Origin of the sequence: Paucisalibacillus globulus DSM 18846, assembly GCF_000482485.1 — a bacterium.
Classification (GTDB): Bacteria; Bacillota; Bacilli; order Bacillales; family Amphibacillaceae; genus Ornithinibacillus; species Ornithinibacillus globulus.
The window spans coordinates 204,331-248,775 of the sequence record NZ_KI519435.1 but is presented as its reverse complement, the minus strand read 5'-3'; the positions used below and the strand labels follow the sequence as shown (position 1 = coordinate 248,775).

General features: G+C 37.7%; 44 protein-coding genes and 1 riboswitch. Of the genes, 38 read left to right on the top strand and 6 right to left on the bottom strand.

What is annotated here, in order from left to right:
- Window positions 1-115: 115 nt before the first annotated feature.
- Window positions 116-733: an NUDIX hydrolase gene (locus K332_RS0113325; protein ID WP_026907904.1), complete on the bottom strand. Its 618-nt coding sequence runs from the start codon at window positions 731-733 to the stop codon at window positions 116-118.
- Window positions 734-928: 195 nt separating this feature from the next.
- On the opposite strand from K332_RS0113325, the gene K332_RS0113320 reads away from it, so the two are divergent.
- The 8 genes from K332_RS0113320 (at window position 929) to K332_RS0113285 (ending at window position 8,301) form a co-directional block, all read left to right on the top strand.
- Window positions 929-1,432, top strand: coding sequence for a DUF3231 family protein (locus K332_RS0113320; RefSeq protein WP_026907903.1), 504 nt, complete (start codon window positions 929-931; stop codon window positions 1,430-1,432).
- 225 nt (window positions 1,433-1,657) lie between these two features.
- Window positions 1,658-2,710: a Delta(5) desaturase DesA gene (gene desA / locus K332_RS0113315; RefSeq protein ID WP_026907902.1), complete on the top strand. Its 1,053-nt coding sequence runs from the start codon at window positions 1,658-1,660 to the stop codon at window positions 2,708-2,710.
- Between the two features lie 90 nt (window positions 2,711-2,800).
- Entirely contained in the window at window positions 2,801-3,934 is a 1,134-nt protein-coding gene (locus tag K332_RS0113310; protein ID WP_026907901.1) for a sensor histidine kinase, read from the top strand.
- Complete coding sequence (locus K332_RS0113305) at window positions 3,931-4,533, top strand: response regulator transcription factor (protein ID WP_026907900.1); 603 nt, start codon at window positions 3,931-3,933, stop codon at window positions 4,531-4,533. Before K332_RS0113310 ends, K332_RS0113305 begins: the two co-directional genes overlap by 4 nt.
- Before the next feature lie 395 nt (window positions 4,534-4,928).
- Window positions 4,929-5,711, top strand: coding sequence for a MerR family transcriptional regulator (locus K332_RS22530; RefSeq protein WP_051359462.1), 783 nt, complete (start codon window positions 4,929-4,931; stop codon window positions 5,709-5,711).
- Window positions 5,689-6,699: an acyl-CoA--6-aminopenicillanic acid acyltransferase gene (locus tag K332_RS0113295; protein ID WP_026907899.1), complete on the top strand. Its 1,011-nt coding sequence runs from the start codon at window positions 5,689-5,691 to the stop codon at window positions 6,697-6,699. Before K332_RS22530 ends, K332_RS0113295 begins: the two co-directional genes overlap by 23 nt.
- 148 nt (window positions 6,700-6,847) lie before the next feature.
- Window positions 6,848-7,633: an ion transporter gene (locus K332_RS0113290; protein WP_026907898.1), complete on the top strand. Its 786-nt coding sequence runs from the start codon at window positions 6,848-6,850 to the stop codon at window positions 7,631-7,633.
- A gap of 32 nt (window positions 7,634-7,665) precedes the next feature.
- On the top strand, window positions 7,666-8,301 hold the full coding sequence (locus K332_RS0113285) for a pentapeptide repeat-containing protein (RefSeq protein WP_026907897.1): 636 nt from the start codon (window positions 7,666-7,668) through the stop codon (window positions 8,299-8,301).
- Window positions 8,302-8,572: 271 nt separating this feature from the next.
- On the opposite strand, the gene K332_RS0113280 is transcribed toward K332_RS0113285, so the two are convergent.
- Window positions 8,573-9,592, bottom strand: a complete 1,020-nt coding sequence (locus K332_RS0113280; RefSeq protein ID WP_036688917.1) for an LLM class flavin-dependent oxidoreductase — start codon at window positions 9,590-9,592, stop codon at window positions 8,573-8,575.
- 218 nt (window positions 9,593-9,810) lie between these two features.
- Between K332_RS0113280 and rlmN the strand changes: the two genes are divergently transcribed.
- From rlmN to K332_RS0113265, 3 genes are all read left to right on the top strand, one after another.
- Window positions 9,811-10,878 carry a dual-specificity RNA methyltransferase RlmN gene (rlmN, locus tag K332_RS0113275; protein WP_026907895.1) on the top strand — a complete coding sequence of 356 codons (1,068 nt, stop codon included), beginning with the start codon at window positions 9,811-9,813 and terminating at the stop codon, window positions 10,876-10,878.
- A 104-nt stretch (window positions 10,879-10,982) separates the two neighbouring features.
- Entirely contained in the window at window positions 10,983-12,803 is a 1,821-nt protein-coding gene (asnB, locus tag K332_RS22525; protein WP_051359461.1) for an asparagine synthase (glutamine-hydrolyzing), read from the top strand.
- 52 nt (window positions 12,804-12,855) lie between these two features.
- Window positions 12,856-13,500, top strand: coding sequence for a DUF421 domain-containing protein (locus tag K332_RS0113265; protein ID WP_026907894.1), 645 nt, complete (start codon window positions 12,856-12,858; stop codon window positions 13,498-13,500).
- Window positions 13,501-13,533: 33 nt separating this feature from the next.
- On the opposite strand, the gene K332_RS0113260 is transcribed toward K332_RS0113265, so the two are convergent.
- Window positions 13,534-14,790, bottom strand: a complete 1,257-nt coding sequence (locus K332_RS0113260) for a GGDEF domain-containing protein (protein WP_026907893.1) — start codon at window positions 14,788-14,790, stop codon at window positions 13,534-13,536.
- Between the two features lie 292 nt (window positions 14,791-15,082).
- Between K332_RS0113260 and K332_RS0113255 the strand changes: the two genes are divergently transcribed.
- Genes K332_RS0113255 through K332_RS0113240 form a run of 4 tightly spaced genes read left to right on the top strand, consistent with a single transcriptional unit; the run spans window position 15,083 to window position 18,765 of the window.
- Entirely contained in the window at window positions 15,083-16,270 is a 1,188-nt protein-coding gene (locus K332_RS0113255; protein ID WP_026907892.1) for a carboxylate--amine ligase, read from the top strand.
- Window positions 16,271-16,295: 25 nt separating this feature from the next.
- A complete protein-coding gene (locus K332_RS0113250) occupies window positions 16,296-17,786 on the top strand; it encodes a UDP-N-acetylmuramoyl-L-alanyl-D-glutamate--2,6-diaminopimelate ligase (protein WP_026907891.1) in 1,491 nt (496 codons plus the stop codon).
- A gap of 31 nt (window positions 17,787-17,817) precedes the next feature.
- On the top strand, window positions 17,818-18,552 hold the full coding sequence (cuyB, locus tag K332_RS0113245) for a cysteate racemase (protein WP_036688914.1): 735 nt from the start codon (window positions 17,818-17,820) through the stop codon (window positions 18,550-18,552).
- Between the two features lie 12 nt (window positions 18,553-18,564).
- Window positions 18,565-18,765, top strand: a complete 201-nt coding sequence (locus K332_RS0113240) for a hypothetical protein (protein ID WP_026907889.1) — start codon at window positions 18,565-18,567, stop codon at window positions 18,763-18,765.
- Between the two features lie 55 nt (window positions 18,766-18,820).
- Here the strand turns inward: K332_RS0113240 and K332_RS0113235 are convergent, their stop codons facing one another.
- A complete protein-coding gene (locus K332_RS0113235; RefSeq protein ID WP_026907888.1) occupies window positions 18,821-19,819 on the bottom strand; it encodes an NAD(P)/FAD-dependent oxidoreductase in 999 nt (332 codons plus the stop codon).
- A 341-nt stretch (window positions 19,820-20,160) separates the two neighbouring features.
- Here K332_RS0113235 and K332_RS0113230 point away from each other — a divergent pair, with 341 nt between their 5' ends.
- The 3 genes from K332_RS0113230 to K332_RS0113220 all read left to right on the top strand — a co-directional run bounded on the left by K332_RS0113230 (window position 20,161) and on the right by K332_RS0113220 (window position 21,605).
- Window positions 20,161-20,577, top strand: a complete 417-nt coding sequence (locus K332_RS0113230) for a PaaI family thioesterase (protein ID WP_026907887.1) — start codon at window positions 20,161-20,163, stop codon at window positions 20,575-20,577.
- Window positions 20,578-21,043: 466 nt separating this feature from the next.
- Window positions 21,044-21,310, top strand: a complete 267-nt coding sequence (locus K332_RS0113225) for a type II toxin-antitoxin system Phd/YefM family antitoxin (protein ID WP_026907886.1) — start codon at window positions 21,044-21,046, stop codon at window positions 21,308-21,310.
- Window positions 21,300-21,605 carry a type II toxin-antitoxin system RelE/ParE family toxin gene (locus K332_RS0113220; RefSeq protein ID WP_026907885.1) on the top strand — a complete coding sequence of 102 codons (306 nt, stop codon included), beginning with the start codon at window positions 21,300-21,302 and terminating at the stop codon, window positions 21,603-21,605. Before K332_RS0113225 ends, K332_RS0113220 begins: the two co-directional genes overlap by 11 nt.
- Before the next feature lie 384 nt (window positions 21,606-21,989).
- On the opposite strand, the gene paaX is transcribed toward K332_RS0113220, so the two are convergent.
- On the bottom strand, window positions 21,990-22,823 hold the full coding sequence (gene paaX, locus K332_RS0113215) for a phenylacetic acid degradation operon negative regulatory protein PaaX (protein ID WP_036688967.1): 834 nt from the start codon (window positions 22,821-22,823) through the stop codon (window positions 21,990-21,992).
- A gap of 316 nt (window positions 22,824-23,139) precedes the next feature.
- Here paaX and paaA point away from each other — a divergent pair, with 316 nt between their 5' ends.
- The 17 genes from paaA to K332_RS0113130 all read left to right on the top strand — a co-directional run bounded on the left by paaA (window position 23,140) and on the right by K332_RS0113130 (window position 39,295).
- Window positions 23,140-24,129, top strand: coding sequence for a 1,2-phenylacetyl-CoA epoxidase subunit PaaA (gene paaA, locus K332_RS0113210; protein WP_026907883.1), 990 nt, complete (start codon window positions 23,140-23,142; stop codon window positions 24,127-24,129).
- Between the two features lie 18 nt (window positions 24,130-24,147).
- On the top strand, window positions 24,148-24,501 hold the full coding sequence (paaB, locus tag K332_RS0113205) for a 1,2-phenylacetyl-CoA epoxidase subunit PaaB (RefSeq protein ID WP_026907882.1): 354 nt from the start codon (window positions 24,148-24,150) through the stop codon (window positions 24,499-24,501).
- The gene (paaC, locus tag K332_RS0113200) at window positions 24,498-25,319 is read left to right on the top strand and encodes a 1,2-phenylacetyl-CoA epoxidase subunit PaaC (RefSeq protein ID WP_026907881.1); all 822 of its coding nucleotides are present in this window, start codon (window positions 24,498-24,500) and stop codon (window positions 25,317-25,319) included. Before paaB ends, paaC begins: the two co-directional genes overlap by 4 nt.
- A 57-nt stretch (window positions 25,320-25,376) precedes the next feature.
- The gene (gene paaD / locus K332_RS0113195; protein WP_026907880.1) at window positions 25,377-25,874 is read left to right on the top strand and encodes a 1,2-phenylacetyl-CoA epoxidase subunit PaaD; all 498 of its coding nucleotides are present in this window, start codon (window positions 25,377-25,379) and stop codon (window positions 25,872-25,874) included.
- A gap of 11 nt (window positions 25,875-25,885) precedes the next feature.
- A complete protein-coding gene (locus tag K332_RS0113190; protein ID WP_026907879.1) occupies window positions 25,886-26,191 on the top strand; it encodes an EthD family reductase in 306 nt (101 codons plus the stop codon).
- The gene (locus K332_RS0113185; protein WP_026907878.1) at window positions 26,184-26,954 is read left to right on the top strand and encodes an enoyl-CoA hydratase/isomerase family protein; all 771 of its coding nucleotides are present in this window, start codon (window positions 26,184-26,186) and stop codon (window positions 26,952-26,954) included. The genes K332_RS0113190 and K332_RS0113185 overlap by 8 nt, the downstream gene beginning before the upstream one ends.
- A gap of 5 nt (window positions 26,955-26,959) precedes the next feature.
- Complete coding sequence (locus K332_RS0113180) at window positions 26,960-27,736, top strand: enoyl-CoA hydratase-related protein (RefSeq protein WP_026907877.1); 777 nt, start codon at window positions 26,960-26,962, stop codon at window positions 27,734-27,736.
- A 44-nt stretch (window positions 27,737-27,780) separates the two neighbouring features.
- Window positions 27,781-29,301 (top strand): aldehyde dehydrogenase family protein, encoded by a 1,521-nt coding sequence (locus K332_RS0113175; RefSeq protein ID WP_026907876.1) that lies wholly within the window; start codon window positions 27,781-27,783, stop codon window positions 29,299-29,301.
- A gap of 201 nt (window positions 29,302-29,502) precedes the next feature.
- A complete protein-coding gene (locus K332_RS0113170) occupies window positions 29,503-30,378 on the top strand; it encodes a 3-hydroxyacyl-CoA dehydrogenase (RefSeq protein ID WP_026907875.1) in 876 nt (291 codons plus the stop codon).
- The gene (locus K332_RS0113165) at window positions 30,375-31,574 is read left to right on the top strand and encodes an acetyl-CoA C-acyltransferase (protein WP_026907874.1); all 1,200 of its coding nucleotides are present in this window, start codon (window positions 30,375-30,377) and stop codon (window positions 31,572-31,574) included. Before K332_RS0113170 ends, K332_RS0113165 begins: the two co-directional genes overlap by 4 nt.
- Window positions 31,575-32,064: 490 nt before the next feature.
- Complete coding sequence (locus K332_RS0113160) at window positions 32,065-32,841, top strand: enoyl-CoA hydratase-related protein (RefSeq protein ID WP_026907873.1); 777 nt, start codon at window positions 32,065-32,067, stop codon at window positions 32,839-32,841.
- Between the two features lie 11 nt (window positions 32,842-32,852).
- A complete protein-coding gene (locus K332_RS0113155) occupies window positions 32,853-33,803 on the top strand; it encodes an NAD(P)H-dependent flavin oxidoreductase (RefSeq protein ID WP_026907872.1) in 951 nt (316 codons plus the stop codon).
- A gap of 154 nt (window positions 33,804-33,957) precedes the next feature.
- Window positions 33,958-35,013, top strand: coding sequence for a pyruvate dehydrogenase (acetyl-transferring) E1 component subunit alpha (gene pdhA / locus K332_RS0113150; RefSeq protein WP_026907871.1), 1,056 nt, complete (start codon window positions 33,958-33,960; stop codon window positions 35,011-35,013).
- A 1-nt stretch (window position 35,014) separates the two neighbouring features.
- Window positions 35,015-36,025, top strand: coding sequence for an alpha-ketoacid dehydrogenase subunit beta (locus K332_RS0113145; RefSeq protein WP_026907870.1), 1,011 nt, complete (start codon window positions 35,015-35,017; stop codon window positions 36,023-36,025).
- A 341-nt stretch (window positions 36,026-36,366) separates the two neighbouring features.
- Window positions 36,367-37,395 carry an ABC transporter substrate-binding protein gene (locus K332_RS0113140; protein ID WP_026907869.1) on the top strand — a complete coding sequence of 343 codons (1,029 nt, stop codon included), beginning with the start codon at window positions 36,367-36,369 and terminating at the stop codon, window positions 37,393-37,395.
- A gap of 123 nt (window positions 37,396-37,518) precedes the next feature.
- On the top strand, window positions 37,519-38,499 hold the full coding sequence (locus K332_RS0113135; RefSeq protein WP_026907868.1) for an ABC transporter permease: 981 nt from the start codon (window positions 37,519-37,521) through the stop codon (window positions 38,497-38,499).
- Between the two features lies 1 nt (window position 38,500).
- Window positions 38,501-39,295, top strand: coding sequence for an ABC transporter ATP-binding protein (locus K332_RS0113130; protein ID WP_026907867.1), 795 nt, complete (start codon window positions 38,501-38,503; stop codon window positions 39,293-39,295).
- 152 nt (window positions 39,296-39,447) lie between these two features.
- Here the strand turns inward: K332_RS0113130 and K332_RS0113125 are convergent, their stop codons facing one another.
- Window positions 39,448-40,173, bottom strand: coding sequence for an NAD-dependent deacylase (locus tag K332_RS0113125; RefSeq protein ID WP_026907866.1), 726 nt, complete (start codon window positions 40,171-40,173; stop codon window positions 39,448-39,450).
- 146 nt (window positions 40,174-40,319) lie between these two features.
- Window positions 40,320-40,498: riboswitch (cobalamin riboswitch) on the top strand.
- A 122-nt stretch (window positions 40,499-40,620) separates the two neighbouring features.
- Here K332_RS0113125 and K332_RS0113120 point away from each other — a divergent pair.
- From K332_RS0113120 to K332_RS0113110, 3 genes are read left to right on the top strand one after another with little or no spacing between them, the layout of a single operon-like run.
- The gene (locus K332_RS0113120) at window positions 40,621-42,840 is read left to right on the top strand and encodes a ribonucleoside-diphosphate reductase subunit alpha (protein ID WP_026907865.1); all 2,220 of its coding nucleotides are present in this window, start codon (window positions 40,621-40,623) and stop codon (window positions 42,838-42,840) included.
- Window positions 42,825-43,262, top strand: coding sequence for a flavodoxin (locus tag K332_RS0113115; protein ID WP_026907864.1), 438 nt, complete (start codon window positions 42,825-42,827; stop codon window positions 43,260-43,262). The genes K332_RS0113120 and K332_RS0113115 overlap by 16 nt, the downstream gene beginning before the upstream one ends.
- Window positions 43,243-44,286: a ribonucleotide-diphosphate reductase subunit beta gene (locus K332_RS0113110; protein ID WP_026907863.1), complete on the top strand. Its 1,044-nt coding sequence runs from the start codon at window positions 43,243-43,245 to the stop codon at window positions 44,284-44,286. The genes K332_RS0113115 and K332_RS0113110 overlap by 20 nt, the downstream gene beginning before the upstream one ends.
- Window positions 44,287-44,445: the final 159 nt, after the last annotated feature.

Below are 44,445 nucleotides of genomic sequence, written 5' to 3'. Positions count from 1 at the left end.
GGCTGATATTCCTCAAACCTGGCTGATATTCCTCAAACCTGGCTGATATTCCTCAAACCTGGCTGATATTCCCAAAACCTAACAAAAAAACATCGGTCAACCCGATGTTTTCTTCTCAACTCTTTATCAACTTTAAAAAGTGTGTCAATATCTTTGCCGTTAATCCCCATATAACCCGGTCCTCGTATCGGTAAAACAACTCATTAACATGGCGAATTTGCCAATTGTAATCTTCCCCGCCAACAATTAAATCAAACGGAAAATTTTCCTCAGGTATTACTTTGAAATTTACTTTATAGGATTCCGGTGTGGTATTCAGAAAATAAGATAAAGGTACTGTGAAAAATTCTCCAACTTCTGATTCGTTTGGGGTGATTTCATCGATATCTCGAAGTTTCCCAACATAAGGATAGATGATCCTACCCATATCAGACACCACATAGTCAATCGGAGTCACATCTAGAATGCTCTCCTCACTAATCCCAAGTTCTTCTGTTGTTTCACGAATAGCACAATATCTTGAAGTTGGATCAGTAGAATCTATTCTCCCTCCAGGAAAACAAATATCACCAGGTTGACTACGTAGCTTCATGGAGCGAACTTCGAATAGTATATGGGTATCTCCATTCACTTCAACTAGTGGAATCAGTATTGCAGACTGTTTAAAATCTTCCATTCCCATAATTCCAGGCTCTTTTCTAGCCAACTGATCTAGGATTTTATTTATTTCCATCCATCCCCCTCCTATCTATTACCTTATTCTCATTATACCTATTAAATAGGACTTAAAAAAACAATCGGTTTATGAAAAGGAAATAGGTAAAAAAAGTAAACTAATAACTGTTTAAAAATCCTGGGAATAGACAATCTAAGGATATGCATGGATAGAAAGGTGGCACAGAATATGAATATGATTAGGAGGTTGAAAATGGGAATTTTAAGTGGAAATCCTACTGATGAACCGATGCATTACGGGGAGGTGTATAGTGTTTGGACGGCGGTGTTTACTGGAAAGGCAATGGTTGCAGCCTACCAGACATTATTAAATCATACTGGAGACGATGACTTAAAAAAGTTAATTCAAGAAGCGATTGAACAAGGGAAACAGGACTTAACAGAAATAGAAGCATTACTAAAGGCTAATGGTGTTGGATTGCCCCCAACCCCTCCGGAACGTCCGGCAGCAGATTTAGAATCCATCCCTACTGGTGCCCGTTTCATGGATAATGAAATTGCAGGAAAAATGTCAGCCGATGTTGCTGCTGGGTTAGTAGCAGCTAGTACAGTGATGGGTCAGTGTATACGAGAAGATATTGCAACATTATTTGGGAAGATACATACCCAAAAAGCTGCATTTGGTACAAAGCTTCTTCGATTAAATAAGGAAAAAGGATGGCTTGTACCTCCACCGCTTCATCAAGGTGAAGCTTAGGGTTATAAAAGAAGAATATTTCATGTCAGGGTGGTGATGAAAATCATCACCTTTTTGTGTAGTAATTTAGGAAAGGTTGATGGATTTGTAAAACCCCGACTGAAGGAGGTTTCACTTGATTAGATATGACATTTGTCATATCTAACTCCTTACGAATATGACTTATAAATTTTCTACTATCCACCTAATATATAACTAATAACAAGTACGATTAGGGGGAATAAAGTGAGTAAACAAAAACAAGCACAATTAAGAAAAAGTGTATTACCATTTGCGCAATCGGATACAAGGGCAAGTGTCTTTCAAATAATCAATACGATTATCCCATTTTTCCTACTTTGGTTTCTGGCATATCAGAGTCTAGCCATATCTATTTGGTTAACCATTCCATTAACCATTCTAGCGGCAGGATTTGTAGTACGAACCTTCATTATTTTCCATGACTGTACTCATATGTCCTTTTTCAAAAATAAGAAGGCAAATCGTGTAGTCGGGACCATTACCGGTATCATCACCCATTTTGCATTTGAAAAATGGAAATGGAGTCATTCGATTCATCATGCCACCAGTAGTAATTTAGATAAACGTGGAACAGGTGACGTGTGGGTCATGACGGTGGACGAGTATGTAGCAGCTTCATTTTGGGGCAGACTGGCTTATCGACTTTACCGAAATCCAATCGTCATGTTTGGATTAGGACCGCTTTATCTCTTCTTAATTTCTAATCGATTCAATCGTAAAGGTGCAAAACGAAAAGAACGGTTAAACACCTACTTAATTAATGTTTCTATTGTAGTGATTTATGCGCTTTTAATGTGGGCAATTGGCTGGCAGGCCTTTTTAATCATACAACTGCCTATTTTGTTTATTGCAGGTGCTGCAGGTATTTGGTTGTTTTATGTACAACATCAGTTCGAGGATTCCTATTTTGAAAATGAAGAGGAATGGGATTATGTAAAAGCAGCGGTAGATGGAAGTTCGTATTATAAATTACCTAAAATTATCGAATGGTTAACTGGTAGTATCGGTTATCATCACGTGCACCATTTGAGCCCAAGAGTTCCAAATTACAATTTAGAAAAAGCCCATGAATCAACACCACCATTGCAAAAGGCAACGACAATTACACTTTTGACTAGTCTACAGTCCATACGATTTCGTTTGTATGATGAGGCGAGCAAAACATTTGTAAGCTTTAAGGAAATTAAGGAACGCTTGAAGGAACAAAAAACCAACTTACCACTCACTACAAGAAATACTAGTGTTCAAGAAAAGTAACCCAAAAAAACCCCTACATTGCATGTGTTGGGGTTCTTGTATTACTCTTTATCTGCTATACTCTAGGAAACAAGAATTAGGAGGAAGAAAATGCAAAAGTGGTATCATATTTTCTCGAAGAATACAGGACTAAGCATTTATATTTGGATTGTTTTCTGTATTCTTCCCTTCTATTTCGTCATTCGGTTCTCTACCCCAATAGAAGTTATTGTTGGGATAGTTATGATTGTTCTATTTTTTACAACCTTTCGTTTATCGTACATAAAAAAAGGTTGGACAGTCTATTTGTCTGTCGGTATTGAGATGGCGATTAGCATTGGGATGACACTGTATTTTGGCTATGTCTATTTCTCGTTGTTTCTTGCTTTCTATATTGGAAATATCCAGAACAAAGCAGGTTTTATTACCCTTTATGTGGTCCATCTAGTAACAACCATTTCGGCCACAACAATTGGCTTTTTCACACAAAGTCAGATTTTCTTTACCCAACTTCCATTTATCATTATTAGTGTTATTGGTGTCATATTATTGCCATTTAATATGTATAATCGAATCAAACGGGAACTGCTTGAACATCAATTAGAAGATGCCAATCAACGTATCTCCCAATTAATGGTGATGGAAGAGCGGCAGCGTATTGCCCGTGATCTACATGATACATTAGGGCAAAAACTATCGCTCATTGGACTGAAAAGTGATTTGGCTGGGAAACTATTACATAAACACCCCGAAAAGGTGCAAAAGGAAATTCAAGATATACATCAAACGGCTAGAACCGCACTAAAGGAAGTACGGGAAATGGTTTCTGATATGCGAAGTATTAGATTAGAGGATGAGATTAAACATGTGCAGCAAGTCATATTGGCAGCTGAAATGAATTTTCACTTGGAGGGTAATCCGGTATTAGAACATACACCCTTATTAGTAGAAAATGTACTAGGCATGTGCTTGAAAGAGGCTGTGACAAATATTGTTAAACATAGTAGAGCTCGCGTCTGTTTAATTAAAATTAAGCAATTACCAAGTGAGATTTCTCTTATCATTCAGGATGACGGAATTGGTATTGGAAATATAGATACGACAAAAGGTAATGGACTACGCGGAATGAGAGAACGACTGGATTTTGTCAATGGAAGCTTAGAGATTGAAGAAAGTAATGGTACGGTTCTAAAGGTAAAGATTCCAAATGTAATTAAACAACAATCAGAGGAGAGATTGTCATGATTCGGATTGTAATTGCTGAAGACCAAAGGCTACTGCTCGGAGCGTTAGGTTCATTGCTTGATTTAGAGGATGACATGGAAGTAGTCGGTAAAGCGAAAGATGGGCAAGAGGCGTTAGATTTGATCCATCAACATCAACCTGATATTTGTATTATGGATATTGAGATGCCTGTAAAGAGCGGATTGGATGTAGCGGAGGAAATAAAGAATCATGATTGTAAAGTAATTATTTTAACTACCTTTGCAAGAGCAGGATATTTTGAACGCGCACGTAATGCAAATGTAAGTGGCTATCTATTAAAGGATAGTCCGAGTGAAGAATTAGCTAATTCAATTCGTGTCATTATGGGTGGCAGAAAGATTTATGCGCCAGAATTAGTTGATATAGCTTTCAATAAACAGGAGAACCCGTTATCGGAAAGGGAAGAGCAGGTAATTCAATTAATTGCAGAGGGAAAGAATACTAAAGAAATTGCCAGCCAACTCTACCTTACAACAGGAACTGTACGGAATTACGTATCAGTTATTTTGGATAAGTTAGATGTAAGTAATCGGATTGAGGCCATTTCGCGGTTTCGGGAAAAAGGTTGGTTTAAATGAGTGAGGCTATCTGCATAAATGTGGATAGTCTTTTTGTTTAGTAATTAAAAAGTATTTAAATACTGACTTAGCAACCTGCGCAGACACTGACAACATTATGATAGCGTAGTTAATTATGCTATCAGGTATTGCTAATTCTTCTGGTATTGGTTTTTTGATAACTGGCTTCACCATTTGAAGTACGATTCCAGTATGAAATGAAAAATGGGGCCCCTAAACCTTATAATCCATATTCAAATGAAATAAAAAATCTATACAATTAATACTCCATCTGTCCGATTTCGGTGTAAAAACGATAAACATTATAAAACTTTGCAAAACTATAAATGATTTCTGATTTTCCCCTTGACCTTCAAGTTGCTTTAAGGTTTATCTTAAGAATAGGAGGTGTAAACATGTTATCCATTCAAGCATTTTCCAAAAAGACAGGAATACCTAAAAGTACGCTCCGCTTTTATGAGGAGAAAGGGTTATTAATACCGGATAGGAACAAAGAAAATGGCTATCGATTATATCGGCAAGAACAAATTGATTTAGCTCGAACCATTTCGAGTCTTCGATTAGCAAATATACCTTTAAAGGATATTCAACGATACATGTCAGCTAGTGTTAGTGATCAATGCCAAATGAAGCAGACGTGGACAAGAGCTTTAAAAGCACAAAAGGAATTATTAGATGTACAAATCAAGTATTTGGAAAGTGCTCAAGAAGAGAAGGATATCTTTTTATTCGAAAGGCCTGCTGAACGAATTATATGGATGTATGCGGAGCGGAATCAGGGTGGATTTGGTGAGCTTTTTACAAAGGGACAAAAGGAACTCAAGAAACAACAAATTGTAGTTACCAATTATTATTTGAAGTATGAATCGGGAAGGGAAACAGTGAAAGCGTGGATCGGGTTTGGAATTCCTGAGAATAGTCACGTTAGGAATGGGGACCTTTTTGAAAAAGAGGAAAGAATAAGTAAGTCTTTATGTGTTGCTACACATTTTCAAGGGAACTTCTTCAAAATAGTGCAGGCATATCTAAAACTAGTAAAATACGTTAGTGATCATCATTATATTCCGACAGGGTCGTTAATGGAGATGTACCATGGAAATGACTTGAAGCTGGTCACTATTTTAATGCCAGTAATGAAAATGGGAGGGGAAGAAAGTGAGACAAAAATTATTCGTTAATTTAGTTGAATTGGTGGGTTCAAATTATCAAATTGGGATGGAGCAAAGCAATCATATAAAATTTGATGAAAAATATGATATGTTTCAAAAACTAACGTCAACTGTGGATTCCACAAAGGCGCAATCTATTCTAATGGAATACTCTGATGGAATTATAGAGGAAATTAGGGGGATTGCAGATGGACTAAAAATAGACTTTCAAACAGCGTTACGGATGTACAGCGGTTATGATTTAACATTTCCAACGATGGGCTGTACAGCATTTTCTAAAGAAAACTATTATATTCGGAATTATGATTTTAGTCCTGAATTATATGATGGTCGTCTAGCCTTCTATAATCCAGAATATGGCTATGCAAGTATAGGGTTTAGCCAGCAGATTATAGGTAGATTAGATGGAATGAATGAACATGGCCTTGTGATTGGATTGCATCTTGTGAATGAAGCGAAATGGAGCCCGGGTCTAATGGGGACGACGATAGTAAGGCTTGTTTTAGATACGTGTAAAGATGTAGGAGAAGCGGTAAATATAATCACGAAATTACCACATGGTTATTGCTATAATTACTCATTGATGGATCAAGACGGCAATACATGTATGGTGGAGGCATCACCAGAGGAACAAGTTGTTACCCATCATACACCATTAATTTGTACCAATCATTTTGAAACAGAAACATTAAGTAATAAAAATAGAACGTATATAGAAGGCTCGTTACGCAGAAAGAACTATCTTCAAGAACTCGCACTAGAAACCTACTCCCCGGAAGAAGCATACCAACTATTTAATAACGAGAATTCCCCTTTGTTTTTTAAGGAATACCGTCAGTTTTTTGGTACACTACACACAGTCATTTATATTCCCAAGACACTCGAGGTAATAGTCGGCATAGGTGGAAATGCAACACCGACAAGGTATTCATTAGCAAAATGGCTACAAGGGGACCAACATGTGAAAGGGGAATTAGTTGGTGAAATAGATTATTAGAGTTCAAACGTATCACATCGTATAAAACACGGTACTAAAGTGAAAAACTTCAGTACCGTGTTTTGAGTTAGTTCATCCTTTTCTCTTAACGTGATGACAGAATGAACACTTAAAAGTAAAATGGTAAAGGGAGGGGGATAAAATACATATGAATCAATTTAGGGAAGTATGTGCTAGAATTTCAAGGAATCCCATTTTCATTAATACAGTTATTGTATTAATTATATTTAATGCTATTTTAGTAGGATTAGAGACTTATATTAGTGTTGATTCACAGTTGTATCAATGGATTTACTTTGGAGATAGGTTAATACTTTGGCTCTTTACACTAGAAATAGCCATACGCATTGTGGGAAGCTTCTCCGTAAAAGACTTTCTGAAGGATCCTTGGAATGCTTTTGACTTTGCTATTGTTGCACTTGGACATATTTTAGTTGGTAGCCATTACGTGATAATTCTTCGTGTTATTAGGGTCCTAAGGGTACTAAGAGCAGTGTCCATTATCCCGTCACTACGAAAAATGGTAAATGCACTTATTTTGACTATCCCCTCAATGGGAACGATTTTATTATTATTAGGGATTTTCTTTTATATTTATGCGGTCGTTGGAACGATGCTGTATAGCGATATGGCACCTGAATATTTTGGGACCTTACATAATTCTTTACTAACGCTTTTCCAACTGTTAACGCTCGATTCTTGGGCAAGTGGTGTCATGGCACCAGTAATCGAACAAGAACCAACCTCATGGTGGTATTTCATTTCATTTATCATCATAGGTGCGTTTGTCATTATTAATTTATTTGTCGGGGTAATTGTTAATAATGTGGAAGAGGCATCGAGAGAGGAGACACCTTCTCCTACAGATATAAAACTGGCTGAGGTTCAAAAAGAACTAGCTGAAATTAAAGCATTACTTAAAAGTAAAACGTAAGCATTCACATCATTGATAAAGGAGAGAAAGTAATGGGAATTAAATTTAAAATCAATCTACCAAAAATACCTGCAGATCTACCTATCCATACATTTCAACCAGAGGAACGAGGTTACTATGATTATCGTATATATAAGGATTGTGTGATAACAAACGATGTTATGGATCGTATAGCATTTGACCAAGTGGTTTTTGACCATGTTACGTTCGAAGGGGACTTTGCAACGATTGAGTTAACCGATTGCGTATTTAATCACTGTGATCTTTCCAATGCTGATTTCTCAAAAGGAAGTATCCATCGTGTGGAATTTAAGCATTCTAGAATGATTGGAATAGTATTATCAGAATCTACGTTAGCAAACGTTCTATTTGATAATTGCCAGCTTAATCTAAGCACATTCGGTTACTCTAAATTAAAGCAAGTGAGATTTTCTGAATGTACCGTAAAAAACAGCGACTTCTATGAGTGCACTATTCAAAAGCTAGACTTTCAAAACTGTGAAATAGACGAGGCAAACTTCTCCAATACCAAACTAAAAGGAGTAGATTTAACAACATGTAGGTTTGACAGTTTACAAGTTTCCCTTGAAAGCATGCAAGGCTGTATCGTGTCAACTGTACAGGCTTTAGGCTTTGCTAGGTTATTGGGGCTGGAGATAAAAGAATAAAGCTAGACTATCAACACGTTAATTATGGGTAATAACATATGCAAAAAAACATTTGTTTAGAAACAAAAGCAGGATAAAGTTCTTCTAATTTGTATTAGGTACAATTGGGGGAACGAACGATGAAAAAGTTTAGTTTAGTATTAGCTCTATTTTTTAGTGATAAGTTTATTCTTTAGCCAAGGGAACAATTAAGCAAATTATTTCAGATGCTAATTTAAAATAAATGGATATTTACCACAAAAAAGCACAGCCCATAGGCTGTGCTTTTTCATTACTTCATCATCTCCGCTACAATCTCATACGAACGTAGACGATCTTCTTGATGGAAAATTTGTGAACCGATAATTAGTTCATCAGCTTGTGTTTCCTCTATAAAGCTTTCTAAACCTCTTCGTACAGTTTCAGGGTCCCCAACGATGGTTGTTTTGGGATCCAATGTTTCCATAACTGCTGCAAGTTCCATTGGAGAATACATTTCTTCCAAATTATCAACTGGTGGTTGTAGCTTTCCTGGAGTTCCTCTGCGTAAACTTAAGAACTGCTGCTTTTGGGATGTTGCGATGTAGTTTGCTTTTTCATTTGTATCAGCAGCAATAACATTTATTCCAAGCATGACGTATGGTTTCTGTAATACATCAGATGGCTTGAAGTTATCACGGTATAATTTCAGTGCTTGGTGAAGAAAAGCTGGTGCGAAGTGACTAGCAAACGAGAATGGTAATCCTTTATGAGCAGCTAGTTGGGCACTGAAACCACTTGAACCTAATAACCAAAGAGGAACTTTTGCACCTTGTCCAGGTACTGCCTTCACCCGTGATACCGGTTCATCAGAAAAGTAATCTTGTAGTTCATTTACCTGCATAGGGAAATCTTCTACACTCATATTTAATGTTCTGCGCAGTGCATAAGCAGTTGCTTGGTCACTTCCTGGTGCTCTACCTAATCCAAGATCGATTCGCCCTGGATACATCGCTTCTAATGTTCCAAACTGTTCAGCAATAACAAGTGTTGCATGGTTTGGAAGCATGACTCCACCAGCTCCAACACGAATGCTTTCCGTTGCTCCAGCTATATGGCCAATAACAACAGAGGTTGCGGAGCTTGCGATTCCAGTCATATTATGATGCTCGGCTAGCCAGTAGCGGTTAAAACCCCATTTTTCAACGAAACGTGCTAATTCCACACTGTTCTTAAAAGACTCACTAGCATTACTGCCTTCCGTAATCGGTGCGAGATCAAGAACCGATAATGGTATATGATTAAATGTCTTTGCAGATATAGACTTTTTCAAAATAAAATCTCCCTTCAAAGGTATCCTTAATAAGGAATGATAAGTATTTTGACGGAAAGAGTCCAACTTTTAGCCTCAAATAATAATAAATCCATTTTAATTTCCATCAAAATAGGTTTGCCATTATACACGGATTCAAGGTATGATAGTAAAGTAATTTTGGCAAAGATAATATGGTAAAGCACTAATATATATAATGTTGGAGATGAGAATTAACAATGACTAAAAAATCCATTTACGGATTAACGATGGAACAATTGACGAATTGGTTAATCGAAAACGGACAAAAACGCTTCCGTGCTGAACAAGTTTGGGATTGGTTATATAAGAAACGTATTCATAATTTCACAGATATGAAAAACGTCAACAATGAAACAATCTCTTTATTAGAAGAGAACTTTGTTGTTGAAACATTAGACGAGGAAATAAAACAGGTTTCGAAAGATGGTACGGTTAAATTTCTATTTAAACTTTCTGATGGTAACCTAATTGAAACTGTGTTAATGCGATTTAATTATGGTTTATCTGTATGTGTCACTACTCAGGTTGGTTGTAATATCGGTTGTACATTCTGTGCGAGTGGATTACTAAGAAAAAGTAGAGACCTAGATAGTGGTGAAATTGTTGGACAGATTATGAAAGTCCAAAAGCACTTAGATGAACAAGGGAATGATGAACGTGTCAGTCACATCGTTGTGATGGGTATTGGGGAACCGTTTGACAACTTCACCAACCTAATCGATTTTATCAACATTGTAAATGATGAAAAAGGACTTAAAATTGGTCAACGTCATATCACTGTATCTACTAGTGGCTTGGCTCATAAAATTTATGAATTTGCTGATACTGGATTACAGGTGAATTTAGCAATCTCCCTACACGCACCAAACAATGACCTTAGAACACGTATTATGAAAATTAATAAGGCATTTCCTATTGAAAAGCTGATGAAAGCAGTAGACTATTATCTAGAGAATTCAAATCGTCGTATTACCTATGAATACATCATGTTAAAAGATGTTAACGACCATAAGGAAGAGGCATTACAACTGGCAAAGTTACTACGAAGTAAGCGTCACTTATCCTATGTAAACCTAATTCCATACAATTCTGTTGAAGAACATGGTCAGTACCAACGTAGTGAAACAAATGTGATTCAAGCATTCCACGAAACCCTTAAACAGCAAGGTATTAACAGTGGTGTTCGTTGGGAAAATGGAGCAGATATAGATGCTGCATGTGGACAGTTAAGAAGTAAACAAATTAAGAAGCAGAAAGTTGTATAAAGATTAACCGAAAGACTGACTCATGAAATTTTGAGTCAGTCTTTTTCTTTTTGAATAGAATAATGTAAAAAATACGTCTACTATGTTAAAAGGGGAAATTTAGGATGTATGGTTTAATTGGATTTCAGATAATGGGACATCAACTAGCTGATGAACAAAAAAATGATAAGCAGGAGTGCTTTGAATATAGAACTTCGACTAGTGTGAATACCTATCAGGATTCTTTTTTACAATTAGATTTTAGTAGTGAATTAATGGAACAGTATTTGGTTTTTAATGGACGTTTCCTAGTTGTTCTGGATGGCAAGATTTACAACTATAAACAACTGCGTTCTGGACTTCAGAAGAAAGGATATATCTTTGATTTAGGTTCAGAAATAGAAGTTATTGCTACTCTGTTTGTAGAAAACGGTGTGGAAGCTTTCCGTGAATTGAGAGGGATGTTTGCCATCGTCATTTGGGATAACCAAGAAAAGACGTTATATGCTGCAAGAGATCCATTTGGTATTAAACCGTTTTACTATATGGACTCCGAAGAACTGTTCCATTTTTCTTATCATAAAAGTCATATTACTGAGTCAAATTCAAATTTAACTTTTCATGAACAAGCATTACAGCATTATCTTTCCTTTCAATATGTGCCCGTGCCTTTGACATTAACAAAGGAAATAGTAAGCCTCCAGCCAGGTTACTTCTTAATCAAATCTCACAAAAGACCTCTTCAAAAACAACGCTACTTTCATGCAACATTCCAACCAGTAGATGGGAATGAAAATCAAATCATCAATCGTATACAAGAAGTAATGGTTGATTCTGTTAAAGCGCATATTCAAGATGAGGATTCTGTTGGGGCATTTTTATCGGGTGGGATTGACTCAAGCCTTATTGTAGGAATTGCTAAACATATTCATCCCACACTTAAAACATTTTCAGTTGGATTTGAAGAAGATGGATTTTCGGAAATACCAATCGCACAAAAAACGGCGTCAGAACTTAATGTAGAAAATATCTCCTATACGATTAGTCCACAAGAATACGTTGGCAGTTTGCCTACTATCTTACGCTATCTAGATGATCCATTAGCAGACCCTTCCTGTGTGCCACTATACTTTGTAGCTAAGCAGGCAAGTACCCACGCGAAAATAGTCCTTTCAGGAGAAGGTGCTGATGAACTTTTTGGCGGTTACAATATTTATAGAGAGTTTGAGTCCCTAAAATTATTTAACCACCTTCCTTCCAGCATGCTTAAATGGCTCCATAAATTATCTAGGGTCATTCCAGAAGGTGTGCCGGGGAGGAGTTTTATTGAACGTGGAACGACACCACTTAAGGAAAGATATATTGGAAACGCAAAGATTTTCGAGGAAAAAGAAAAGCAACAATTTCTTAAGTCTTATAACGAAGCTAATGATTATCGATTTATAACGGATGAATTATTTCAGTATATGAAAGAAGAACATCCTTCCCACCAAATGCAATATATCGATATCCATACATGGTTGCCAGGAGATATATTATTAAAGGCAGATCGAATGACAAGGATTCACTCTCTATCGTTACGATCACCATTCTTAGATAAAGAGGTCTTTCAGGTAGCTCAGAAGATTCCAGTTAAGTATAAAATATCGGAAAAACAAACAAAGCAGATACTACGTAAGGCAGCAAAAGACTTTGTTCCGAATCATGTAGTAGAAAGAAGAAAGCTAGGATTTCCTGTGCCAATTAGGAAATGGCTACAAAATGAATTATTTGACTGGGCTCAAACCGTAATATTAATAAGTGAAACAGATAACTATGTAGATAAATCATATTGCCTTAAATTATTGACTGACCATGCAGCTGGTAAACGTGACAACTCTCGAAAACTATGGACGATACTTGTATTTATGATATGGTATCAAGTGAATATAGCGAATAAAGAATAGTCCCTTGTTAATTACAGAAACTAACTATAAAAGTGCCTGAGAGGGAGATTCGATGGAACTCGATTGGATATGGAAAGCGGTTGTAATTGTTGTAGCCGGAACAATTTTGCTAAGGTTTGCAGGAAGAAAATCTATTTCACAGATGACATTACCACAAACGGTAATCATGATTGGCATTGGATCGTTACTGATTCAACCTGTTGCCGATAAAAATATCTGGTTAACTATGGGTGTAGGTGTGATGTTGGTCATTACATTAATTCTGATGGAATATGCAGAGTTAAAAGGAGCAACATTTGAAAAGATTGTTACAGGACAGTCCAAAATAATTGTTGAAAATGGAGTCGTTAATGAAATGAATCTTAGAAAAGTAAGATTAACGGTGGATCAGTTGGAGGCAAATCTACGACAAAAAAATGTAACTAAGCTATCCGATGTTGAGTTTGCTACACTAGAGCCTAATGGACAACTAGGCTTTGTGTTAAAACAAGAAGCACAACCCGTAACCAAAAAGGAATTTCAGCAACTAATCGATATGATTCAACAATCCATTCATACAAATCAGCATGTAACGGAATTAAACGTTCCATTGGAAAAGGTAAATCAGGAACTTAAAAAAGTAAGAACAAAAGATGAACTGTTTACGGAAGTAGCTAATCATGGTCATGACAAACAAGTACCAAAGCATCTTCAATAAAATAGGGGAGGATACGAGAATCTCCCTCCTCCATTATTCAAACCTCGCTGATAACGGAATATCAACCAATCCATTTTTTGCGGAAATGCAATTTTTTCCTTTATCCTTTGCAAATAGTAGTAACTGGTCTGCATAGACATACGCCTTCTTAATTTCGATCGCTTCATTTGTTCTGTAATAATATAGTCCAAATGAGGCAGTCATTGGAATATGGATGGTTTTATTTTCATATTCAGCCATTGCGGGGGTGTCTTTAATTCCTTTCCGTACTTTTTCCACTAAAGAAAGGCATTCTTCATAGCTCCTGTTCTTAAGGAAAATCGTAAACTCTTCTCCACCACTACGGAATAAATAATCCTCCTCAGATAGATAGCTTCGTAAAGTAGATGCAAAGTGTTGAATGGCACGATCACCAACAGCATGGTTGTAATTATCATTAATTAGCTTGAAGGAATCAATATCTGTAACGATAATCCCTAGTCGCTCTTTTGAGTTATTTAATTCAGCCATCTTCTTATCCATAAAAGCCCTGTTATAGATTTCTGTAAGAAAGTCAGTATAGGCCATTTGTTCAAACTTGTCCCGTTCCGACTTATGTTGAATGGATTGATTAATCGCGATATTGGAGCGGCTTACAAGATAGTTCAATAGAAACAAACCGGTAACCATTTCCCATTGTTTGTTGACAAGAAAGAAAAATAATAATCCATTGGAGAAGGCAATTTTGCCCATATCTAAAATACTTCTACTTTTAATAAAGGTGATGGCATCCTTTAAATTATTCATTTCGCCCATTGCTAAAAAGACAATCGATAAGTAAACATGAGATAAGAAACTCATAACCATAGTAATTGCAATAATTAGTATCCAAAATCCAAAAGGTATCCGATCTAAAAATGGATATAACGCATGAAAAAGGTAATATGCAATCGAACCATTTAGGGCAAAAGATCCAATATTATAAAATGTATGTAATAATTCTTCATCATCCGCTATTTTATTCTTTTTTCGAATGAAATAAACTGTTGTCATATAGAGTGATTCATAGATTAATACACCAAGAGGTCCCCCGTATAGTGCAATTGCAAGACTATATGGGATGGTGTAATCGACTTTCGTATTACCGTGCTTAACAGCAACTCTCAAGTGATAATATAGAGTGGAAAATACATAAAAAAGAGAAAGGCCAATAAGATAACTTGGTAAATTTGTTTTTATTCCACCAGAGCTTATTGCAACTATAACGGAAGTGACAAATAGCAATATTATGAAAATTTTATCCGCGCGCATCGACTACACCACCTCATCTTATAGCAAATCTTTCTATTATAGTAAAATGGGTAAAAATTCCTATATATTCACTATATCATATACGAATTGGTATTTATATATATTGTTAAAATGCAAATGAAAGCCCTCCCTTATTGACTTTTTTGAAGTATACTCTGTACTTACGTATAATTAGGAGTATATAATGAGTAATGTATATATATAAACATTTAATACTAAAAAATTATGGTTTTTAATAATATATCAATAAACGTTCGTGATTTTATTAGAAAACTAATAGGAGTAATGGTTTATGAAAAATAAAGCAGTTATTTTAGGGAATAATTATTATATAGGATTAAGTGCAATTAGAGGACTTGGTAAAGAAGGAATTCACACGGTAGCAGTGGACTATTCTGAAGAAGAAAGATATGGTGCCGCTTCTAAATACTGTTCAGAAAAAATTATAGTGCCTCATTATAAAGATGAGACAGAAGGATTTATTCAAGGATTAATTGACTTTGCTAAGAAGCAGGATGAAAAACCTGTGCTTATACCGTGTCATGATACTTATTTGGAAGTAATTGATGCCTATTTAGATAGAATCAAGGAGTATTACTTAATTCCACAATCAGAACAGGGCCTAGCGACTGAGGTGATGAATAAAGACACACTTCACGCGCTTGCAATTGAACATGGGGTGCGTGTACCTGAGATTGTACGAATTAATGAGCCGAACCTGGAAGAACGAGTGGAGCAGGATATTAAGTTCCCATGCTTAGTTAAGCCATTTGATTCACCGACCTTTGTGCATACGTTTAGAAGGAAGTTATTTAAGGTTCATAATATGCAGGAATTACATGAAGCTCTAGAAAAAGCAAAGCAAAAAGAATTAGAAGTTTTTATACAACGTATCATTCCTGGTTTTGATGATCATATGTATACGTTTGATGCTTATTTAAACCAAAATTCAAAGGTCACACACTGGACAACATGTCAGAAATTACGTCAATATCCGATAAATTTCGGGGCCTCTGTATATACAATTCAAAAACACACCCCCGAATTATTCGAAATCGGTTCGAAGTTTTTAGAAGGCATTAATTATAAGGGCTTTGCTGAAATTGAATTTAAAAAGGATGAAGAAACAGGAGAATTCTATTTAATCGAGATCAATGCAAGGATAACTAACTTTAATCAAATGCTTTATAAGGTTGGCTTGAACTTTCCGTATATTACATACAGAGAAATGATTGGAAGCCCGTTAGAGCCTAAAGCAGTAACAGAAAATACAAATCGTGCATTTTGGTACGGGTATGAGGATTTATTAGCTGTAAGAGACTATATAAAAACGAAGCAGCTAAAAGTATCCGATGTTCTAAAAACATTTAGAAGACCTAAGGCATATGCGATTTGGAGTTGGAGTGATCCTAAACCGGCATTTGTTTTTGGTGGGATAATAATCAAGAAAGTATTCAGAAAAGTATTTAGAAGAAAATGACTAAATTTATATTCGAGGTGTAAAAATGTTATTGTCCTCATTATTAAAAAACATGGAGTTTTCATTAGTAAAGGGAAATTTGGATGTAGAAATAGCGAATGTAACATCAGACTCTAGAGAAGTAGCAAACAATGGTTTGTTTGTTGCGATTCCTGGATTTGTTGTTGATGGACATTCATTTATTAATAAAGCAATTGATAAAGGGGCAACAGCAGTCATTGTCGATAGAGATATTACGATTTCTAACGATATAACAGTTATTCGTGTTAATAATTGTCGCCTTGCGTTAGCTAGTGTATCTGCTCAATTTTATGGTGAACCTACTAAAAATCTACATCTAGTAGGAATAACCGGAACAAATGGAAAAACGTCCACTTCATACTTTTTAAAATCAATCTTTGAGGAAGCAAATAAAGCTATCGGAGTTATAGGGACAATGGGAACGATCATGGGGGACAAAGTTCTCCAAAATAAAAATACTACTCCTGAGTCTTCTGAAGTCCAAAAGTTAATGAAGTCCATGATCGATGAAGGAATCGATCAATGTGTTATGGAAGTTTCATCCCATGCATTAGAACTGAATCGAGTTGCAGAATGCAATTTTAATATCGGGATTTTTACTAATTTAACACCTGATCATTTAGAATTGCATAAATCAATGGAAGAATACTTTCTTGCTAAAGCAAAACTGTTTGATTTAACAAATGATTACAACATAATAAACATGGATGATGAATATGGTGCTAAACTCATTAAAATGGTTGAAGGTCAAACAACGAAATTAATTACATTTGGGCTAAGTGAACAAGCTGATTTTTACCCATCTGACATTCAATATGAATTTGACCATACACGATTTATTCTAAATACTCCTGAAGGAAAAAAACATATTAAAGTTAATCTTCCTGGTGAAATATATGTCTATAATAGCTTAGCGGCTATTGCTTCTGCTTATTGTAGTGGTATAGATCTAGAAACAATCAGGAAAGGGATAGACAAAGTTGATGGGATAAAAGGGCGAATGGAAGTTATTTATAAAAGAGGCGATTACAGTGTGATAGTTGACTTTTCTCACACGGAAGATGCACTGGAAAAAGCCCTTACTACTATTAGACCTTACGTAAAAGGAAAGTTAATACTTGTATTTGGGGTTTATGCGGATGCAAGCCCTAATGGAAAGAAGAAAAGGGAAGGGATGGCAAAAGTAGCGTCACAATTCGCTGACTTCTCCATTGTGACGTCGGACAATCCTAAAAATTACGACCCTTATCTAATCATTAGAGAAATTTCCGAAGCAATGGTAAGAAATAATGGAAATTACAAAGCTATTTTAAATAGAGAAGAAGCAATTCAATATGCGGTAGAAGTAAGTGAAGAAAATGATATAATTTTAATTGCTGGAAAAGGACATGAGACATCTCAAATAATTGGTGGTAAAGAAATACCATTTAATGAAACTGAAATTGTCATGGAAGCTCTGAAAAGCAGGATGAAAGTTGCGGGAGCATTTCGTTAGTAGGAGTCTAATTATATAGGTGGTTATTTTTATGGTGAAACAAAAAAAGCTCGGTGTGTTAGGTGGAATGGGACCTGCTGCAACATCGTTATTTTTTGAAAAGGTTATAGAAAATACAGAGGCAAGTAAAGACCAGGAACATATTGACATGGTTATTCTTAACCATGCTACGATTCCAGATCGGACAAGAGCCATTATAGAAGATAATAAAGAACCGTTTTTAGAAGCGGTTAAAAAGGATTTTGAGATATTTGAGGTAGCTGGTGTTGATCATATTGCTATTCCGTGTAACACTTCTCATTACTTTTATGAAGAGATGCAAGCGATGACAGATATCTATATTATTAATATGATTGAAGAAACGGCATCCTATATTCGTGAAAATTTTGGAGAAGCTGCAAAAGTAGGTATTTTAGCAACAGACGGTACGATAAATACTGGTATATATCAGCATGTTTGTCATAAATATAATATGAAGGCTCAAGTTCCTAATGTGCAGGACCAGGAAAAAGTAATGCGAACTATTTATGATTTTAAAGCAGATAAACCCGTTGATGTACAGGAGTTTGAACGCATCGTTGAGAGAATGGTCCACCAAGAGAAATGTGATTGCGTAATTCTAGGGTGTACTGAGCTTTCTTGTCTTGAACTTGCAACACATGTAAGACCTTATTGTGTAGATGCCATGCAAGTATTAGTGAACCGATCAATCATTCTTTCTGAAAAAGAACTAAAAAAGGAAGTAGTAGTTGCACATCTGGAGTAAGGGGGGAGATTCATGATTAACAAAGATGAATTTGAAGAATTCTTACTCGAATCTTTCAAAGATGGTAGAAGCATTCGTGAACTTAGGCTATCAGAGGAAGAAGCAAACTTTATAAAAATCAACGTACCAAAAGCGAGATTCAAGAAGATACAAGTGCCTTTGAACCAATCATCAAAAGAATGGTATGAAGTAGACACTAGACGTACTAAATGAGTAAAGAGGATGTTTCAAGAAGGGTGTTATCCCGATATGAAACATCCTCATTTTTTTAATTTGGAGTAGCAAATAAATGCGTACTATGTACACTAAGCTTAGCTTTAGGATTCAGGTATGACTTTGCATGGTTAACAGCAATCGTTGCTTCCCCAAAACCAGTTGCAATTAGCCTAGGTTTTCCTTCATAGGCACAAATATCCCCAGCGGCATAAACTCCTGGAATAGTTGTTTCCATTTTACCATTGACGACAATGGCATTTTTGGTAGTTTCAAGACCCCAGGATTTAATTGGACCAATATTGGTGATAAAGCCGTAATTAACAATGATCTCGTCGATTTGTAATACGCTATGATTGTCTCCTTTTACCTCCTGAATAACCACTTGGTCCACTTTTCCACCATTCCCAATAATGTCGGTTAGCTCAAATGGTGTGTGAACAGTAACAGATGATCCCTGTAGTTGTGTAAGGCTATGCTCATGTGCCCTGAATTCTGGCCTGCGATGAATAAGTGTAACGTTACTTGCGACCTCTTCAAGGGCTAGAGCCCAGTCTACTGCAGAATCACCACCGCCACATAGGAGTACCTGCTTCCCTGCGAAGCTATCTAATTGTTTTACAAAATAATGAAGTGTTTTGCCTTCAAATTCTGATGCATGGTCAAGCTTTAATCTTCTAGGTTCAAAAGCACCTGCACCTGCTGTGATGATAATCGTTCTGGAAAGATGGACCCCTTTTGAAGTATAGATTTTGAACGTACCGTCTTCCTTTGAAGTGATTTCCTGTACTTGTTCATTTAAACATATGGATGGAGAAAAGGTTTGCGCCTGTTTATGTAGTTGAATGACTAAGTCTTTTGCTTTAATACCGGGAAAGCCTGCAACATCATAAATATATTTATCTGGATATAGGGCCGTTAATTGGCCGCCAACTTCGGGTAAGCTATCTATTATTTTTACAGTGGCCTCCCGCATACCCGCATAAAACGCCGTAAACAATCCTACCGGTCCAGCCCCAATTATTGTAATATCAACCATCCCATGATTTTCCATCTGTAGGTCTCCTTTTTCTTTTAAATAAAAATATGCATATCGTAATAATTATATAACGTTATTATAACGGTTAAATAAAATATGTTATATAAATAATAGAAATATTATTTAAAAAAGTCAATGTTAATTATAAAATTTAAAAATCAAGGTCTCTTCTCCTACATTTTATTGGAATAATTCATGATAATCTTTAAAATGTGGATTATTTATCCATATATACTAATTTAAAATAAATTAAATAAATTTAGACTCTATTGACAATGATTATTATAAAACATAGTATTTTAGTAACGTTTTAATAACGACTGTTAAATAAAATAACTGTATTAGGAGTGGAAAACGTGAAATATACAATTACTGATCTACAACAAGTCGTATCACATGGATTAACTCCACCACCTTGTGATACAACCATGCAAGTGAAGGTAAGCTATGCAGAAGATGGAATTGCAAAAGGGATTTGGGAAGTGGATAAAAAATACATAAATGGTTTAGGAGTAGTCATGGGAGGTTTTTTGTCAGCTGCCGCAGATATTTTGATGGCATATGCAATTGCTTCCAAGCTAACAGAAAGTCAAGGGTTTGTCTCGATTGATTTAGATACAACGTTCCATCGTCCAGCGTTTGAAGGGGAAATTGAAGTAATAGCTCGGGTGGAAAAAATGGGAAGAACATTAGCCTATGTTGTTGCCGATTTAGTTCAGAATGAGAAGAAGGTGGCGACTTGTGTGTCTTCTTTGTTGATTCAGCAAAAATAGGTATGTCAAATTGGAGTTCGGGACGAGATGTGTTCAAACTATCAAGGTTGTATTGTTTATACTCTTCTTTTTAAACAGGTGCTATTATTAATCAAGATAATCAGTGATTTGTAACCTTTTTATCGCAGGTTAACTGGCTGTAAGACCCTTAACGAGAAGAATTCGCGGGAAATTCAAGAATTATAAGTGGGGATCAACAGCAAGTCAAAAGCTAAGGTTCGTTCAACTAACAATCAGTGGGGGATAAGGGAACGGAGACGAAGACCGTCACGTCCTTATGTCTTCGTCTGCATGGCCTACATCCTGTAGGCCTAAAACCCCCTCTGATTGAAGTTTCACTGATATAAAAACAATATTAGGGGAATATATATGTTGGTATTGTAGTGTAGATATTTTAACACACTTTACTACATATAAAAATAATAGTATAATTATATCAACAAAATGATATATGGGGTGTGGAATTATGATAATTAAACCATCGGCAGCATTAAGAAATGATTACACTACAATATCAAATCTTGCAAAAGAAACCAAAGAACCTATATATATAACAAAAAATGGTGAGGGGGACATGGTTCTCATGAGTATTGATGCCTTTGAAAAAAGGGAGCAAATTTTACAGCTTCGTGCAAGAGTTCTGCAGGCAGAACAAGAAAGAATTAGTGGAGCAGAAACGCTCAGTATTTCAGAAGCAAAACGAAGATTAAGTGAGCGAGCAGATGAAGTATAAAATTGAAATTTTGCCTTCTGCTTGGGAGGATTTAAAAAAGCTCCAGGACTATTATCTGATACAGTTTGATTTGCGAACGGCAACAAAGGTCAGTAATCATATATTGAATACGATTGAGCGGCTAGAAGATTTCCCGGATTCCGGTTCGATGACACCAGATACATGGCTGAATGAACAAGGTTACCGTATGGTGATTTCTAAGAAGCATGTAGCAATCTATCGTAGGATCAAGGATTCGATTTATATTTATCATATAGCTGATACACAGACAGAATACACAAAGTTATTTTATTAATAATAGGTAGATTAAGTTTCTGTTAAACAGACTTTCGAATGTAACCTGGTGTAGTCCGTCAATCAAGACAGTGATTATCTTGGTTGACGGTTTTTGCTTTTGTTAGAGAACGAATAAATATTTGGTGAAGAATAGAGTGCTTCAAAATGGAGAATTGTATATTTTGTGGAATTTTAAGAGAAGAAATATCCTCATTCACAATATTTAAAGATGAGACAGCTACAGTCATCCTTGAAAAAAAGAAAGTAAAACTATAGATCGGTTCAAATTAGAACGGGTTTTTTTGTATATAAAAGCACCGCATTTGCGATGCTATTATATTAATAAATTGGTTAGTAAAATAGAGTTTTACAATTGGAAACAGATACCGTTAATCGAAATACGCTACTTTCTTAGACTTTCCTGTAATTTATCTACTTCACCTTGCTCATACACTTCCTTAAAGAAACGTCTAGCTGGTTCAATGAGCATTTGATAATAATCGTTAAATAGTGATGCTGCTGAATCGCCTAACCATTTCTTTGGCAATAATTCTTGTGGTAAGTTTGGATCAATAAATAAGAATTTACGATACTGATGAACTAATAGGGCAGACTTAACGAAACAGCTTCCATCCGTTAATTCACCTTTCTCCATTTTATTTTTATCAATTACATACTTTTGGCTATAATCTTGAATAAAGGATTGATACTTTTCATTTACTTCATCAAGATTCCAACACTTTTGGACTAACTCTTCAGGGCTGTTCTTGCCAATGTAGGAGGCATGAAAGAAGGAAACGTAGTCACTGATATTATATTTATCTATTAATACGTTTACCTGTTCTTCTAACGGATTAGGTGATATCCAGCAACTGTTGGATAATAGCCCAAAGCCACTCCAAACTAATTCTTTTCTCAGCTCATCACGAAGATGACGTTTCGTTTCTGGAATGGTGTAAACAAGAATGCGCCAATTTTCATCCCAAGAAGGGTGCTCCGTTTTATAAATACGCTTGGATGCTTCTTCCATCCGAGCTTTTCCACGTTCTGTTAAGGAATAATAGCTTTTATTACCAATCTTCTCGGACTTCACCCAACCTTGCTTACTCATCCTTGATATAGCAGCCCGAACGGATTGCTCGTTATGGCCAAACTCCTCCAGTAGCCTTATTAAACTACCAATCCATATAACATTATCATCATGTCTTATATAATCCCCAAATAAGGTAAATATCATTGATCTCGTATTAAATTGCTTTTCCACCAAAAACTCCCTTTCCAATTTGTACGTCCACGTAATTTTCGTCATTCGTTCAAATTCTAACAAAAAAACCAAGAAAAGAATAGGTGCTAAGTTATTTTTGCGTATTTACTTCAATTGTTTCTATGTGTAACGATGGTGTACTAATGTTTTAAGAGTAGGAAGCCTCGTAGGATTATAGAGTTGTCTATGAAAATCATCACATATTATTGGGAAAATTTAAAATAATATTGTCATATGTATGACACTTTGCTATCATAACGTTAAAGAAACGTTATGAAAGGGTGGTACAATGTACAACTATGTGGAGGACGGAGATTCCAAAACAACTGCATATGTCGAGCATGACCAAGCGAAATATGATGCATTTATGGCCCGAATTGAAGCCGGAGACAAAATTGAAGCAGATGACTGGATGCCTGAGGATTATCGTCAAGCATTAATAAAATTAATTTCTATGCATGGAATCAGTGAAATAATGGGAGCGTTACCTGAAAAGGAGTGGGTACCGAAAGCACCAACATTAAGAAGAAAGCTAGGAATAATGGCAAAGGTTCAAGATGAAATGGGTCATGGCCAGCTTTTATTACGTGTTGCTGAAGATCTAATGAAGCCATATGGAAAAACAAGAGAAAATTTAATGGAAGATTTATTAAACAAGGATTTAAAATTCCATAATGTCTTTCATATGCCAACGAAAACATGGGCAGATGCTGGAATGGTAGGTTGGCTAGTTGATGGTGCAGCAATCATTTCACAAACCAATATGCTTGACGCCTCTTATGGTCCATACCAAAGGGCATTACAACGTATTTGTCAGGAGGAAGTTTTCCATGCGCAACATGGAGAATCTATTATTATGGCACTTGCGGAGGGGAATGACTACCAACGCGATATTTTACAAGAATCATTGAATCGTTGGTGGCCATCGCTGCTTATGTTCTTTGGCCCAGCATCAGCGGAAACAACCGGATCGTCTAAGCAAGATATCATGATTAAATACAAGATTCGAAAGAGCACAAATGAGGAGTTGCGCCAGGCATTTTTATCGAAATATATGCCACGAGTATTTTCGCTTGGATTAACCGTACCGGATGAAACCATCCATTATGATGAGAACGAGGAAAAGTGGATATACAAGCAACCGGACTGGGAAGAGTTCAAGCAAATTATACGAGGTAATGGCCCTCGTTCAAAAGAGCGACTACGTATAAGAGAAATTGCTTATGAAAACAACCGTTGGGTTCGACAAGCATTGGCTACTGAACCGGTGGGTGTTTAAAGGAAGGGGGAACAAAACTTGGCTAAGGAATCTGATTTTTATCAAGTATATGAAGTGTTTAGCAGAAGAGGAAGTAAAGCCCCGATGCAGCATCAATTCAGTCTGCTTGCACCGAATAGAGAAATGGCTATGATGATGGCACAGGAAAATTTTATGCGCCGTGAAGAGGTCATCGATGTATGGGTAGTGAAGCAAAATGATATCCGTAAAATGACGAGTGAAGAAAGACAGAGCATGACCAATCGCTTGGATAATAAACAATATCGCACGACAAAGGGATATGGTTACCTACGCCAAAAGTGGAAGGAGAAAGAACAAGGCATGCTTGATGAGAAAGAAATCATGTCTTGGAAAGAGGTGAAGAAGAAATGAGTAAACTCATTGAAACAGCTGAACTAGCAAAGCAGGATGCCACCTATTTGCAAGCACTAAAAGAATTACTTTTCCAATTAGCGGACGATGATTTATTAATTGCCTTTCGTGGGTCGGAATGGTTAGGGTTGGCACCACATGTGGAAGAAGATGTAGCTTATTCTTCCATCACGCAAAATACGATGGGGCATGCCGCTATGTATTATAACTTATTAGAAGAACTTGGAGCAGGGGAAGCGGATATACTTGCACATGGCCGCAAACCAGAGGAACGCAGGAATGGTATTTATCTAGAGAAGCGAAACGGAGAAGGAACTTATCTGGATGAACCTTATTATGACTGGGCATTAGCTGTGGTCAGAAATTACTTCTATGAAACCTTTAAAAAGATTAAATTGGAAGCGATTGCAACAAGTTCCTATAAGCCGTTAGCGAATGTTGCAAGGAAAGTACTGATGGAACATCCATATCATTTGGCTCATTGGAAGCTATGGATGAAACAGCTCGGGTCTTCATCAGAAGAGGCGAAAAAGCGAATTCAGGATCGTATTAATGAAGCATGGGCTGAGTTTGCGGATGTTCTTGAGTTAGGTTCACTAGCTAATGATATGAGAAGCCTGAACCTAGTCATGATTGGTGAAGAGGAAATGAAGGATAAGTGGTTAGAAGAAATTCAGTCGGTTTTAGTGGAAATTCCAGTGGGTCCATTAGGGAAAAAGTATGGCAGTGGAAGAAATGGTGAACATACTATGGACCTTGAGCAAGCATTAAATACCCTGGCAGAAGTTTATAACAGCGATAAAACTGCGGCCTGGTAAAGTCATGTATCTACCGAAAAGTGAATAAAAATATGAGGAGAGGAGGACATAAACAAAATGAATAAACATGATGAGGTTTATGCAGTTTTAAAAACGGTTGATGATCCGGAACTCCCTTCGGTCAGTGTGTATGACTTAGGCATGGTGCATGACGTTGTTTTGAATGAACAGGAAGTAAATATCAAGATGGTTCCGACATTTGCTGGGTGTCCTGCTTTGGAATTTATTGAAATCAAAGTAAAAAAGGCGGTAGAGGAACTGTCCTGGGTTGGTAGTTGTCATGTTCAATTTACGATGGAACATCAGTGGTCAACAGATGCCATTACGAATAAAGGGAAAATAGAATTAAAAAAACATGGTATTGCACCTCCACCTGAAAACTACCATCCAGGGGATAAGTGGATGGTAAACTGCCCGTACTGCAACTCGGATTACACATCCATGGAGAATGTATTTGGACCAACCGCATGTAGAAGTATTTTATACTGCAGTGCATGTAAGAATCCATTTGAAGCAATGAAACCAGTGGTTCAACCACTTAATTTAAATCACTAGGGGGAAATGAAATGGTAAAGCTAATCGCATTATATAAGCAACCAGCAGATAAGGAAAAATTCGATGAGCATTATTTCAATACGCATGCTCCAATTACGAGTAAGATTCCTGGATTAAGAAAAATGGAAGTTACTAGAGTAGTAGGATCTCCAATGGGAGGAAGTGAGTTTTATCTTCTATGTGAAATGTATTATGACGACCATGATTCCTTACAAAAGGCGATGAAAACGGATGAAGGGAAGGCGTCAGGAAGAGATGTTATGAAATTTGCTGGCGATATCGTCACCCTTATGATTGGTGAAGAGGTAGATGGGTAAGCATATTCATGCACACTCAGAAGATGGCGTTGGTGTTATTCAATTGAATCGTCCTCAAGTACTCAATGCGTTGAATCGCGATATGGTTCATGAGATTGTCACCCAACTAGAATCTTTTGACAGAAATGAGTCGATTAAGGTTATTGTCCTGAAAGGAAGCGAAAAAGCCTTTGCTGCGGGGGCAGACATCGAGGAGATGATGGATGCCACCCCGTTAACGTTAGAATTATTAAATCCATTTGCTGAATGGGACAAAATCAGTTTGATTAAGAAGCCAATACTTGCAGCCGTGAATGGCTTTGCTTTAGGTGGGGGCTTTGAATTAGCTCTACACTGTGACTTAATAATTGCTGCAGAGGATGCCAAGTTTGGCTTTCCAGAAGTAAAGCTTGGCGTTCTTCCAGGTGCGGGTGGCACGCAATTTTTAACGAAAGCAATGGGTGTACGAAAGGCACTAGAATGGCTTTGGTTAGGTGAGTCAATGACGGCAAGAACAGCCTATGAAAATGGCGTCATTAACCGAGTGGTTGCCAAAGAATTAGTGGTAGAGGAAACCATGAGCTTAGCTCACAAACTAGCAAAACAACCGCCGATTTCATTACGACTAATCAAGGAAGCAGTTCATGCTGCGCAAGATTTACCGTTGCAAGATGGAAAGAACTTAGAACGGAAAAACTTTTACTTAGCTTTTGCTTCAGAGGATCAGAAAGAAGGTATGCGGGCATTTTCAGAAAAACGTCCAGCCTCGTTTAAGGGGGGATGAGTGATTTGAGTTATGAAACGATTTTATATGAAAAAGACGAAAAGATAGCAACCATTGTACTTAATCGACCGACCGCTTACAATGCGTTTACAGAACAGATGAACCGGGAGATAGTAAAGGCATTGAAGACAGCGACTAAAGATGAAGAGATAAAATGCATTGTCATTACAGGGAGCGGGAAGGCATTTTGTTCGGGACAGGATTTGGCGGGGGTGGATGAAAACACCAATCATGCGGAATTCTTAAGAGAACGATATCATCCCATGCTAAGAGCTTTAAAGAAAATACCTAAACCAGTTATTGCTGCTATTAACGGGACGGCAGCAGGTGCAGGAATGGGTCTAGCATTTGCATGTGATTTTCGTTTAATGAAAAGTAATGCAAAGCTAGTTAGTGCCTTTATGAATATAGGGCTAGTCCCTGATTCTGGTTTTCTTTATATGCTTCCTAGATTAGTAGGGTATGCCAAGGCTCTAGAAATTGCTACCCTTGGAAAACCGATAGTTGCGGAGGAAGCGGGAAATTGGGGATTAGTAACGGAGGTTATTGCTGAGGAGGAGTGGGCTGTAGAGATTGGAGCATTTGCCGAGCGGATTGCAAGTCTACCAACAAAGTCCTTCTCCCTAATTAAGCGTTATATGCTCGATAGCATGCATACCGATTATGAGACATTCCTGGAACAAGAAGCTTTTGCTCAACGAATTGCAGGTCTCTCTGAAGACCATAAGGAAGGGCTAAGAGCATTTGTAGAAAAACGCACACCCAATTTTATTGGTAAATAGAGTCTTTTTCTGCCAAGAGTCTAAAGGAATAAGGAGGAATAGTAATGGAACAAATAGTAGCTGAAAAAATTACTACAGTTGGAGAAATGAAACGTAAACACTATGCCATGATTATTAATGGTGAACGTGTCGAGAGTGTATCTGGTGAAGTATTTGAAACCTTTGATCCTGCAAAAGGTGAAGTGATTGCGACCATTGCAATGGCCACCACAGAGGATGCAGAAAAAGCAGTGCAAGCTGCTAGGAATTCTTTCGATAATGGAAAGTGGCGTAAATACCCAGTAGGAAGACGTGCACGTGTATTAAATAAAATTGCTGAGATTATGCGTAGCCGTTTCAAAGAATTATGTGAGCTTGAAGTGCTAAATAGCGGAAAATCCATTGGTGCAGCACAGGTGCAAATTAACCAAGCAATTGAGGATTTTGAGTTTTACGCAGGTGCAATTGTCGGCCACCGTGGCACCGTTAATAATATGCCAAATGGATTTTTTAACTATACCCATAAAGAGCCGGTAGGGGTATGTGCGCAAATTATTCCATGGAATTATCCAATGATGATGGCTGCTTGGAAAATTGCACCGGCTATCGCGGCAGGATGTTCTGTTGTTGTGAAGCCTGCAAGTCTTACACCGATTACTGCTATCGTTCTAAACGAGATTTGTCATGAGGCTGGTGTACCAGAAGGAGTAGTAAATACTGTTCCTGGTGCTGGTCAAGTAGTTGGTGATTACTTAGTTACACATAAGGATGTGAATAAGGTTGCTTTCACCGGTTCCACACCAACTGGTCGAGACATTATGGAGAAAGCTTCCAGTACTTTAAAACGTTTAACACTCGAACTAGGTGGAAAGTCACCAAGTATTATTTTTGAAGATGCAGATTTAGAAGCGGCAGTTGCTGGTTCTCTTTTCGGTATATTCTTTAACACTGGGCAGTCCTGTGAAGCAAGGTCTCGTCTATTTGTTCATGAGGCTATATATGATGATTTCATGGAACAATTTGTTTCTAGAACACAGAAGTTGAAACTTGGTGATCCATTTGATAAAGGGACACATATGGGCGCTATTATAAACCGTGGCCAATTAGAAAAAATAGATGGATATGTTCAATCTGCACAGATGGATGGTGCAACCATTCTAACTGGTGGAAAAGAAATGAAAATAGAAGGCTTTGAAAATGGATATTGGTATGAACCAACCATTATTGCTGACGTTACTCCAGATATGAAAGTCGTTCAGGAAGAAATCTTTGGACCTGTTGTGGTTGTAGAAAAATTCACCGATGAGCGTGAAGTTATCAAACGTGCGAATGATACAGAATATGGCCTAGGCTCTGCTATTTGGACAACAAACCAAGCTAGAGCAACGCGTGTGGCACACCAAATTCAAGCAGGAATTGTCATGATCAACAGTCCATTTTCTGCTTTCCCAGGAACACCATTCGGGGGCTATAAACAATCTGGATTCGGTCGTGAACTAACCGTAGAAACGCTAGACCTTTACATGGAAGACAAAAGCGTTTTATCATACTATGGTCCAAAGCCGATTAACCCGTTTGGGGTTTAGGTGGGATTCTGTTATTAAAGTTAGACCTGTATTCGGGTAGTGGTTCCACATAAATTGAACAGACTGGGAGGTCGCAAGTTTAGCGGAACTGGTCGGATGGTTTAGTCAAGGGGGCACACGCTTCGGAATTTGGTCACATGCCTAATAATTACAGGCCCATAGTCCGAAGAGTATTCAAAGTAATAGAAAGGATGACCACCAATGACAATAAATAAAATAACCGTCGTTGGAGCCGGTGTAATGGGCCGAGGCATCGCCTATGTCTCAGCCCTCTCTGGTTTTCAAACGACACTTGTCGATGTATCAGGAGAGCAACTAAAAAATGCCCTACAAGAAATGAGAATACTAGCCGACAAAGCCATCGCTAGAAATAAAATTACTGAATCCGAGGCTGGTCATCTATTTACTAATTTACATACCTCATTAGACCTTGCTTCCACTGTAAAAGATACCGATTATGTCATTGAAGCCGTGCCAGAAAAACGTGATTTGAAAAAGAATGTACTCGAAACAATCGACGCCCATGCACCAAAGCACATAGTCATTGCTTCTAACACGTCAACCATTAGCCCAACTGAACTAGGTTCCTATACCAAAAGACCAGAGCAAGTTGCAGCAATGCACTTCTTTAACCCAGTTCATCGCATGCAGCTTGTAGAAATTGTAAAAGGGCTAGAAACAAATGCAGAAGCAGTAGGCATTATTCGTGAAGTAGCAGAACGAATGGGTAAGGAGACGGTTGAAGTAAATGAATTCCCAGGTTTTGTGACAAGTAGAATCAGTGCCATGGTCGGTAATGAAGCTTTTTACATGCTTCAAGAAGGAGTTGCCTCTGCGGAAGATATTGATAAAGCTATTAAACTAGGGTTGAACTATCCAATGGGGCCTCTTGAACTTGGTGATCTTGTTGGATTGGATACACGGTTAAATAACCTAAAGTATTTACATGAAACACTAGGGGAAAAATTCCGTCCCGCGCCTTTGCTCGAGCAATATGTAAAGGCTGGAAGGCTCGGCCGGAAAACTGGTCGTGGAGTATATGACTATACAAATGTTGATGAGAGGATAAAGAAATGAAAGAGGTTGTCATCGTTGATGCGGTTAGAACGCCAATTGGTAGGTATAATGGGGCACTTAAGGATATTCGACCAGATGATTTGGGTGCCATTGTAATAAAAGCATTGGTAGAACGAAATCCAAAATTGTCTCCAGATGAGATTGAAGAAGTTGTTTTAGGTAATGCCAATCAAGCTGGTGAAGATAATAGAAATGTTGCGAGGATGGCTGCTCTTCTAGCTGGGTTACCAGTTGAGGTCGGTGGAACTACAATTAACCGTCTTTGTGGTTCCGGCCTTGATGCGGTCATGTATGCAGCACGAGCCATTGCAGTTGGTGAAGGTGATATTTATATAGCTGGTGGTACGGAAAGTATGACCCGAGCCCCCTTTGTGATGGCGAAACCAAGTAAAGAGTTTCCTAGAGGAAATATGGAGCTATTTGATACAACGATAGGCTGGAGGTTTGTGAACCCAGCTCTTGAACACATGTACGGGACAGATTCCATGCCACAGACGGCAGAAAATGTAGCGAAACGTTATAATATTAGCCGCCAGGAGCAGGATAGGTTTGCCTACGAGAGCCAAATGCGTGCGAAAAAGGCAGTAGAAACCAATCGATTTTCAGATGAGCTTGTTCCAGTAATCTATCAAGATAGAAAAGGAAATGAAATTCGCGTGGATCAAGACGAACATCCACGTCCAGAAACATCTCTAGAGATACTAGGTAAATTAAGACCAATAATTGAAAATGGCACCATAACTGCCGGGAATGCTTCTGGAGTAAATGACGGTGCATCTGCACTGCTACTAATGAGTGCTGACAGAGCGAAGGAGTTAGGGGTGAAGCCATTAGCCCATTATGTAACCAGTGCAACAGCTGGATTGGAACCATCTGTAATGGGATTAGGGCCAATATATTCTTCTAGAAAGGCGTTGAAGCGTGCCGGGTTAGCAGCATCAGATATTGGATTAGTAGAGTTAAATGAAGCTTTTGCCTCGCAATCTCTTGAATGTATTAGGCAGCTGGAACTAGATGCAGAGATTGTGAATGTAAATGGTGGTGCGATTGCCTTTGGTCATCCTTTAGGCGCTAGTGGTGCACGGATATTAACAACACTAATCCATGAAATGAAGAAGCAAGAAACACAATATGGCTTAGCAACGATGTGTGTTGGTGTTGGGCAGGGGATATCGGTGATTGTGGAAGGGGTGTAATAATTTATAGCTCTTGCATATCAGCCAAAACAAAGGATTATCGGCCGAAAACCGAAAACATCAGCCAAAATAAAGGATTATCGGCCGAATTCCAGAAACATCAGCCAAAATAAAAGACTATCAGCCGTATTCCGAAAACATCAGCCAAAATAAAAGATAATCAGCCGAATTCCGAAAACATCAGCCAAAATAAAGGATTATCGGCCGAAAACCAGAAATATCAGCCAAAATAAAAGATAATCAGCCGTATTCCGAAAACATCAGCCAAAATAAAGGATAATCGGCCGAATTCCAGAAACATCAGCCAAAATAAAAGACTATCAGCCGAATTCCGAAAACATCAGCCAAAAAAAAGGATATCCGCCGAATACCAGAAATATCAGCCAAAATAAAAGGCTATCAGCCGTATTCCGAAAACATCAGCCAAAATCGCCCAATCACTGTTCTACTACTAAACGTAAAAACAACTCAACAGGAAAGGAGCAAGTTAATGCAAACAATCCTGTTTCAAAAACAAAATAATATTGCCCACATCACATTAAATAGGGAAGAAGCACTAAACGCATTTAATTACCAAATGCTTAAGGAACTACAAGAAATAGTACAACAAATCCATCTAGATAAGGAAATTAGAGCAGTCATTATTACTGGTGCCGGAAAAAGGTCCTTTAGTTCTGGTGCAGACTTGAAAGAGCGAAAGACATTGACAGAGCCACAAGTACGACGAAATGTTAAGGCAATTCGAGACTGCTTTGATGCGATTGCCAATCTGCCCCAGCCAACCATTGCTGCAGTGAATGGGTATTGTTTTGGTGGTGGATTCGAGCTGATGATTGCCTGTGACTTTGTTATAGCTGTTAAGGGTGCAAAAATGGGCCTAACAGAAACGAGTTGGGCAATCATACCAGGTGCAGGTGGTACACAGCGCTTACCAAGATTGATTGGTGAGATGAAGGCGAAGGAACTGATTCTAACAGCGAAAAAAATTACTGCCGAGGAGGCCTATGAGCTCGGGGCAGTGCTTAGAGTCGTAGAGGAAAATTCACTTCTTGAAGAATCTGTAGCGTTAGCTAATCATATCCTTAAGAATGGTCCAGTGGCAGTAACCCAAGCTAAGTACGCTATTACACTTGGAATGAACACCGATTTAAATACGGGATTGGATATAGAAGCAAAAGCCTATGAGCTTACTATTCCAACAGAAGATAGATTAGAAGCATTACAAGCCTTTAGTGAAAAGAGACCGCCTACGTTTAAAGGGAGATAGGAGGAAAATATATGAATCGAATAACGAGTATATTAAACATTAATTATCCTATCATTCAAGGCGGTATGGGGAATATTTCAAATGCGAAGCTTGCAGCTGCTGTGTCTGAAGCTGGTGGACTAGGTACGATTGGCTGTGGCACGATGTCTGTTGAACAAGTGGAAGGAATCATTACAGAGACAAAGAGACTGACTAAAAAGCCATTTGCTTTGAACATCGCGATTAATGTATCTCCCCATGTCGATGAGCTAATTGAGCTAACTATTAAGCACAACATACCGGTTATTTCACTGTCTGCTGGGAATCCTACACCTTTTATACCTAAACTCCATGAATATGGAAAGGTGGTTCTTGCAATCGTGGCTTCTGTAAAACATGCAATCAAAGCTGAAGAAGCTGGTGCGGATATATTGGTAACGGAAGGCTACGAAGCGGCTGGAATAAATTCTACTTTAGAACTAACCACGTTTACATTAGTACCTCAAGTTGTTCAAAGGGTAAGCGTTCCAATAATAGCTGCTGGAGGAGTTGGTGACGGAAAAGGATTAGCTGCAGCACTTATGCTTGGGGCAGAGGGTGTCCAGATTGGCACACGTTTCATCGCAACTAAGGAAGCCCCTTTTCACGCAAACTATAAAGAAAAACTTATAGGGGCAAGTGGCACAGATGCAATTATTATTGGTAGAAGTGTTGGAAGAATTAGAAGGGTCTTGAATACAAACTATGTCCAACATTTATTAGAACAAGAAAAAGGCGGAATAAGTTTACAAGACTTTGGACAATCCACCACAGAAAAGTATCATGTGCTTGGAGCGATAAATGGGGATTTAAATAAGGGATTTCTAAATAGTGGTCAAGTCGCAGGCTTAATCGAAGACATACCCAGTGTAAACGATTTAATTAATGACATGATAAAGATAGCAAAAAAGCAGATGAAATCAGGTTTAACATTACTAGAATAAAGCTATCAAGACCTATCATAAAATTTACATTTTTCAAAATATTTAATTGACCATGCTATATCGTAGTGATAAAATAACGTTAATATTACGCCATGAAGGAAATGAATGCGTTTACGGTAATGGTTAACTAGACGGAGTATTGGAGGTTTTTTTGGTGGTAGAGTCTTATCCAATAAAACAAGTAATTGATGATCAGGGAAATGTGGTTGATGCTAGTAATAAGGATTTAATTAATGAAGAACTAGTGCTAAGGGCATATTTCCATATGTATCGTATTCGTACATTTGATAAGAAGGCTAAAAGCTTACAACGACAGGGAAGAATTGGAACCTATCCGCCTTTTGAAGGGCAAGAGGCAGCACAAGTTGGTAGTGCGCTTGCTTTAGGTGAGGACGATTGGTTATTTCCTACATATCGAGACCACGGGGCAATGCTAACTTTCGGAGCTGATATGACCCGAACGTTTCTTTATTGGAATGGTAGATTAGAAGGTTGTGTACCACCAGAAGGGAAACATATTTTTCCGGCTGCGGTACCAATCGCAACACAAATCCTTCACGCAACGGGTGCCTCATGGGCAGAAAAGCGAAAGGGTACAAAGAATATAGCCATTGCTTACTTCGGTGATGGAGCAACCTCAGAAGGAGACTTCCATGAGGGATTAAACTTTGCCAGTGTATTCCAAACACCAACCATATTTTTCAACCAAAATAATGGTTATGCTATTTCGGTTCCCTTTGAAAGACAAATGAACTCAAAGACAATCGCACAAAAAGGGGTAGCCTACGAGATGCCAAGTGTTCGAGTAGATGGGAACGACTTTTTTGCTGTTTTTTTTGAAATGCAAAAGGCAGTGGAACGAGCACGTTCTGGAGGAGGGCCAACATTAATTGAAGCAGTAACATGGCGCACTGGTGCTCATACCACTGCAGATGACCCAACGAAATATCGAGCAGAAGGCCTTGGTCAGGATGTTGTGGACCCAATCATTCGGTTAGAGCGTTTTATGAAAAATGCTGGTTTTTGGAATGAAGATGTTGTTACGAAAGCCCACCTAGAAATAGAAGAAGAGATTGAAGCGGCTGTAAAAGCAATGGAGTCCTATCCGAAGGCAAATGTGGAAGATTTATTTAATCATGTGTTTGCGGAACTTCCGGATCAATTGCAGGAACAAAAAGACGCTTATCTTCACTTGTTAGGGGGAAAGTAGGATGACAACTAAAATGACTGATACAAAAATTGCCACGAAAAATATTACCCTGATTCAAGCGATTAACGATGGAATGAAAATTGTACTAGAACGAGATGAAACTACGTTAATTCTTGGCGAAGATGTCGGGAAAAACGGTGGTGTTTTCCGGGCTACGGATGGGCTTCAAGAAGTATTTGGTGAAGACCGAGTTATTGATACGCCTTTATCAGAATCGGGGATTATCGGGACTTCAATAGGTCTTGCTGTAAATGGATTTAAACCAATTGCTGAGATTCAATTTATGGGCTTTATTTATCCAGCCTATGATCAAATTATGACACATGCCTCTCGTATTCGGATGCGCACAATGGGTCGTTATTCCGTACCGATGGTAATACGTGCTCCGTATGGTGCTGGCGTTAGGGCCCCGGAGATTCACTCGGATAGTGCAGAAGCGCTATTTACTCATATGCCAGGAATTAAAGTAGTTTGTCCAGCTACACCTTATGATGCTAAAGGGTTATTGATAGCAGCGGTAGAAGATCCAGATCCAGTTCTTTTTATGGAACCAATGCATAATTACCGTTCGTTCCGAGAAGAGGTTCCAATAGATTATTATACAGTTGAAATTGGCAAAGGAAAAAAACGAATGGAAGGTGAAGATGTAACGTTAATCACATGGGGAGCAATGGTTCCTGTGGTTGAGAAGGCAGCTAATCAAATGAAACAACATGGGATTAGCTGTGAAGTGATCGATCTTAGAACATTGTATCCAGTTGATGAGAGAATAATTGCTGAATCCGTTCAAAAAACGGGGAGAGCAGTTGTTATACATGAAGCAGCGAAAACTGGTGGACTTGGAAATGATATTGTATCAATCATTAATGACACATCATTCTTGTATCTAAAAGCTCCAGTTGAAAGGGTTACAGGATTTGATGTTCCAGTTCCATTTTCCAGTTTAGAGAATCATTATCTACCAACAGTTGAAAGAATAGTAAAGGGAATTGAAAAAGTAACTAATTTTTAGAAAAGAGGGATGGCAAAGAAAATTAATTTTATTTTGAAAAGCACGTGAAGGACTTAAGGGTAAGCGTTTACAAAAAGATAGAATTATCAAAAAACAAACTTGACTAGTATTTTCAGTATGTTATAATTTCTCAAATTATAGTTTCAATTCCGTAGTTTGGAAAGTAATAAAACTTTCCTAACGTGTAGAAAAACTATCACATGAAAGTGCTCGTCTTGCTTGAGACTTTTCGAAAAGGGAATGCTACAAGACGTAATTTTACACGTTGCAATACAAGTAGTTTCCGCTAAGAGACAAGCGAATAAGAGTTTTTCTAAGATGAGAATAAGGGGGAGTATAGGATGAAAAGAGGGCTTTTAGTTTTAGTCATAGGAATGATTAGTTTACTAGTGTTAGCAGCATGTGGTGGGGGCTCAGATGGGAATAGTTCAGATGGTGACAGTGCAGACAGTGAAAGTGGAAAGAAGTATGTGATTGGAGCTTCACAAATAGTAGAACATCCATCTCTAGATAAAGCATATGAAGGCTTCCAAGCTGCTTTAGAAGAAGCCGGCCTTGATGTTGAATTTAAATACGAAAGCGCACAAGGTGATCAAAACAATCTTAAGCCCATCTCAGATGGATTTGTTGCAGATAATGTGGATCTGATTTTTGCGAACTCTACACCTGCAGCCCTATCTGCACTTGAAGCTACAAAGGATGCAAGAGATATTCCTGTGTTATTCACCTCTGTTACAGATGCCGTTGAATCAGATATCGTGGAAGCAATGGATAAACCTGGTGAAAATATTACTGGCGTTGTAGACCTTCATCCGGATGCTATCAAAGAAACCGTAAACTTTATTGATAAGTATTTCCCTGATGCAGCAGTCGGCTTAATTTATAATGCTGGTGAGTCTAACTCAGTAACGCAAATTGAGGCAGTAAAAGCTGCTGGTGAAGGTACTTCATTAAGTTTTGAAGAACGTACGGTAGGAAACTCTTCAGAAGTTCAACAAGCAGCACAATCATTAGTTAGTGAAGTTGATTTATTCTATATTGTTACGGATAACATGGTAGTTTCAGCTCTTGAAAGTGTTGTATCCGTTGCGAATGAACAAGATATTCCATTAGTTGTTGGTGAGCCTGACTCATTAGCTAAGGGTGGATTTGTAACGTTTGGTATTGACTATTTTACTATCGGTAAGCGTACAGGTGAGATGGCTGTTGAAATTTTAAGGGATGGAAAATCTCCACAAGATATTAATGTAGAGTATCCACCGGAAATTCAATTGTTCATCAATAAAGGCGCTGCTGAAGAACAAGGTATTGAATGGAATGCAGATTGGGATGGAGATGCTCAATTTGTAGAGACAGTTGAAGTGGAGTAAGTAAGAAACGAATGTACCCTATAAGTCCAAATTTGAAGCAGGCTCAGGTGCCTGCTTCTCTATTCTAAAGAGTTTATTTCCACATTTGCTTGTTTAGGATGTGGAAAAGGAGGTAAATATAAATTGGCTTTAGCATTATTCGGTGCTGTTGAATCTGGAATTATTTATGCAATTATGGCTTTAGGGGTATATCTAACCTTCCGAGTATTGGATTTTCCTGATTTAACGGTAGATGGTAGCTTTGTTACCGGTGCTGGTGTAGCGGCGATTTCTATTGTTAACGGCGTGTCTCCTATCGTTGCGACATTGATGGCAATCGGCGCAGGATTTATTGCAGGTTGTATAACTGGTCTCCTTCATACAAAAGGAAAAATAAATGCGTTATTATCTGGGATTTTAATGATGATTGCATTATATTCCATTAATCTACGAATTATGGATTCACCGACAGTATCCTTACACAATCAACCGACTATTTTTTCACAGCTTCGTGACATGTGGCCAGCTGGATTAGATAGCTTTCTTAACGGTATTTTTACTGCGATTGGATCGGAACGTGCTCCAGCAACATGGGTGATTGTATTTTTCATGATTGTCGTGGTATTAGTTATTAAATACTTAACGGATTATTTCTTAAAAACAGAAGTAGGATTGGCATTACGTGCAACAGGTGATAATAAACGGATGATTCGTAGTTTATCAGCAAATACAGATAATCTGATTATATTAGGTGTTGGTATTTCTAACGCTATGGTTGCCTTAAGTGGCGCTTTAATTGCCCAAATCGGTGGATTTGCTGATGTTTCCATGGGAATAGGTATGATTGTTATTGGTCTAGCATCCGTTATTATCGGGGAAGCACTAATCGGAAAAAGAACCATTGCCATTGCAACTATCGCTGTAATTGGTGGTGCGATTGTTTATCGTATGGTCGTTACCTTGGCGCTTCGTGTTGATTTCTTGGAAACTGGTGACATGAAGCTGATAACCGCATTTATTGTAATGGTTGCACTTATTGCACCGAGAATCCTTCAAGCTCGAAAAGATAAAAAACGCCGGCTTCAAAAGCGAGCTGCACTTGGTCAAGTAAGGGAGGGTGCCTAATATGCTACATGTTAAAGATGTTGCCATTACTTTTAACGAAGGTACTCCTGATGAAAAGAAAGCATTACAGGGAATTAATTTAGAACTTCATGAAGGGGAATTTGTAACGGTTATTGGGAGTAACGGTGCAGGTAAATCAACCCTAATGAATACCATTTCTGGTAATCTAGTGCCGGATGTAGGAGAAGTAATTATCTCTGATAAAGATGTAACGATGCTTCCTGAATTTAAGCGTTCTGCTTATATTGGACGGGTCTTCCAGGATCCTATGGCTGGAACGGCTCCATCGATGACGATTGAAGAAAATCTTGCCATGGCCTATTCCCGAATCAGGAAAAGAAAGCTTAAGCCAGGGGTTACTAAACAACGTAAAGTTCAATTTAGAGAGCATTTAAAAACATTAAATTTAGGATTAGAGGATCGGTTGAATGCTAAAGTAGGATTATTATCAGGTGGAGAGCGACAGGCCCTATCATTATTAATGGCAACCTTCACTAATCCGAATATATTACTCCTTGATGAACATACTGCGGCACTTGATCCAGCACGAGCTGAATTAATTACAAATTTAACCAAAAAAGTTGTAGAAGACCATGGGTTAACAACGCTAATGGTCACCCATAATATGCAACAGGCTTTGGACTTAGGAAATCGTTTAATTATGATGGATAAAGGACAAATTATATTGGATATTAAGGGTGAAAAGAAACAGAACCTAACAATTGAAGATTTATTGAAAGAATTCCAACGTATTCGTGGAGAGCAATTTGAAAGTGACCGAGCTGTGTTGGGATGAATAAGGGAAAACAGGGATATTTCATCCCTGTTTTTTCGTATTTAGAGCCCTCATCATCTTTTAAAACGGAACGCAACAAAAAACTATTACGTAAGTTTTCCAAGAATCTTAACAAAAGTTGATGAATGCCTTATTTCCAACTTAACAAAACCTTAGAAAGATAGGTGGTGATTAATTTCAATTAAAAACTCTCTTATACTCTGATCTCGAACAATATAATCCGCATAGTGATCCATCGGTGTAGCCTCGCGATTAATAATAACAAGCTTAGCCCCGCGCTCTTTGGCAATCATCGGAAACATATTTGCAGGTGTAACAGTAAGTGAGGAACCCAAAACGATAAACAAATCAGCCTTAGCTGTTTCTATTTCGGCCTTATGAAATACATCCTCTGGAAGCATTTCCCCGAAAAGAACAATTCCTGGACGAACTGGACCATCACAGTACTCACACTGATCACGACCATTCAGGTAATCTTCTCGGTCATGTTCTCTTTTACATTGATTACAGAAAAACTTGCGAAAAGTCCCGTGTAACTCCATTACGTTACCGCTTCCGGCATCGTGATGAAAACCATCAACATTCTGTGTGATAATTCCTTTGACTAACCCTTTCTTTTCCCATATACCAAGGATTAAATGACCTTCATGGGGCTGGTATTTATCAATTTCCCTTAGTCTGTACTGGTAAAATTCTGTAAACTCTTTAAAGTTATGATTTAAAGCATGTGCATTGGCTAATTCATCTGGATTGAATTTTGTCCAAAGCCCTCTATTCTTTGATCGAAAATCTGGTAGTCCACTTTCCGTAGACATCCCAGCACCGGTAAAGAATAAGGTATAAGTAGATGAGCGAATCAATTCAACAATTTCTTGCACAACTATCTACCTCCAAATCAATAATTTAATTGTACCTAATCCAAAATCATTTTCCTAATCTAGCAAATTAAGATTGCAAAGTTTATCTATCTATGATAGTCTATTAATACAATATATTGTGATTTGAAAGAAAACTAAATACTATATATAGTACCGTAAGTAATGGTGACAAATATTGTCTGAAAAGGGAATTCAGTTATAATCTGAAGCTGTCCCCGCAACTGTAAGTGTCGACGAACGAGCAATCCACTGTATCAATGATATGGGAAGGACTTTAGTAGAGTGAAACACAAGCCAGGAGACCTGCCATCACTTAAAGTTTCATTTTTCTTCGGGTTGAAAGAGCATGAAACGATGGAGTTATACATATTGGATAATTTCTGTCGTTTTTATGTGCCGTTCATCCCTTGGGTGAGCGGCTTTTAATATTTTAGGAGGTTTATTTAGATGGTAACAGAAACAACGACGAGAATAAGTATTAACGAACGAATTAGATTGGCCATGGATGGCTTACAAGTCAGTGCAACAGAATGGAATGTGATAATACCTGATGGATTTACAATCGAAAAAGCAACAGATTTGCTTGCCAAGAAAGCGTTGGAAAACATGGATGAGGCTAATCCTAATTGGACGTTTGTAGCCAGTAGATTATTATTACAGAGCCTGTACCACCAAGCAGCAACTAATCGTGGCTATGATGAAAAAATAATGTATGGTGATTTCTATCATCTATTAGACATATTAACACAAAAAGGTATTTATACCCCAAATCTATTAGAAAAATACAGTAAAGAAGACATAGATTTTCTTGCTGAAAAAATAAATCCAGACCATGATCTTACGTTTACATACTTAGGACTATACACTTTAGCAAACAGATACTTAGCAACGGACCATAATAAACGTATTTATGAACTACCCCAAGAACGATGGATGGTAATTGCTATGCATCTCATGCAAGATGAAAACCCCACAAAACGACTAGAGTTAGTGGTAGAGGCTTATTGGGCATTAAGTAATTTATACATGACAGTAGCAACACCTACACTTGCAAATGCGGGGAAAACGCATGGTCAGTTATCTAGCTGTTTTATAGATACGGTAGATGATAGCTTGCAATCCATCTATGATAGCAATACCGATATCGCGAAGCTTTCCAAAAATGGTGGCGGAATTGGTGTCTACATGGGGAAAATCCGTGCAAGAGGAAGCTCTATTAAAGGATTTAAAGGAATGTCCAGTGGTGTAGTTCCTTGGATTAAGCAGTTGAATAATACTGCGGTAAGTGTCGACCAACTTGGAACGCGTAAAGGGGCTATTGCTGTCTATTTAGATGTTTGGCATAAAGATATTGAATCATTCTTGGATTTAAAGTTAAATAATGGCGATGACCGGATGCGTGCCCACGATATTTTTACTGGTGTGTGTTTGCCTGATTTATTCATGGAACAGGTGGAAGCGCGAGGTGATTGGTATTTATTTGATCCACATGAAGTTCGTGAAGTGATGGGATTTTCACTGGAGGACTATTACGATGAAGAAAAGGGAAGTGGTTCTTTTCGGGAGAAATATGCCGAATGTGTTAAGAATGACCAGCTATCCAAGAGAAAAGTCCCTGCAATTGATATTATGAAGCGAATCATGAAGTCCCAACTGGAATCCGGTACCCCGTTTATGTTCTACCGAGATGAAGTAAATAGACAAAATAGTAATAACCATAATGGGATAATATATTGTTCCAATCTGTGTACAGAAATCACACAAAATCAATCTCCAACAGAGTTTTTGGAGGAACATACGAATGAATTTGGCTATCTGATAAAAAAGTACAAGCCAGGTGACTTTGTCGTTTGCAACTTGAGCTCCATTAACTTAGGGAAGGCCGTTACGGACGATGTGTTAGAACGGCTAATCAAAATACAAGTACGAATGCTTGATAATGTGATTGATATTAATACCTTGCCGATAATGCAAACACAAATGACTAATCAAAAATACCGCGCGATTGGCCTTGGAACATTTGGTTGGCATCATTTGCTCGCAAAGAAGAACATTTCATGGGAATCTGGGGAGGCAGTTGACTTTGCAGATAAACTTTATGAAAAAATCGCCTTTTTAACGATTAAAAGTAGCATGGAGTTATGTGCAGAAAAAGGAAGTTATCCTGTCTTTTCTGGTAGTAAATGGAGTACAGGTGCATATTTTGATGAAAAAGGATATACCAGTGAGGAATGGAAGGAACTGAAGACGCAGGTCATGGAAAATGGAATGCGAAACGGATACTTAATGGCAGTTGCGCCAAATTCGACTACTGCAATGATTGCCGGGTCAACAGCGAGTATCGATCCAGTGTTTAAGCCTTTTTATCATGAAGAGAAAAAAGACTTTAAGATTCCAACAACTGCACCGGAATTAGATCATCACACGTACAACATTTATCGGCGCTCTGCTTATATTGTTGATCAACGTTGGTCAGTGAAACAGAATGCTGCTCGTCAAAAACATATTGATCAAAGTATTTCTTTTAATTTTTATGTTCCTAACACCATCCGAGCTTCCGTCTTACTCGATTTACATCTACAAGCATGGAAAGAAGGATTAAAAACAACTTATTATGTAAGATCAACCTCAAATGATGTAGAAGAATGTGAGTGGTGTCAAAGTTGAGAGTAGCAATTGCTTATTTATCATACAGTGGAAATACGGAAGAAACAGCGGAGTTAATGGAGAAAAAACTTTTATCTCGAGGCGTAACTGTGGATATGCACCGGATTGGTATTGATCCACCTATCCATCCATCAAACTATGACGTTTTACTACTTGGAACATTTACCTGGGCTAATGGAACAACACCCGACGAAATAAAGGATTTTGTGTTAGAAATTGGTTATAAGCCAGCTAATATTGCAGTATTTGGTACAGGAGATACACAATTTGGTTTCTTTTGTGGAGCGGTTGACAAGTTAGTTACATTTTATGGTTCTAAATGGCCAGGGTTGAAAATTGAGCAATCACCAAGAGGTTCTCAGGAAATTTTAATCGATACATGGTTGAAAGGAGTCGTACAACATGACAAGCGTATTGCTTAATAAGGCGAAAACAATGGAACCCCGATTTCCAAATAAATCAACGCGAGTTTTTGGCGGAGAGTCTAGTGGAATATTGAATTGGAATGATATTAAATATCCGCATTGGTATAAAATGTACAAGCGATTAGTGGGGAATTATTGGCAAGCAGATGAAATAAATATGTCTTCCGATGTAAAGCAATTTCCTATGCTTACAGAAGCGGAACAAGATGCTTACTTAAAAATTATAGGCTTGCTATCGACTTTGGATGCACCACAAACAAGAACGGCATTATTACTTTCATTACATGCAACAGATCCTTCTGTTCAATCAATTATGGCTGTTATCGCACAACAGGAAGCGGTACATAATGAAAGCTATTCCTATGTCCTTTCATCCGTTGTATCATTAATGGAACAAAATGAAGCATTCCAGCTCGGTAGGAAAGACCCTATTTTATTGAAAAGAAATGAGAGACTAATCGAAGGATATAATCTTTTTGTTGAAGAGCCTACTGTTGAAAACATCTTGAAGACACTTGTTTATACTGCTCTTTTAGAGGGATTATTCTTCTACTCTGGGTTTGCTTTTTTCTACAACCTAGCAAGGGATAATAAAATGGTAGGTACCTCTACAATGATTAGTTACATTAATCGGGATGAACTGGAACATGGGAGGTTTATTTCAGAACTATTCCGTGCAACACTTGCAGAATATCCGGAACGTAATAATGAGGATTTTATTAATTGGGTTTATCAGGAGTTCAGAATTGCAGTGGATTTAGAAATAGAATGGTCCATGTATGTACTATCTGGGATTGATGGAATAGATTTAGAGCAAATGCAAGGCTATATCAAATACCGAGCGAATAAAATGCTTCGATTACTTGGCTTAAGTGAAATCTATCCTGAAAACGTAGAAAACCCGATGAGATGGATCCGTGCATATGTTGATAATATTGATGGAACAAAAACAGACTTCTTTGAACAAAAATCTAGACAGTATACGAAAACAAGTGATTTAAATGGGTTTGATGACTTATAGAGATTGATAAGTCCAATCAAATGCGTATAGTGTATAGACTGTGCGGTAAGGGTTAAGAAATATTGAGATGCGCATCGCTTCTAATGCAAATCTAGGTTGAAATGATGTATAAGAGCATCATTCACATCATTTTGAAGGAGAACCTAGTTCGAAATGATG

Excerpts from the sequence above, each read along its gene's own strand:
- cuyB (WP_036688914.1), top strand. The coding sequence starts at position 17,818 with ATGGTGAAACAAAAAAAGCTCGGTGTGTTAGGTGGAATGGGACCTGCT.
- K332_RS0113190 (WP_026907879.1), top strand. The coding sequence starts at position 25,886 with ATGGTAAAGCTAATCGCATTATATAAGCAACCAGCAGATAAGGAAAAA.
- K332_RS0113185 (WP_026907878.1), top strand. The coding sequence starts at position 26,184 with ATGGGTAAGCATATTCATGCACACTCAGAAGATGGCGTTGGTGTTATT.
- paaX (WP_036688967.1), bottom strand. The coding sequence starts at position 22,823 with ATGATATTTACCTTATTTGGGGATTATATAAGACATGATGATAATGTT.
- K332_RS0113170 (WP_026907875.1), top strand. The coding sequence starts at position 29,503 with ATGACAATAAATAAAATAACCGTCGTTGGAGCCGGTGTAATGGGCCGA.
- K332_RS0113235 (WP_026907888.1), bottom strand. The coding sequence starts at position 19,819 with ATGGAAAATCATGGGATGGTTGATATTACAATAATTGGGGCTGGACCG.
- K332_RS0113255 (WP_026907892.1), top strand. The coding sequence starts at position 15,083 with ATGAAAAATAAAGCAGTTATTTTAGGGAATAATTATTATATAGGATTA.
- K332_RS0113220 (WP_026907885.1), top strand. The coding sequence starts at position 21,300 with ATGAAGTATAAAATTGAAATTTTGCCTTCTGCTTGGGAGGATTTAAAA.
- K332_RS0113145 (WP_026907870.1), top strand. The coding sequence starts at position 35,015 with ATGACAACTAAAATGACTGATACAAAAATTGCCACGAAAAATATTACC.
- K332_RS0113285 (WP_026907897.1), top strand. The coding sequence starts at position 7,666 with ATGGGAATTAAATTTAAAATCAATCTACCAAAAATACCTGCAGATCTA.
- K332_RS0113120 (WP_026907865.1), top strand. The coding sequence starts at position 40,621 with ATGGTAACAGAAACAACGACGAGAATAAGTATTAACGAACGAATTAGA.
- K332_RS0113165 (WP_026907874.1), top strand. The coding sequence starts at position 30,375 with ATGAAAGAGGTTGTCATCGTTGATGCGGTTAGAACGCCAATTGGTAGG.
- asnB (WP_051359461.1), top strand. The coding sequence starts at position 10,983 with ATGTATGGTTTAATTGGATTTCAGATAATGGGACATCAACTAGCTGAT.
- K332_RS0113250 (WP_026907891.1), top strand. The coding sequence starts at position 16,296 with ATGTTATTGTCCTCATTATTAAAAAACATGGAGTTTTCATTAGTAAAG.
- K332_RS0113160 (WP_026907873.1), top strand. The coding sequence starts at position 32,065 with ATGCAAACAATCCTGTTTCAAAAACAAAATAATATTGCCCACATCACA.
- K332_RS0113260 (WP_026907893.1), bottom strand. The coding sequence starts at position 14,790 with ATGCGCGCGGATAAAATTTTCATAATATTGCTATTTGTCACTTCCGTT.
- K332_RS22530 (WP_051359462.1), top strand. The coding sequence starts at position 4,929 with ATGTTATCCATTCAAGCATTTTCCAAAAAGACAGGAATACCTAAAAGT.
- K332_RS0113130 (WP_026907867.1), top strand. The coding sequence starts at position 38,501 with ATGCTACATGTTAAAGATGTTGCCATTACTTTTAACGAAGGTACTCCT.
- K332_RS0113155 (WP_026907872.1), top strand. The coding sequence starts at position 32,853 with ATGAATCGAATAACGAGTATATTAAACATTAATTATCCTATCATTCAA.
- K332_RS0113325 (WP_026907904.1), bottom strand. The coding sequence starts at position 733 with ATGGAAATAAATAAAATCCTAGATCAGTTGGCTAGAAAAGAGCCTGGA.
- K332_RS0113305 (WP_026907900.1), top strand. The coding sequence starts at position 3,931 with ATGATTCGGATTGTAATTGCTGAAGACCAAAGGCTACTGCTCGGAGCG.
- K332_RS0113175 (WP_026907876.1), top strand. The coding sequence starts at position 27,781 with ATGGAACAAATAGTAGCTGAAAAAATTACTACAGTTGGAGAAATGAAA.
- paaA (WP_026907883.1), top strand. The coding sequence starts at position 23,140 with ATGTACAACTATGTGGAGGACGGAGATTCCAAAACAACTGCATATGTC.
- K332_RS0113240 (WP_026907889.1), top strand. The coding sequence starts at position 18,565 with ATGATTAACAAAGATGAATTTGAAGAATTCTTACTCGAATCTTTCAAA.
- K332_RS0113110 (WP_026907863.1), top strand. The coding sequence starts at position 43,243 with ATGACAAGCGTATTGCTTAATAAGGCGAAAACAATGGAACCCCGATTT.
- rlmN (WP_026907895.1), top strand. The coding sequence starts at position 9,811 with ATGACTAAAAAATCCATTTACGGATTAACGATGGAACAATTGACGAAT.
- K332_RS0113225 (WP_026907886.1), top strand. The coding sequence starts at position 21,044 with ATGATAATTAAACCATCGGCAGCATTAAGAAATGATTACACTACAATA.
- K332_RS0113140 (WP_026907869.1), top strand. The coding sequence starts at position 36,367 with ATGAAAAGAGGGCTTTTAGTTTTAGTCATAGGAATGATTAGTTTACTA.
- K332_RS0113290 (WP_026907898.1), top strand. The coding sequence starts at position 6,848 with ATGAATCAATTTAGGGAAGTATGTGCTAGAATTTCAAGGAATCCCATT.
- K332_RS0113320 (WP_026907903.1), top strand. The coding sequence starts at position 929 with ATGGGAATTTTAAGTGGAAATCCTACTGATGAACCGATGCATTACGGG.
- paaC (WP_026907881.1), top strand. The coding sequence starts at position 24,498 with ATGAGTAAACTCATTGAAACAGCTGAACTAGCAAAGCAGGATGCCACC.
- K332_RS0113310 (WP_026907901.1), top strand. The coding sequence starts at position 2,801 with ATGCAAAAGTGGTATCATATTTTCTCGAAGAATACAGGACTAAGCATT.
- K332_RS0113265 (WP_026907894.1), top strand. The coding sequence starts at position 12,856 with ATGGAACTCGATTGGATATGGAAAGCGGTTGTAATTGTTGTAGCCGGA.
- paaD (WP_026907880.1), top strand. The coding sequence starts at position 25,377 with ATGAATAAACATGATGAGGTTTATGCAGTTTTAAAAACGGTTGATGAT.